Source organism: Geobacillus proteiniphilus, assembly GCF_001908025.1.
GTDB lineage: Bacteria > Bacillota > Bacilli > Bacillales > Anoxybacillaceae > Geobacillus > Geobacillus proteiniphilus.
The window spans coordinates 1-47,989 of record NZ_MQMG01000027.1; the positions used below are offsets into that span (position 1 = coordinate 1).

50 protein-coding genes and 2 pseudogenes are annotated in these 47,989 nt (G+C 53.9%); 40 read left to right on the plus strand and 12 right to left on the minus strand.

The genetic code is table 11. The features are described 5' to 3' along the window. A partial coding sequence (locus BRO54_RS10365; protein ID WP_139268058.1) for an RNA-guided endonuclease TnpB family protein occupies positions 1–534 on the plus strand: 534 nt, incomplete at its 5' end. A gap of 157 nt (positions 535–691) precedes the next feature. Here BRO54_RS10365 and BRO54_RS10370 read toward each other — a convergent pair. Continuing rightward, positions 692–1,312 carry a trimeric intracellular cation channel family protein gene (locus BRO54_RS10370; protein WP_074043874.1) on the minus strand — a complete coding sequence of 207 codons (621 nt, stop codon included), beginning with the start codon at positions 1,310–1,312 and terminating at the stop codon, positions 692–694. Positions 1,313–1,472: 160 nt separating this feature from the next. On the opposite strand from BRO54_RS10370, the gene hflX reads away from it, so the two are divergent. The 4 genes from hflX (at position 1,473) to glnA (ending at position 5,857) form a co-directional block, all read left to right on the plus strand. Next, positions 1,473–2,720 (plus strand): GTPase HflX, encoded by a 1,248-nt coding sequence (gene hflX, locus BRO54_RS10375; RefSeq protein ID WP_033025127.1) that lies wholly within the window; start codon positions 1,473–1,475, stop codon positions 2,718–2,720. 13 nt (positions 2,721–2,733) lie between these two features. Beyond that, positions 2,734–4,005 (plus strand): methionine gamma-lyase family protein, encoded by a 1,272-nt coding sequence (locus BRO54_RS10380; RefSeq protein ID WP_033025128.1) that lies wholly within the window; start codon positions 2,734–2,736, stop codon positions 4,003–4,005. Positions 4,006–4,081: 76 nt separating this feature from the next. Next, positions 4,082–4,483 carry a MerR family transcriptional regulator gene (locus BRO54_RS10385; protein WP_033025129.1) on the plus strand — a complete coding sequence of 134 codons (402 nt, stop codon included), beginning with the start codon at positions 4,082–4,084 and terminating at the stop codon, positions 4,481–4,483. Positions 4,484–4,522: 39 nt separating this feature from the next. Next, positions 4,523–5,857: a type I glutamate--ammonia ligase gene (glnA, locus tag BRO54_RS10390; protein WP_074043875.1), complete on the plus strand. Its 1,335-nt coding sequence runs from the start codon at positions 4,523–4,525 to the stop codon at positions 5,855–5,857. A 60-nt stretch (positions 5,858–5,917) separates the two neighbouring features. Here the strand turns inward: glnA and lexA are convergent, their stop codons facing one another. Next, on the minus strand, positions 5,918–6,541 hold the full coding sequence (lexA, locus tag BRO54_RS10395) for a transcriptional repressor LexA (RefSeq protein ID WP_033025131.1): 624 nt from the start codon (positions 6,539–6,541) through the stop codon (positions 5,918–5,920). Between the two features lie 152 nt (positions 6,542–6,693). Here lexA and yneA point away from each other — a divergent pair, with 152 nt between their 5' ends. From yneA to BRO54_RS10435, 8 genes are all read left to right on the plus strand, one after another. Beyond that, positions 6,694–6,999 (plus strand): cell division suppressor protein YneA, encoded by a 306-nt coding sequence (yneA, locus tag BRO54_RS10400; protein ID WP_033025132.1) that lies wholly within the window; start codon positions 6,694–6,696, stop codon positions 6,997–6,999. Between the two features lie 19 nt (positions 7,000–7,018). Continuing rightward, the gene (locus BRO54_RS10405; protein ID WP_033025134.1) at positions 7,019–7,672 is read left to right on the plus strand and encodes a YneB family resolvase-like protein; all 654 of its coding nucleotides are present in this window, start codon (positions 7,019–7,021) and stop codon (positions 7,670–7,672) included. 129 nt (positions 7,673–7,801) lie between these two features. Beyond that, positions 7,802–8,032, plus strand: a complete 231-nt coding sequence (locus BRO54_RS10410) for a DUF896 domain-containing protein (protein WP_033025135.1) — start codon at positions 7,802–7,804, stop codon at positions 8,030–8,032. A gap of 119 nt (positions 8,033–8,151) precedes the next feature. Beyond that, positions 8,152–10,158 carry a transketolase gene (gene tkt / locus BRO54_RS10415; protein WP_033025136.1) on the plus strand — a complete coding sequence of 669 codons (2,007 nt, stop codon included), beginning with the start codon at positions 8,152–8,154 and terminating at the stop codon, positions 10,156–10,158. Between the two features lie 252 nt (positions 10,159–10,410). Then, positions 10,411–10,848, plus strand: coding sequence for a sporulation inhibitor of replication protein SirA (gene sirA, locus BRO54_RS10420; protein WP_033025137.1), 438 nt, complete (start codon positions 10,411–10,413; stop codon positions 10,846–10,848). Positions 10,849–10,937: 89 nt separating this feature from the next. Then, positions 10,938–11,150 carry a YneF family protein gene (locus BRO54_RS10425; protein ID WP_011230833.1) on the plus strand — a complete coding sequence of 71 codons (213 nt, stop codon included), beginning with the start codon at positions 10,938–10,940 and terminating at the stop codon, positions 11,148–11,150. Positions 11,151–11,273: 123 nt separating this feature from the next. Next, the gene (locus tag BRO54_RS10430) at positions 11,274–13,013 is read left to right on the plus strand and encodes an ABC transporter transmembrane domain-containing protein (RefSeq protein ID WP_033025141.1); all 1,740 of its coding nucleotides are present in this window, start codon (positions 11,274–11,276) and stop codon (positions 13,011–13,013) included. Between the two features lie 89 nt (positions 13,014–13,102). Beyond that, the gene (locus tag BRO54_RS10435; protein ID WP_074043876.1) at positions 13,103–14,881 is read left to right on the plus strand and encodes an ABC transporter ATP-binding protein; all 1,779 of its coding nucleotides are present in this window, start codon (positions 13,103–13,105) and stop codon (positions 14,879–14,881) included. Positions 14,882–14,938: 57 nt separating this feature from the next. Here BRO54_RS10435 and BRO54_RS10440 read toward each other — a convergent pair whose 3' ends face one another. Next, a complete protein-coding gene (locus BRO54_RS10440; protein WP_011230836.1) occupies positions 14,939–15,118 on the minus strand; it encodes an aspartyl-phosphate phosphatase Spo0E family protein in 180 nt (59 codons plus the stop codon). Between the two features lie 168 nt (positions 15,119–15,286). Here BRO54_RS10440 and BRO54_RS10445 point away from each other — a divergent pair, with 168 nt between their 5' ends. From BRO54_RS10445 to BRO54_RS10455, 3 genes are all read left to right on the plus strand, one after another. Beyond that, positions 15,287–15,994: a cytochrome c biogenesis protein CcdA gene (locus tag BRO54_RS10445; protein ID WP_021322230.1), complete on the plus strand. Its 708-nt coding sequence runs from the start codon at positions 15,287–15,289 to the stop codon at positions 15,992–15,994. A gap of 68 nt (positions 15,995–16,062) precedes the next feature. Continuing rightward, on the plus strand, positions 16,063–16,419 hold the full coding sequence (locus BRO54_RS10450; RefSeq protein ID WP_033010344.1) for a response regulator: 357 nt from the start codon (positions 16,063–16,065) through the stop codon (positions 16,417–16,419). Positions 16,420–16,620: 201 nt separating this feature from the next. Beyond that, positions 16,621–17,100 carry a CcdC family protein gene (locus tag BRO54_RS10455; RefSeq protein ID WP_407059689.1) on the plus strand — a complete coding sequence of 160 codons (480 nt, stop codon included), beginning with the start codon at positions 16,621–16,623 and terminating at the stop codon, positions 17,098–17,100. Between the two features lie 189 nt (positions 17,101–17,289). Here BRO54_RS10455 and BRO54_RS10460 read toward each other — a convergent pair whose 3' ends face one another. Next, on the minus strand, positions 17,290–17,724 hold the full coding sequence (locus tag BRO54_RS10460) for a DUF2621 domain-containing protein (RefSeq protein ID WP_011230841.1): 435 nt from the start codon (positions 17,722–17,724) through the stop codon (positions 17,290–17,292). 270 nt (positions 17,725–17,994) lie between these two features. On the opposite strand from BRO54_RS10460, the gene BRO54_RS10465 reads away from it, so the two are divergent. Together BRO54_RS10465 and BRO54_RS10470 are read left to right on the plus strand one after the other, a co-directional pair. Further along, the gene (locus BRO54_RS10465) at positions 17,995–18,663 is read left to right on the plus strand and encodes a cell wall hydrolase (protein WP_239691247.1); all 669 of its coding nucleotides are present in this window, start codon (positions 17,995–17,997) and stop codon (positions 18,661–18,663) included. A gap of 39 nt (positions 18,664–18,702) precedes the next feature. Then, positions 18,703–18,840: pseudogene (locus BRO54_RS10470) on the plus strand (PTS lactose/cellobiose transporter subunit IIA); the annotation flags it as partial. A gap of 209 nt (positions 18,841–19,049) precedes the next feature. On the opposite strand, the gene BRO54_RS10475 reads toward BRO54_RS10470, so the two are convergent. Then, positions 19,050–19,196: a small acid-soluble spore protein P gene (locus BRO54_RS10475; protein ID WP_011230843.1), complete on the minus strand. Its 147-nt coding sequence runs from the start codon at positions 19,194–19,196 to the stop codon at positions 19,050–19,052. 125 nt (positions 19,197–19,321) lie between these two features. On the opposite strand from BRO54_RS10475, the gene BRO54_RS10480 reads away from it, so the two are divergent. Next, the gene (locus BRO54_RS10480; protein ID WP_033025146.1) at positions 19,322–19,582 is read left to right on the plus strand and encodes a hypothetical protein; all 261 of its coding nucleotides are present in this window, start codon (positions 19,322–19,324) and stop codon (positions 19,580–19,582) included. A 70-nt stretch (positions 19,583–19,652) separates the two neighbouring features. Here the strand turns inward: BRO54_RS10480 and sspO are convergent, their stop codons facing one another. Beyond that, a complete protein-coding gene (gene sspO / locus BRO54_RS10485) occupies positions 19,653–19,802 on the minus strand; it encodes a small acid-soluble spore protein O (protein WP_033025147.1) in 150 nt (49 codons plus the stop codon). A 233-nt stretch (positions 19,803–20,035) separates the two neighbouring features. On the opposite strand from sspO, the gene acnA reads away from it, so the two are divergent. Further along, positions 20,036–22,756: an aconitate hydratase AcnA gene (acnA, locus tag BRO54_RS10490; protein ID WP_033025150.1), complete on the plus strand. Its 2,721-nt coding sequence runs from the start codon at positions 20,036–20,038 to the stop codon at positions 22,754–22,756. A gap of 37 nt (positions 22,757–22,793) precedes the next feature. Here the strand turns inward: acnA and sspL are convergent, their stop codons facing one another. Next, positions 22,794–22,931 carry a small, acid-soluble spore protein L gene (gene sspL / locus BRO54_RS10495; RefSeq protein ID WP_011230846.1) on the minus strand — a complete coding sequence of 46 codons (138 nt, stop codon included), beginning with the start codon at positions 22,929–22,931 and terminating at the stop codon, positions 22,794–22,796. Positions 22,932–23,003: 72 nt separating this feature from the next. Here sspL and BRO54_RS10500 point away from each other — a divergent pair, with 72 nt between their 5' ends. Next, positions 23,004–23,468, plus strand: a complete 465-nt coding sequence (locus BRO54_RS10500; RefSeq protein ID WP_053413665.1) for a divergent PAP2 family protein — start codon at positions 23,004–23,006, stop codon at positions 23,466–23,468. 112 nt (positions 23,469–23,580) lie between these two features. Here BRO54_RS10500 and BRO54_RS10505 read toward each other — a convergent pair whose 3' ends face one another. Continuing rightward, positions 23,581–24,507, minus strand: a complete 927-nt coding sequence (locus tag BRO54_RS10505) for a DMT family transporter (protein WP_074043878.1) — start codon at positions 24,505–24,507, stop codon at positions 23,581–23,583. 221 nt (positions 24,508–24,728) lie between these two features. On the opposite strand from BRO54_RS10505, the gene BRO54_RS10510 reads away from it, so the two are divergent. Together BRO54_RS10510 and BRO54_RS10515 are read left to right on the plus strand one after the other, a co-directional pair. Next, positions 24,729–25,394, plus strand: coding sequence for a ribonuclease H family protein (locus BRO54_RS10510; RefSeq protein WP_074043879.1), 666 nt, complete (start codon positions 24,729–24,731; stop codon positions 25,392–25,394). 6 nt (positions 25,395–25,400) lie between these two features. Continuing rightward, positions 25,401–25,616 carry a zinc-finger domain-containing protein gene (locus tag BRO54_RS10515; RefSeq protein ID WP_013145666.1) on the plus strand — a complete coding sequence of 72 codons (216 nt, stop codon included), beginning with the start codon at positions 25,401–25,403 and terminating at the stop codon, positions 25,614–25,616. Positions 25,617–25,896: 280 nt separating this feature from the next. On the opposite strand, the gene BRO54_RS10520 is transcribed toward BRO54_RS10515, so the two are convergent. Further along, positions 25,897–26,166, minus strand: a complete 270-nt coding sequence (locus BRO54_RS10520) for a DUF2564 family protein (protein ID WP_074043880.1) — start codon at positions 26,164–26,166, stop codon at positions 25,897–25,899. A gap of 129 nt (positions 26,167–26,295) precedes the next feature. Beyond that, positions 26,296–26,496 carry a cold-shock protein CspD gene (cspD, locus tag BRO54_RS10525; protein WP_003251474.1) on the minus strand — a complete coding sequence of 67 codons (201 nt, stop codon included), beginning with the start codon at positions 26,494–26,496 and terminating at the stop codon, positions 26,296–26,298. Positions 26,497–26,817: 321 nt separating this feature from the next. On the opposite strand from cspD, the gene BRO54_RS10530 reads away from it, so the two are divergent. The 4 genes from BRO54_RS10530 to glpK all read left to right on the plus strand — a co-directional run bounded on the left by BRO54_RS10530 (position 26,818) and on the right by glpK (position 30,228). Beyond that, on the plus strand, positions 26,818–27,069 hold the full coding sequence (locus BRO54_RS10530; RefSeq protein WP_074043881.1) for a hypothetical protein: 252 nt from the start codon (positions 26,818–26,820) through the stop codon (positions 27,067–27,069). Between the two features lie 194 nt (positions 27,070–27,263). Next, positions 27,264–27,665: a sporulation protein gene (locus BRO54_RS10535; protein ID WP_074043882.1), complete on the plus strand. Its 402-nt coding sequence runs from the start codon at positions 27,264–27,266 to the stop codon at positions 27,663–27,665. A gap of 204 nt (positions 27,666–27,869) precedes the next feature. Next, the gene (locus BRO54_RS10540) at positions 27,870–28,688 is read left to right on the plus strand and encodes an MIP/aquaporin family protein (RefSeq protein ID WP_074043883.1); all 819 of its coding nucleotides are present in this window, start codon (positions 27,870–27,872) and stop codon (positions 28,686–28,688) included. A gap of 49 nt (positions 28,689–28,737) precedes the next feature. Beyond that, positions 28,738–30,228: a glycerol kinase GlpK gene (gene glpK / locus BRO54_RS10545; RefSeq protein WP_074043884.1), complete on the plus strand. Its 1,491-nt coding sequence runs from the start codon at positions 28,738–28,740 to the stop codon at positions 30,226–30,228. Positions 30,229–30,268: 40 nt separating this feature from the next. On the opposite strand, the gene BRO54_RS10550 is transcribed toward glpK, so the two are convergent. Beyond that, positions 30,269–32,482 (minus strand): EAL domain-containing protein, encoded by a 2,214-nt coding sequence (locus BRO54_RS10550; protein ID WP_074043885.1) that lies wholly within the window; start codon positions 32,480–32,482, stop codon positions 30,269–30,271. Positions 32,483–33,098: 616 nt separating this feature from the next. Here BRO54_RS10550 and BRO54_RS10555 point away from each other — a divergent pair. From BRO54_RS10555 to BRO54_RS10585, 7 genes and pseudogenes are all read left to right on the plus strand, one after another. Beyond that, the gene (locus BRO54_RS10555; protein WP_074043886.1) at positions 33,099–34,124 is read left to right on the plus strand and encodes an ABC transporter ATP-binding protein; all 1,026 of its coding nucleotides are present in this window, start codon (positions 33,099–33,101) and stop codon (positions 34,122–34,124) included. Beyond that, the gene (locus tag BRO54_RS10560) at positions 34,111–35,037 is read left to right on the plus strand and encodes an ABC transporter ATP-binding protein (protein WP_074043887.1); all 927 of its coding nucleotides are present in this window, start codon (positions 34,111–34,113) and stop codon (positions 35,035–35,037) included. Before BRO54_RS10555 ends, BRO54_RS10560 begins: the two co-directional genes overlap by 14 nt. 18 nt (positions 35,038–35,055) lie before the next feature. Next, on the plus strand, positions 35,056–36,024 hold the full coding sequence (gene opp4B, locus BRO54_RS10565; RefSeq protein ID WP_074043888.1) for an oligopeptide ABC transporter permease: 969 nt from the start codon (positions 35,056–35,058) through the stop codon (positions 36,022–36,024). 21 nt (positions 36,025–36,045) lie between these two features. Beyond that, positions 36,046–36,954: an ABC transporter permease gene (locus BRO54_RS10570; protein ID WP_074043889.1), complete on the plus strand. Its 909-nt coding sequence runs from the start codon at positions 36,046–36,048 to the stop codon at positions 36,952–36,954. A 14-nt stretch (positions 36,955–36,968) separates the two neighbouring features. Further along, positions 36,969–38,750: an oligopeptide ABC transporter substrate-binding protein gene (opp4A, locus tag BRO54_RS10575; protein WP_074043890.1), complete on the plus strand. Its 1,782-nt coding sequence runs from the start codon at positions 36,969–36,971 to the stop codon at positions 38,748–38,750. A 12-nt stretch (positions 38,751–38,762) separates the two neighbouring features. After that, positions 38,763–38,996: pseudogene (locus BRO54_RS10580) on the plus strand (VOC family protein); the annotation flags it as partial. A 181-nt stretch (positions 38,997–39,177) separates the two neighbouring features. Then, a complete protein-coding gene (locus tag BRO54_RS10585) occupies positions 39,178–39,660 on the plus strand; it encodes a PaaI family thioesterase (protein WP_074043891.1) in 483 nt (160 codons plus the stop codon). Between the two features lie 355 nt (positions 39,661–40,015). Here the strand turns inward: BRO54_RS10585 and BRO54_RS10590 are convergent, their stop codons facing one another. Then, positions 40,016–40,432 (minus strand): PaaI family thioesterase, encoded by a 417-nt coding sequence (locus BRO54_RS10590; RefSeq protein WP_014195531.1) that lies wholly within the window; start codon positions 40,430–40,432, stop codon positions 40,016–40,018. 141 nt (positions 40,433–40,573) lie between these two features. Here BRO54_RS10590 and hutG point away from each other — a divergent pair, with 141 nt between their 5' ends. The 6 genes from hutG to BRO54_RS10620 form a co-directional block, all read left to right on the plus strand. Beyond that, entirely contained in the window at positions 40,574–41,542 is a 969-nt protein-coding gene (gene hutG / locus BRO54_RS10595; protein ID WP_074043892.1) for a formimidoylglutamase, read from the plus strand. Between the two features lie 4 nt (positions 41,543–41,546). Further along, positions 41,547–43,028, plus strand: coding sequence for a helix-turn-helix domain-containing protein (locus BRO54_RS10600; protein ID WP_074043893.1), 1,482 nt, complete (start codon positions 41,547–41,549; stop codon positions 43,026–43,028). 168 nt (positions 43,029–43,196) lie between these two features. Continuing rightward, positions 43,197–44,852, plus strand: a complete 1,656-nt coding sequence (gene hutU / locus BRO54_RS10605; RefSeq protein WP_176202408.1) for a urocanate hydratase — start codon at positions 43,197–43,199, stop codon at positions 44,850–44,852. Between the two features lie 14 nt (positions 44,853–44,866). Further along, entirely contained in the window at positions 44,867–46,141 is a 1,275-nt protein-coding gene (gene hutI, locus BRO54_RS10610; protein ID WP_074043895.1) for an imidazolonepropionase, read from the plus strand. 105 nt (positions 46,142–46,246) lie between these two features. Further along, complete coding sequence (locus tag BRO54_RS10615) at positions 46,247–47,575, plus strand: YjiH family protein (RefSeq protein WP_074043896.1); 1,329 nt, start codon at positions 46,247–46,249, stop codon at positions 47,573–47,575. Between the two features lie 149 nt (positions 47,576–47,724). After that, on the plus strand, positions 47,725–47,989 hold a 265-nt coding region (locus BRO54_RS10620), incomplete at its 3' end, for a DUF4871 domain-containing protein (protein ID WP_239691248.1).

A 47,989-nucleotide genomic window follows, 5' to 3' on the forward strand; every position in this document is an offset into this window, starting at 1 on the left:
TGTTATATCGCCGTTGCCAGCGTTGGAACGAAATCGCTGTTTTTTAAGGGCAACCAATGCGCCTTTGTTCGCCGGCGATATGCGGCTTTGCGAAGGAGATTAGGAAAAGCCAAGAAGCTTCATGCGGTGCGAAAAATCGGCGACAAAGAGTCCCGCTGGATGAAAGGTGTCAACCACAAAATCAGCCGTCAAATTGTCAACTTTGCCCTCGCCAACGGTGTTGGCGTGATTCGCATGGAAGAATTGACGGGCATTCGAAAACGGGCAACATCGGCAAAAGAAGCAGGACGAAGCCTTCACTCTTGGGCGTTTCATCAACTGCAAACGATGATTGCCTATAAAGCCGAAATGGCAGGCATTCGGGTCGAGTGGGTGAATCCGACCTACACGAGCCAAACGTGTAAATGTGGTCATCGAGAGAAAGCGAACCGAAACGGCATCCGCTTCCGATGCCAAAAGTGCGGATACACCCTCCATGCCGACTTGAATGGGGCGATCAACATCGCCAAAGCGATTTCAGGCTTGAGCGCCTAACCTAGCGCACTGGTCACAGGTGCGCCGCCCATCGGGGTACACGCTAACCCGATGGGACGGGGTGATGACACACCCCCGAACTTGGGCGTTGTCCAAACCAGAAATGGATGAGGACGCGAACGACCCAAGAATCCCATGGCTTTAGCCGTGCGGAGTGTCAAGGCTGCCCGCTTGTTTTCTCCCCAACCGCCCGCCGCGGCAGCTTCCAGCCGTACGTGTATGACAAAACGCGCAAAGCGGCGACGACGATCAACAGCACATACAGCTCCACGGGCGATTCGGCCCATTTCAGTCCGACGGCGAGGCCGGCGAGAATGGCCCAGGCGGCATAAATTTCTGCGCGCAACACGAGCGGCTTTCTTCCCGCCAACACGTCACGGATAATGCCGCCGCCGCTTCCGGTCAACACAGCGGCGACGATGACCGCACTTAACGGATGCCCCATTTTGACTGCATACAGCGCTCCTTGGATGGCGAACGCCGACAGCCCAAGGGCGTCAAAAAAGTTGCCCCACCGCTTCCACGGCGGCAGCATTTGCTTTGGGAACAAATACACAACTGTCATGGCCGCCAAAGCGACAAGAAAGAGCGGCTGCTGTTCCCATAACGCCGACACGGGAACCCCGATCAGCAAATTGCGCACCGCCCCGCCGCCAAAAGCGGTGACAATCCCTAAAATGTACACCCCAAGCAAATCGTACTCCTCTTCCATCGCGACGATCGCCCCGCTAATGGCAAAGGCGATCGTGCCGATGATGCTCAATACTTCCCACGTCATTCGTGCTGTTCCTTTCCGTGCGGTGTTCTTGTATCATTGTAGGGGCAAAAGCGGCGGAAAATCAATCGTTTTTTTGGAACGAACTAGCAGACCGACGGTGGGATTTGGTATCATGAACGTAGAGAACATGTTCGCCGCGAGGGAAAGGAAGGGGGATGCCATGAGCCGTGAACAAGCGATCCTTGTCGGCTGCCAGCTCGCTGGTGTCGATGATGAACGGTTTCGCTATTCGATGGAGGAGCTCGCTTCGCTCGTTGCGACGGCGAACGGCGAGGTTGTGGCAGAGTTGACGCAAAAACGTGAAGCGCCGCACCCGGCGACGTATATCGGCAAAGGGAAAACAGAAGAGCTCGCCGCCATAGTCAAGCAGCTGGAACCGGACGTCGTTATTTTCAACAGCGAGCTCTCTCCAAGCCAAACGCGCAATTTGACGAAAATGCTTGGCGAGGTGAAAGTGATTGACCGGACGCAGCTGATTTTAGACATTTTTGCAAGGCGCGCCCGCTCGAAAGAAGGAAAGCTGCAAGTCGAGCTCGCCCAGCTGGAGTATATGTTGCCGCGCCTTAGCGGCCAAGGAGAGGCGCTATCCCGCTTGGGCGGCGGCATCGGCACGCGCGGCCCGGGGGAGACGAAGCTCGAGACCGACCGCCGCCATATTCGCCGCCGCATTGACGACATTAAAGCTGAGCTTGTGCGCATCGCTGAGCATCGAGGGCGGTATCGCGAGCGCCGGCAAAAAAACCAAGCGTTTCAAGTGGCGCTCGTCGGCTATACGAACGCCGGCAAATCAACGATTTTCAATCGGCTGACCGCCGCCGATTCGTTGGAAGAAAATTTGTTGTTTGCCACGCTCGATCCGTTGACGCGCAAATGTGTCTTGCCATGCGGCTACACAGTGCTTGTCACCGATACGGTCGGGTTCATTCAAGACTTGCCGACGACGCTTGTCGCCGCGTTCCGCTCGACGCTCGAGGAAGTGACGGAAGCCGATCTATTGCTTCACGTCGTCGATTCGTCTCACCCGGATTACGTTGCGCACGAGCGAACGGTGTCGCGGCTGCTCGCTGAATTGGGGGCTTCTTCCATTCCGATGGTCACGGTGTACAATAAAAGCGATCAAAAAGCGTCGGAATTCATTCCGACAACGACTGCTTCCATCGTGATGAGCGCGCTTTCCGCCGCCGACATTGACCGGCTCCGCTATTTTCTTGAAGAGGCGGTGAAACAGCAAATGGCCCGTTACGACGTGTCGATCCCAAGCGGTGAAGGAAAATTGCTCGCTCGGTTAAAATCGGACACCATTTTGCACGAATGGCATTATAATGAACAGGGGGGCACGTACGACTGCCAAGGATACGTGCTGCCTACGCACCCCTTGTATGGGGAGCTGCAATCATTCCAACGGTAGAAAGGGTTCATCTATGTTTTGGACACAGTGGAGACACGGAGAAACCATCGCTCTTCTCATCGAGGAAATCGAAGCACAAATCGCGCCGATTCACCGCCGCATCGATGAACTGGTCGACGTCAATCAATACCGCGTGCTTGAGAGCTTCCGTCGCCATCAAGTGAGCGACGCCCATTTCATCCCGTCAACCGGTTATGGGTATGACGATGCGGGCCGCGATACGCTCGATCGCATTTACGCCGATGTGTTTGGAGCGGAAGCGGGGCTTGTGCGCCCGCAAATCATTTCCGGCACGCACGCGATTGCGATCGCGCTGTTTGGCGTGTTGCGCCCGGGCGATGAATTGCTTTACATCACGGGCGCTCCGTACGATACGCTTGAGGAAATCGTCGGCGTCCGCGGCCGCGGCGTCGGCTCGCTGAAAGAGTTTGGCATTCGTTATCGCAGCGTGCCGCTCACAGCGGATGGGATGGTTGATTTTCCGGCCGTTCGCGAAGCGATCCATGAGCGGACGAAAATGATCGGCATTCAACGTTCGCGCGGCTATGCGGACCGGCCGTCGTTTACTGTCGAAGAGATCGGCAACATGATTGCATTCGTCAAGTCGATCAAACCGGATGTCGTCGTGTTTGTCGACAATTGCTACGGCGAATTCGTCGAGGAGAAAGAGCCATGCCATGTCGGCGCCGATTTGATGGCCGGCTCGCTTATTAAAAATCCGGGAGGGGGCTTGGCGAAAACGGGCGGCTACATTGTCGGCAAGCGGGAATATGTGGAGGCGTGCGCCTATCGGATGACCTCGCCGGGCATTGGAGCGGAAGTCGGTCCGTCGCTTTACAGCTTGCCGGATATGTATCAAGGCTTTTTCCTTGCGCCGCACACCGTGGGCCAGGCGCTCAAGGGGGCGGTCTTTACGGCGGCGATGCTCGAGCGGATCGGGCTAAAGACCTCGCCATCGTGGAAGGCGAAGCGAACGGATTTGGTTCAGTCCGTCCGTTTTGACGATCCGGAACAAATGGTGGCGTTTTGCCAAGCGATTCAGGCTTCCTCCCCGGTCAACGCTCATTTTACCCCGTACCCGAGCGACATGCCCGGCTATGAAGATAAAGTGATCATGGCCGCCGGCACGTTTGTGCAAGGGGCAAGCATTGAGCTGACGGCCGACGGGCCGTTGCGCCCCCCCTATGTCGCGTATGTGCAAGGCGGATTGACGTATTCGCATGTGAAAATCGCCGTCTGTTCCGCCATTCAGCGTTTGCTTGAACAGCAGTTGATTTGTTTGTGAGGAAACGTCACGTTTCATTGACTCATTTCCTAACATTATGGTAGAATAAAGGTATCAAAAGCGAGGAGGAATTGGCATGAGCAGCCAAATTCGTCGTTCCATGCCATTGTTTCCGATTGGGATTGTGATGCAGCTGACCGACTTATCGGCTCGGCAAATCCGCTATTATGAAGAGCACGGCCTCGTCTCGCCCGCGCGCACCGAAGGCAACCGGCGGCTGTTTTCGCTCAATGACATCGACCGCTTGCTGGAAATTAAAGATTTGATCGACCAAGGCGTCAACTTGGCGGGCATTAAGCAAATTTTTGCCGCGCGGGAGGAAGGGCGCCACGGGCAGGCGGAGAAAGTCGAAAAAGTGGGAAAACCGAAGCTGTCGGACGAGGAACTGCGCGAAATTTTGCGGAACGAATTGCTGCAGGCCGGGCGGTTCCAGCGCGCATCGCTTCGCCAAGGAGATCTCGCTCGCTTCTTTCATTAATCATGGAAAATGATTTCCGAGCCGGGGAGGAGTTTAGACATGGCAAAATATACGCGTGACGACATTCTACACATCGTCAAAGAGGAAAATGTCAAGTACATCCGCCTGCAATTCACTGATATTTTGGGCACGATCAAAAACGTCGAAATTCCCATCAGCCAGTTAGAGAAAGCACTTAACAACAAAATGATGTTTGACGGGTCGTCGATCGAAGGATTTGTCCGCATCGAAGAGTCGGATATGTATTTGTATCCGGATTTGGATACGTTCGTCATTTTCCCGTGGACATCGGAAAAAGGAAAAGTCGCCCGCTTTATCTGCGACATTTACAACCCGGACGGCACGCCGTTTGAAGGCTGCCCGCGCTACAACTTGAAGCGGATGTTGAAAGAGATGGAAGCGTTCGGCTTCAACGCCTTTAACTTAGGGGCTGAGCCGGAATTCTTCCTCTTCAAGCTTGACGAAAAAGGGCACCCGACGATGGAGCTGAATGATCGCGGCGGCTATTTCGATTTGGCGCCGACGGACCTCGGGGAAAACTGCCGGCGCGACATTGTGCTCGAGCTTGAGGAAATGGGGTTTGAAATCGAAGCGTCCCACCATGAAGTCGCCCCGGGCCAGCACGAGATCGATTTTAAATACGCCCATGCCATCAAAGCGTGCGACGACATTCAAACGTTTAAACTCGTTGTCAAAACGATCGCCCGCAAACATGGGCTGCATGCGACGTTTATGCCGAAGCCGATTTTTGGGATTAACGGTTCAGGGATGCACTGCAACCTGTCGCTGTTCCGCAACGGCGAAAACGCCTTTTTCGATCCGAACGGCGATTTGCAGTTGAGCGATACGGCGCGGCAGTTTATCGCCGGCGTGCTGAAGCATGCGCCGAACTTTACGGCGGTGACGAATCCGACGGTCAACTCGTACAAACGCCTTGTCCCGGGTTATGAAGCGCCGTGCTATGTCGCCTGGTCGGCGCGCAACCGCAGCCCGCTCATCCGCATCCCGGCTTCACGCGGCATGAGCACGCGCATTGAGGTGCGCAGCGTCGACCCGTCGGCCAACCCATACTTGGCCATGGCGGTGCTTTTAGCCGCTGGGCTTGATGGCATTCGCAACAAGCTCACTCCTCCGGCGCCGGTTGACCGAAACATTTACGTCATGACGAAAGAAGAACGGCTCGAAGAAGGCATTGTCGATTTGCCGGCAACGCTGCATGAAGCGCTGGAAAACTTGAAGTCCGATGAAGTGATGATCCAAGCGCTCGGCAAACATTTATTCGAGCATTTCGTTGAGGCGAAAGAAATCGAGTGGGATATGTACCGGACGGCGGTTCATCAATGGGAATTAGATCAATATATGGAACTCTACTGATTCATAAAAAAGCTGCCCCGTTTTCGGGGCAGCTTTTTTATGGGCGCAGTCCGGCACGGGTCAGTCGAACAGGCGGTAGACGCCGATCACTTTGCCGAGAATCGTGCAGTCGCGGACGATGATCGGCTCAAGATGAGCGTTTTCCGGCTGCAGGCGGATGTAGTCTTTTTCTTTGAAAAACCGCTTCACCGTCGCCTCGTTGTCTTCCGTCATGGCGACGACGATGTCGCCGTTGTTGGCTGATGACTGCTGGCGGACGATGACGTAGTCGCCGTCGAGAATGCCGGCTTCGATCATGCTGTCGCCCATCACTTCAAGCATAAACAGCTGCTCCTCGCCAGCGGCGAGCCGCTTCGGCAGCGGAAAGTAGCCTTCGATGTTTTCCACCGCTGTAATCGGTTGGCCGGCCGTCACCTTGCCGATGATCGGCACCGAGATGATCTCCTCTTTTTCTTTCTCCTTGGCCATATCGTTGTCCAAAATTTCAATGGCACGCGGCTTCGTCGGGTCGCGGCGGATGTACCCTTTGCTTTCTAGGCGCGCTAAATGCCCGTGGACGGTCGAACTTGACGCCAGTCCCACCGCTTCCCCAATTTCCCGCACCGACGGAGGATAGCCCTTCGTTTTTACTTCCTGCTTAATAAATTCTAAAATTTGTTGTTGCCGTTTCGACAGTTTCGTCATTGTTTCACACCTCTCGCCACATCATTTGTCTTCATTATACCATGAGGAAGATGAAAAAACAAACGTAAGTTCGAGTTTTTTATTGACACAAACAAATGTTCCTGGCTATAATGAAGGAAAGCGAACGAACATTCTAGAAAGGGTGGGGGGAAATGGGGAAAACGTTGCTTCATCACTTTCTGTTCTCCTTTTTGTTTGCGCTCGTGCTGGCAGGGTTCGTTTACGCCAGCAGTCCGGTCGACAAAAAAGAATACGTGGCGATTACGGTCGCTCCCGGCGATACGCTTTGGGGGCTGGCAAAACAGTACGAGCAGGAGCACCATATGCCGCCTGATGAGTTCATCCGCTGGGTCATCGATGTCAATCATTTGCCGAGCCCGCGCCTTACCGCCGGTGAACGGATCATCATTCCTGTGTTAAAATCAAAGCAGGGCGGCTCGGTGGCCGTCAATCAGTGATGGAAAGAAGGGATGGGCCATGAGGGCGGTCATTTACTGCCGTGTCAGTACGGACAAAGCCGAGCAGGAGACGTCGCTCGCGAGGCAACGAGATGAGCTCGAACGGCTGGCGGCCGAGTGTGGATTTGAAGTCGTTAAAGTGATCGCCGAGCAAGCGAGCGGTTACGAAGCCGACCGCGACGGCGTGTTGAAGCTGCTTTCGCTTTGCGAGGAAGGCGAGGTCGATGTGCTGCTCATTCAAGATGAAACGCGGCTTGGGCGCGGCCATGCGCGCATGGCGGTGCTGCATTGCTTGAAAAAGCAAGGGGTGAAAATATACAGCGCCAGCCACCGCGGGGAGATGCCGCTGTCGGAGGCCGATGAGATGGTGTTATCCATCATCGCTATTGTCGAGGAGTACCAAAGGAAAATACATAACGCCAAAATTAAGCGCGGTATGCAGCGGGCCATCGCCCGCGGCTACCGCCCGGAGCGGAACCTAAGGCGCCAGGGCGAAAACGCCGGGCGTGACCGAATCGATCTGCCGGTTGAGGAGATCGTCCGCTTGCGCGAGCGCGGACTGACGTTTGCTGATATCGCCGCGACGCTGCGAAGCTTTGGCTACGAGGCGTCCAAGGCGACCGTCCATCGCCGTTACCAGGAATATATGGACGAGCAACAAAGGCGGCGTTGATTGTGTGCCGCTCCTGGCCCTAAAGCGGCGAGCGGGCAAAGGAAGCCAAGATGCCATCGTTGCCATCTTCCCGGTTGATCAGATAAGATAAAACAGAGTGAGAATATGGCAGATAGGAGAAGATGATCAATGATTGCCAAACATAAATTAGCCCGCATCAACGAACTGGCGAAAAAAGCGAAAACGTCCGGCTTGTCGGCCGAAGAGACGCTCGAGCAGGCGAAGCTGCGCCGCGAGTACATTCAAGCGTTCCGCAAAGCGATGACCGATATGCTCCATACGGTGACGATCATCGACCCGAACGGCAACGACGTGACGCCGAAAAAATTAAAGGAAAGCCAGCGGCGGCGCTTCCATTAAGTCGCGAAAAAAAGAGACGGCGCCTCGTTTGTCCTGAAGGAGAAAATAAACGTTGTACAAGGAAGCCGATTTTCTATATGATAGTAAATGACACCATGTTGATGAAAAGGAGGAAGACGATGGCGCATTCAATCGAGGAGTTGGCGATTACGACGATTCGAACGCTGTCGATTGACGCGATCGAAAAGGCCAAATCCGGACATCCGGGCATGCCGATGGGCGCGGCGCCGATGGCGTACACGCTTTGGACGAAATTTATGAACCATAATCCGGCAAATCCAGGTTGGTTCAACCGCGATCGGTTTGTCTTGTCAGCCGGGCACGGGTCGATGTTATTGTACAGCTTGCTTCATTTAAGCGGATATGATGTATCGATGGACGACTTGAAACAATTCCGTCAATGGGGAAGCAAAACGCCGGGCCATCCGGAATACGGCCATACGCCGGGCGTGGAAGCGACGACCGGACCGCTCGGCCAAGGGATTGCGATGGCGGTCGGCATGGCGATGGCGGAACGGCATTTGGCCGCTACATACAACCGCGACGGGTTTGAGATCATCAACCATTATACGTACGCCATTTGCGGCGACGGCGATTTGATGGAAGGAGTGGCGAGCGAAGCCGCGTCACTCGCCGGCCACTTAAAGTTGGGCCGCCTGATCGTCCTGTATGACTCGAACGACATTTCGCTAGACGGGGAGCTCAACTTGTCGTTCTCGGAAAACGTCGCCCAACGTTTCCAAGCGTACGGCTGGCAATATTTGCGCGTTGAGGACGGCAACAATATTGAAGAAATCGCCAAAGCGCTCGAGGAGGCGCGGGCGGACCTCAGCCGGCCGACGCTCATTGAAGTAAAAACGACGATTGGCTACGGCGCGCCAAATAAAGCGGGCACGTCCGGCGTCCATGGCGCTCCGCTCGGCGCGGAAGAGGCGAAGCTGACGAAGGAAGCGTACCGCTGGACGTTTGCCGAAGATTTTTATGTACCGGAAGAAGTATACGCCCATTTCCGGGAAAAGGTGCAAGAGCCGGGGGCGAAAAAAGAAGCGGAATGGAATGAACTGTTCGACGCTTATGAGCAGGCGCATCCGGAGCTGGCTGCCGAGCTGAAGCGGGCGATTGAAGGGAAGCTTCCGGATGGCTGGGAGACGGCGCTGCCGGTGTACGAAGCGGGCAAAAGCCTGGCGACTCGCTCATCGTCCGGGGAAGTGATCAACGCCATCGCCAAAACGGTGCCGCAGTTTATCGGCGGTTCGGCGGACTTGGCAAGCTCGAACAAAACGCTCATCAAAGGCGGCGGCAACTTCCTGCCGAACAGCTACGAAGGGCGCAACATTTGGTTTGGCGTGCGCGAGTTTGCCATGGGAGCGGCATTGAACGGCATGGCGCTTCACGGCGGGTTGAAAGTGTTCGGCGGCACGTTCTTCGTGTTCTCCGACTATTTGCGTCCGGCGATCCGCTTGGCAGCGCTGATGGGCTTGCCGGTCATCTACGTCTTGACGCACGACAGCATCGCCGTCGGCGAAGACGGACCGACGCACGAACCGATCGAACATCTCGCTTCGCTTCGGGCGATGCCGAACTTGTCGGTCATCCGTCCGGCTGACGCGAACGAAACGGCGGCAGCGTGGCGGATGGCGCTCGAATCGACGGACAAGCCGACCGCCCTCGTCTTGACGCGTCAAGATGTGCCGACATTGGCGACAACAGCTGAGTTGGCGTATGAAGGCGTGAAAAAAGGTGCGTACGTCGTTTCACCGGCGAAAAACGGCACTCCGGAGGCGCTATTGTTGGCGACCGGCTCGGAAGTCGGCCTGGCCGTAAAAGCGCAAGAAGCGCTCGCCGTTGAGGGCATCCATGTCTCTGTCATCAGCATGCCATCGTGGGACCGCTTCGAAGCGCAGCCAAAATCGTACCGCGATGAAGTGCTTCCACCGGCCGTGACGAAGCGGCTCGCCATTGAAATGGGCGCGTCGCTCGGTTGGGAGCGCTACGTCGGCGCCGAGGGCGACATTTTGGCCATCGACCGATTCGGTGCTTCCGCTCCGGGAGAGAAAATCATGGCCGAGTATGGCTTTACGGTTGACAACGTCGTCCGCCGCACAAAAGCGCTGCTCGGCAAGTAACCGGGAAAGCTGTCCTTGCGTTGTTGCAGGGGCAGCTTGTTTTTGTGAAAGATGGCTGCGCATTGGTCAAGCATTTTCGGGGTTGGATCGAGGGCAAAGGCTTGTTTATGACATGTTGGCCTGTTTGCGGCGGCATGGCCACCGCAAACAAAAATCGACAATGTTAGTGAAAAAACTTGCCGTTAATAGACATATTTTTCCCCTTTCCTTTTCTATAATAGAAAATAGATGAACAGAAATGGGGGATGGGGCATGGTCCGCTATTGGATTTATTTGTTGAATGACGATGTGGCGTCGCATTACCGCCATCGGGCAGAAAAAATTGTCGAACTGCTTCGTGAGCATCAATACGCGAAAGCGCCGCTGAAGGCGATTTGCCGCAAGCAAGTCGAATTTATCACCGAACGGCTGTCATTTTCGCGCCTGGAACTCGGCTTAAAGCAATATTTTGCCGGCCGCGTCGGCAAAAATTTGGAGCGCAATATGTTTGTTTTGCAAAACGACGCCGGTGAGGAAGCGTTGCTTGTCGTGCAAAAGCGCCGCTTGCTTCTTGTCGCCGACAGCGCGCCGCTTGCCGCGGACATCGGGCGAGCGCTCTCCCGGTTGGCGCCGACGTTTTTGGCAGTCGACGCTGATTTTGCCGATTACTACTGGCTGTCTGCGCCTGCGCAAGGAAGAAAATTTGCGTAATGAAAAGATTTTTGTCGCGAAATATTGTCTAATGACGCATCGTTTAGTACACTGTTAGGGAGACAACAAGAAGGAGGAAAATCGCTGTTATGTGGGGTACGATTCTCGTTGGCGTGCTGGCGCTCATCGCCGGGGTGGCGATCGGATTTTTCGTCGCCCGCAAAACGATGATCAATTATTTGAAGAAAAACCCGCCGATCAATGAACAAATGATTCGCATGATGATGATGCAAATGGGGATGACTCCGTCGCAGAAGAAAATCAATCAGATGATGAAAATGATGAACAATCAGCTGAAATAAGCGCAACAGACACTCGATCGAGAGTGTCTTTTTATTTTGCAAAAATGTTCTTTCAAAATTTTTCTAGTTTTGTTACAATAATATGGCGATTGTTCGTCAGCCAAACGAAAGGAGGTGGAGCGCGTGCGCGTGTTTCGCGATTTGTTTTGGTTTTTTCGCCAAGAAAAGAAGGCGTATATCACCGGCATTTTCGTGCTTGTCCTCGTTGCGTTTTTAGAGACGGTCCCGCCGAAGGTGATCGGCTTGTTGGTCGATCATATGAAAAACGGAACGATGACAAAAGAGGTGCTCATCCGCTGGATCGCCGTCCTCGCCGCCGTTGCGGCGGCGCTTTACGGGCTCCGCTACGCTTGGCGCATTTTCATTTTCGGTTCGGCGGTCAAGCTTGCCCGCCAGCTGCGCAACGAGCTGTATCAACATTTTACGAACATGTCGCCGTCGTTTTACCAACGGAAGCGGATCGGCGATTTAATGGCCCATGCGACGAACGATTTGCAGGCGATTCAGCAGACGGCCGGAAGCGGCATTTTGACGCTTGTTGACTCGGTGACGCTTGGCGGGTTCGTGTTGGCAACGATGGCGTTTTCGATCAGCTGGAAGCTGACGCTCATCAGCCTATTGCCGATGCCAGTGATGGCGGCGGCGACGAGCCGCTATGGAACGATGCTCCATCGTCGGTTTTTAACGGCGCAAGAGGCGTTTTCATCGTTGAACGACAAGGTGCAGGAAAGCATCAGCGGCATCCGCGTCATCAAGGCGTTTGGCTATGAGGAACACGATGTCGAGGCGTTTCGCCGCCAATCGGAAGACGTCGTGGCGAAAAACGTTGCCGTCGCCAAAATTGACGCCTTGTTTGATCCGACGATCGGGCTGCTTGTTGGGCTGTCGTTTTTTCTCGCTGTGGCGTTTGGCAGCCAAATGGTTCTGGCCGGCGAATTGACGATCGGCGAGCTTGTGTCGTTTACGACCTACCTTGGCCTGCTCATTTGGCCGATGTTGGCGTTCGGCTGGCTGTTTAACATTGTTGAGCGAGGGCGCGCTTCGTACGACCGGGTGCGGGCGCTGTTGGCTGAACAAGATGAAATCAACGAACGTCCCGATGCCCTTCACATCGCTCCGCAAGGCGACATTGAGTATGATGTTCGTCAATTTGCCTATCCGGGGGAGGCGAAGCCGGCGCTTCGGGACATTCGTTTTCAGCTCAAGCGCGGGGCGACGCTTGGCGTCGTCGGCAAAACGGGGGCGGGAAAAACGACGCTGCTTCGCCTGCTGCTGCGCGAGTTTGACGGCTATGACGGCGAGATTCGCTTCGGCGGCCGCGACATCCGCGATTATACGCTTTTCGCGCTCCGTTCGGCGATCGGCTACGTGCCGCAAGACCATTTCTTGTTTTCTGCCTCTGTCCGCGACAACATCGCCTTTGCTAAGCCGGAAGCCGGAGAGGACGAGGTCGTCCGGGCGGCGCGGCTGGCCGACATTCATGATGACATTTTGCAGTTTCCCGACGGGTATGAGACGGTCATCGGCGAGCGCGGCGTTTCCCTATCCGGTGGGCAAAAACAGCGGCTGTCAATCGCCCGGGCGCTTCTCATTGACCCGGAAGTGCTCATTTTTGATGACGCGTTGTCGGCCGTGGATGCGAAGACCGAGGCGCGGATTTTAACGGCGCTCAAACAGGAGCGGCGCGGAAAAACGACGATCATCGCCGCTCATCGTTTAAGCGCGGTTGAGCATGCCGATTGGATTCTCGTCCTTGACGGGGGGCGAATCGTGCAGGCCGGAACGCACGAGCAGCTGATGGCAGAAGACGGCTGGTATCGTGACATGCACCGACGCCAGCAGCTTGAGGAGCTTGCGGAGTGACAACAGGCCTGAACGTTCGAGCTCTAGCCAAAAACGAGCGGAGCGAAAAGCCTGAAAATACAAGTTGTTTGTGAGATAGGGGGAAGCGGATGAACGACCGATGGTTGACAACAAAAGAGCAGCGGCGCGTCTTATGGCGGCTGCTCGCTTATATGGGAAGATACAAAAAAGAAACTGCGCTTGCGTTTACGCTTCTTCTGTTGGCAGCGGCCGGGGAGCTTTCCGGCCCGTATTTGGTGAAAGTGTTCATTGACGACTATTTGGTGCCGGGCCGCCTTGCTTTTGGACCGGTGGCGGCGCTGGCCGCCGCCTATCTCGGCGTGCTCATCTTGAAAACGATCATTTCCTACTTCCAGCTTGTTGAGTTTCAGCGGCTCGCTTTGCACGTCATTCAAGCGTTGCGGATGGATGTGTTTGCGAAAGTGCACCGGCTCGGGATGAGCTATTTTGACCGGACGCCGGGCGGAAGCATCGTTTCGCGGGTGACGAACGATACGGAAGCGATCAAGGACATGTTCATCAGCGTCCTAGCGGCCTTTGTGCAAAACGGCTTGTTTGTCATCGGCGTGTTTGTCGCCATGTTTTCGCTTGACGCCAAGCTTGCGTTGTTTTGCCTGTTCATCCTCCCGGCTATCGCGTTCATCATGCACACGTACCGCCGCTACAGCTCGGTGTTTTATCAAGAGATGCGCGAACGGCTGAGCGAACTGAACGCCAAATTGAACGAATCGCTGCAAGGGATGGCCGTCATTCAAGCGTTCCGCCAGCAGCGCCGTTTATATCAAGAGTTTGCCGCCGTCAATGAAGCGCATTACAAGGCGGGGATGAAAAACATCCGCCTCGATGGACTGCTGCTTCGGCCGGCGATCGATATGGTGTATATGTTGTCGATCATGGTCGTGCTCAGCTTTTTTGGCATCACGGCGCTTGACAGCCCAGTTGAGATCGGCGTGCTGTACGCGTTTGTCAACTATTTGGAGCGCTTTTTCGAACCGGTGACGCAAATGATGATGCGCCTGTCTCTTTACCAGCAGGCGATCGTTTCCGCCTCTCGCGTGTTCGCCCTTCTTGATCATCAAGAAGAGGAGCCGGTCAATCCAGATTGGTCGCCGCATGTGATCGAGCGCGGGGAAATCGAATTTCGTGATGTCAGCTTTTCCTACGACGGCAAACGGGATGTGCTGAAACGGCTGTCGTTTGTCATCCGTCCAGGGCAGACGGTCGCGTTTGTCGGCCATACCGGCAGCGGCAAAAGTTCGATCATCAACTTGCTCATGCGCTTTTATGAGTTTGACCGCGGCAATATTTTGCTTGACGGCCGGTCGATCCGCGATTACTCGCGCGCTGAGCTGCGCCGCCGCCTCGGCCTTGTCTTGCAAGATCCGTTTTTGTTTTACGGGACGGTCAAAGAGAACATTCGCATGTATAATCAGGAATTGGACGACGAAGCCATTAAGGAGGCCGCCCGGCTCGTGCAGGCCGATGCGTTTATTGAGCAATTGCCCGGCGGCTACGACCATGTGCTCGCCGAGCGCGGGGCGACGTTATCAAGCGGTCAGCGCCAGCTTCTTTCCTTTGCCCGCACGATCGCTGCTGATCCGAAAATTTTGGTGCTCGATGAGGCGACCGCCTATATTGACACCGAAACAGAGGAAGCGATTCAAGATGCGCTCATGCGCATGCGGAAAGGGCGGACAACAATCGCCATCGCCCACCGCCTATCGACGATCCAAGACGCCGATCAAATTTTCGTCCTCCACCGCGGCGAAATCATCGAGCGCGGTACGCATCAGCAACTGCTGGCGCAAAAAGGGCTTTACTACCAAATGTACTTGCTGCAAAACGGCCTCGTCGACGTCCATGCGTAAATGGCGGCGTTTTGCCGCCCCTGCTTGGAACAAAAAGAAGAAAGCGCCATGTCCCGCCTAGCGGGAGGCGCTTTGCTTTCGCCGCTTGGTTTGTTCGCGTTGATAGGCATTGAGCAACGTGTCAAGTTCTTTGCTGATTTTCATGGCCGCCGCCGAGTTTAACCCCGTTTTGGCCACCGTGTCGACAAGCTCCATCCGTTTTTGTTCAATCAAGGTCAACAATTTGCATTTCGGCACGAATCGACCGTCCTTTGCTTGAAGTATTGTGTATGGTGCTTTATACTATTTTATCAGTGAACGCAAAAATGGAAAATAGAAAAATTGACCAGGAACAATGAGAAACGTGTTACGGGAAGAAGGAATTCTGCTAAAATAAAAAGTAAAAAAGCAGGGGCTGATTCACCAATGAATGATCTCAATCTATTTTTAGCGTTCGGCGCCGGGTTTTTGTCGTTTATTTCCCCGTGCTGCTTGCCGCTTTATCCGGCGTTTTTATCGTATATCACCGGCGTGTCGGTCAGCGAGTTGAAAGAGGAAAACGCGATGCTGAACCGCCGCAGCTTATGGCATACGCTTTGCTTTTTGCTCGGCTTCTCGCTCATTTTTATCTCGCTTGGCTTTGGCACCTCGCTTCTTGGAAGGCTGTTTGTTGATTATCAAGATGCGATCCGGCAAATCGGCGCGGTCGTGATCGTCGCTCTTGGCCTCGTCGTCGCCGGGCTGTGGAAGCCGGCGTTTTTGCTGAAAGATCGGCGCATTTCGTTTCGTGAACGGCCATCGGGATATGTCGGCTCCGTGCTGATCGGCATGGCGTTTGCCGCCGGTTGGACGCCGTGCATGGGGCCGATTTTGGTGGCGGTTGTCGCTCTAGCCGCCACCAACCCGGGCTCAGGAATGATGTATATGCTTGCTTATACGCTTGGATTTGCCATTCCGTTTTTCATGTTGTCGTTTTTTATCGGCAAGCTGCAATGGATCCGCCGCCATAGCGCATCCATCATGAAGGCGGGCGGCTATGTCATGGTGGCGATGGGCGTCGTTTTGTACTTTGATTGGATGACAAAGCTGATTGCTTATATGACAAGCTTGTTTGGCGGATTTACTGGTTTTTAGCGGCGATGGAGCCGCCCTTTGTGCGGCTGTTGTTGGAGGAATATCGTTGAGGAGAGGGAGATGGAAAGATGGCTGCCATTTTAATTGCTGACGATGCGAAGTTTATGCGGGTAACGCTGGCGCGCATTTTGGAAAAGGAGGACCATCAAATAGCCGGCGAGGCGGAAAACGGCAAAGAGGCGGTCGAGCTGTATCGCCGGCTGCGCCCCGATCTTGTCATCATGGACATTACGATGCCGGTCATGAATGGGATTGAAGCGGTGCGGGCGATTAAGGAGATCGATCCCGGGGCGAAAATCATCATCTGCTCGGCGCTCGGGCAGCAGCGTATGGTCGTTGAGGCCATTGAAGCCGGAGCGGCTGACTTCATCGTCAAGCCGTTTGAAGAAACCCGCGTGCTCGAGGCGATTGCCCGTCTTTTGTAAGCGGGCTTTGGCTTCGTACGGCATAGGAAGGCGCCGGCTTATGACCGCTGGAAAACAGCTGGCTGCGTTCCTCTTGGCAAGCGAGAGGGATGAAGCGAGCGCGATGTTTGGCGAAGGCGGGGGCGGCTTTAGAGGACGGTAGGCAAGCGGAGCGGTTTTTGCTATAATAGCGTTGTCCGTGAATTTTGTCGGAAGAAGGTGATGGCTTTGGCGTTCATTACATCGCTCATCGCCGTTGTGATGGCGTTTTTCATCTTTTTTGTGCGCATGAAGGCGTCGGAAAAGCCGACGAATGCCAAAAAAATTATTTTGCCGCCGCTGTTTATGAGCACCGGGGCGCTGATGTTCATCGATCCGGTCTTTCGCGTTACGCGCGGGGAGCTCATCGAAGCGGTCATTCTCGGCCTGTTTTTCTCGCTGTTTCTCATTAAAACGTCAAAATTTGAAATCCGCGGCAACGATATTTATTTGAAACGCTCAAAATCCTTTATTTGGATTTTGCTCGGGCTGATTGTCATTCGCCTTGGCTTGAAAACGTATTTAGGACGAACGATCGACTACCGCCAGTTAAGCGGCATGTTTTATTTGCTCGCGTTTTCGATGATCGTCCCATGGCGGATTGCGATGTACGTTTCGTATAGAAAGCTGGCGGCGCAGCTGAAACCGCCAGTGCTAACATAAAGAGCTGTCCCGCTGATGGACAGCTCCCTTTTTTGTTGCGCCAAGCCACTTCACTTCGCTTCCCTGGAATTGTCCCGCAGACGGAGCTGAAGTCGTCGGTCCCGGCCTAAAAAGCTGCTTGTTTGGGCCGCTTTTTTCATGCTGAAACAGACGAAAGCCGCCGGCCAGCCTTAGACGAAAGGCGGAACGTCAGCGGCTTTCCAATAAATGTTTATAAGGGGCGAGATCGATGTTCTTCGCCTGCAATGTCCGGATTAAAAACTTATGGTCGCGCTTAGGGGTTGCGATGATGTAGCCGCGGATCAGCAAGTCGCGTGTGATGCGCGGCGCCTGCTCTTTGAGCGCAAGCTCGCCGATTTTGCCGGCGATCTTTTGCCGCGCGACGTCGCGGAACAATTCCGGCACAGGGCGAACCAATTCCTCAAGCAGCGCTTTTTCTTCTTCCCCCCATAAATGGCGCGTCTGTTCAATGTAATATTCCTGCCAGTCGAGCTCCGATTTCCCATCTTCTTTCGGCAGCCGCTTCAAAAACTTGCGGAACATGAAAAAGCCGCCGATCGACATCATGACAAGCAAAAAGACGACCCAAAGCAAAATAAACCAAAGAAACCATCCGGTCAGCACGATCCCCACCCCAACATGATGATCAACTGTTTTGCCATAGGCAAGATTCGTCTACTATTATGTCGAAAAGCTTGCTGTTTGGCAAGTTTCAAACGGCGGCTTGTTACGAACCGTAACGCAACTGTAATGCAACTGTAAAAAAGCTTGTCCCGCCTTACAGCGCCAATGGATTGAAAGCCGCCGGCCGCTTTGTATGGAAAAGATATACAGTGACGTTCCCTTCTTTGCCTGCTAATCTAGTAAACAAAGAAAAAAAGCCAAAAGGCAACGATGAGGGGGATGCGCAGAGTGAAAAAGACGATTGCAGCGCTCACGATCATTTGCTGTATGGCGTTAAGCTCTCATGAGCTGTCGGCGGAAGCGGCTGGCTCGTATACATACTATCAAGTGAAAAAAGGCGATACGTTGTCGAAGATCGCCAAACAATATCATACTTCGGTTGCTTCGTTAAAGTCGTTAAACGGGTTAAAAAGCGATGCTATTTATGTCGGCGAAAAGCTGAAAGTGCCGGCTGCGGCGAAGCGATCGGCTTCGGCGCCGGCAAAGAAGAAATCGATCTCATTAAGCGCCGCTGACCGGAAGCTGCTCGCCCAGCTTGTGCAAGCGGAGACCGGTTCGAGCGAGCCGTTTGCCGGCAAGGTGGAAGTGGCGCTTGTGGTTTTAAACCGCACAAAGCATCCGGAGTTTCCAAAGACGGTGCGCGGCGTCATTTATCAAAAAACGAAATCCGGCTACGCGTTTGTACCAGCCAAAACGGGGAAATTGACCCGCATTCAGCCGACAAAGCAGGATTACGAGGCGGTCGACAAGGCGCTAGCCTTATTCCCAAACGATCGCCGCGGCTCGCTTTATTTCTACAATCCGAAAATCACAAAAGACAAATGGATGTTGTCGCGTCCGGTGACGATTCGCATCGGGCACCATGTCTTCACGAGATGAACGGGGTCGAATAAGGCCTCGTTCTTTTGTTTTGTGCATAGCGGCGGGCAGCCGGTGGTGACGCTTCTGATGGTGCATGCCCAAGATCATTTAATGACGGCGATCACGGTCAAGGATTTAGCCGCTGAATTCGTGGAGCTGTATGAAGCGCTTAAGCGGCAAACAGCCGAATCATAATCGCCGTCGGCCGGCTTGTTGCCCGGGGAGGATGATTTGCTTCAACGGGAATGAACCCAAGGCGGGCGGCAACGGGCTGTTCTAGCGACCGCCCGCTTTGTTGATTTTACAATAATTTTATTATGTAAACATAATAGCACCAGCCGTTCAGCCCTCCCGGCTGCCGCCGGTCTCGGCTGAACGGAGAAGGAAAACTCCGCTTGTTTGCGTCACATATCGTGGCTTGTGTTGTGCTTTTGCCGCGTGTGATTGCGGTTCTTCACTTTTTTCGAACCGTCAAGCGGCTCCGGCTGCCCAGGATTGTCGCCTTTTGGGGCGTTTTTGCGCATATCTTTGCCGTCGTTTTTGTTCGTCATTTGTTGTCCCTCCTTTGTCCGTTAGCATGCGGCGTTGTGCTTTCGCTTATTCGGCGCATAATTTGCGCCCGGTTTGAAACGATAAGTAGTGAACGACCGCGATGACTGCGAAGGAGGGACGAGCCATGGTTTACCATAAAACGAAGCAAGAGGCGTTTCAAGCAGCGCAAAAGGCGACGATGGAAGCGAAAGAATGGCACGATCACTTGGTGCGTGATCAAGCCGACTACGGCCACCAGCTGACCCATCTTCGGCAAGAAGTAAACGAGGCGTTCGCCCAAATTGAAAACGCGCTCGAAGTTGCCTCGGAGACACAACGCGTGCAGCTCGAAAAATTCCGCAGCGATTTGCAGGCGATCGTTGACGAAGTCAATGAAAACGAGTAAGGGAATGCCGGCGGCGGACATTCCCTTTTTGCATGCTATGGCAGGCCGGGATGGCGAAATGGCCGCCACGCTATTGGTTCTTTTTTCGTTTTTTGTTGTTTTGGCGCTGCTCCTCGGTCAGCGGTTCATTGGAAAACTCTTCGTTGTATCCGGCGCCCATTCCTTGCGCTTTGGCGGCGTTCATGCCAGGGATCACGTGGTTTGCTTTTCGCTTCGCCATTCGTTTCACCTCCGCTTCTAGTTTGCGATGAAACGGGCGCCTTATTCCTCTTTTGCCGCGGTAAGGAAGTAATATGGCGAGACATTGGAAATCATTATTTACAACTTGTCCTGTTCTGTAATAAGATAAAGTCGTGCCGAACTTTATGGGGATTGGGAGAATTCATGCTATTTTTTCGACTTTTGTGCGAAAAAATAGTATAGTATTATTGTGAAGTGAAGGGGGTTATACATATGGCGAAACAAGATGTGTTCAACGCCCGCTCTTCGTTTGTTGTAAACGGCAAAACCTACAACTACTACCGTTTGCAAGCGCTTGAAGAAGCGGGCATCGGCCAGGTGAGCCGCCTGCCGTACTCGATCAAAGTATTGCTTGAATCGGTGCTTCGCCAAGTCGACGGCCGCGTCATCACGAAAGAGCACGTCGAAAACTTGGCGAAATGGGGAACGCCGGAAATGAAAGACATTGACGTGCCGTTTAAGCCGTCGCGCGTCATTTTGCAAGACTTCACCGGCGTGCCGGCGGTCGTCGATTTGGCTTCGATGCGCAAAGCGATGGCCGATTTGGGCGGCGATCCGTACGAAATCAACCCGGAAATTCCGGTCGATCTCGTCATCGACCACTCGGTGCAAGTCGACCGCTACGGGTCGGACGATGCGCTTGAGTACAACATGGATTTGGAATTCAAACGGAACGCCGAACGGTACAAGTTTTTGAAATGGGCGCAAAAAGCATTTGATAACTATCGCGCCGTTCCGCCGGCAACGGGGATCGTCCACCAAGTGAACTTGGAATATTTGGCAAGCGTCGTTCACGCGGTCGAAGGGGAAAACGGCGAGTACGAAGCATTCCCGGATACGCTTGTCGGCACGGACTCGCATACGACGATGATCAACGGCCTCGGCGTCCTCGGCTGGGGGGTCGGCGGCATTGAAGCGGAAGCCGGCATGCTCGGCCAACCGTCGTACTTCCCGGTGCCGGAAGTCATCGGCGTCCGCCTGACAGGCAAGCTGCCGGACGGAGCGACGGCCACCGACTTGGCGCTTAAGGTGACGCAAGTGCTCCGGAAAAAAGGCGTCGTCGGCAAATTCGTCGAATTTTTCGGACCAGGAGTGGCGACTTTGCCGCTTGCGGACCGGGCGACGATCGCCAACATGGCGCCGGAATACGGGGCAACGTGCGGCTTCTTCCCGGTCGACGCCGAAGCGCTTGACTATTTGCGCTTGACCGGCCGCGACGAACATCACGTTCAAGTCGTCGAAGCGTATTGCAAAGCGAACGGTTTGTTCTACACGCCGGATGCACCGGAGCCGGTGTTTACGGATGTCGTTGAAATCAACTTGTCGGAAATCGAAACGAACTTGTCGGGGCCGAAACGGCCGCAAGACTTGATCCCGCTCTCGAAAATGAAACAGTCGTTCCGCGACGCGGTGAAAGCCCCGCAAGGCAACCAAGGCTTTGGCTTGACGGAAGCGGACTTAGAGCGGGAAATTACGGTCGAGCTGAACGGCGAACAAGTGAAATTGAAAACGGGCGCTGTCGTCATCGCGGCGATCACAAGCTGTACGAATACGTCGAACCCGTACGTCCTCGTCGCCGCTGGCTTAGTGGCGAAAAAAGCGGTTGAAAAAGGCTTGCAAGTGCCGAAATACGTGAAAACGTCGCTCGCGCCGGGCTCGAAAGTCGTCACCGGCTACTTGCGTGACTCGGGGCTGCTTCCGTATCTTGAACAGCTCGGCTTCAACGTCGTCGGCTACGGTTGCACGACATGCATCGGCAACTCGGGTCCGCTTGCGCCGGAGCTCGAAAAAGCGCTCGCGGAAAGCGATCTGCTTGTGACAAGCGTCCTATCCGGCAACCGGAACTTTGAAGGCCGCATCCACCCGCTTGTCAAAGGCAACTATTTGGCATCGCCGCCGCTTGTTGTCGCCTATGCGCTCGCCGGCACGGTCGACATTGACTTGTTGAACGAGCCGATTGGCAAAGACAAAGACGGCAATGACGTCTACTTCCGCGACATTTGGCCGTCGATGGAAGAGGTAAAAGCCGTCGTGAAACAAGCGGTCGATCCGGAACTGTTCCGCAAAGAATATGAGCGCGTGTTCGACGGCAATCCGCGCTGGAACGCCATCGAAACGACGGATGAGCCGCTTTATCAATGGGATGAAAACTCGACGTACATTCAAAATCCGCCGTTCTTTGAAGGCTTGTCGCCGGAAGTGCGCAAAGTCGAACCTCTCACCGGCTTGCGCGTCGTCGGCAAGTTCGGCGATTCGGTCACGACTGACCATATTTCGCCAGCTGGGTCGATCGGCAAAAACACGCCGGCAGGCCAATATTTGATCTCGAAAGGCGTCGAGCCGAAAGACTTCAACTCGTACGGTTCGCGGCGCGGCAACCATGAAGTGATGATGCGCGGCACGTTTGCCAACATCCGCATCCGCAACCAAATTGCGCCGGGCACGGAAGGCGGCTATACGACGTACTGGCCGACCGGCGAAGTGATGTCGATGTACGATGCGTGCATGAAATATAAACAAGACGGCACTGGGCTTGTCGTCATCGCCGGCAAAGACTACGGCATGGGCAGCTCGCGCGACTGGGCGGCGAAAGGGACGTTCTTGCTCGGCATTAAAACGGTCATCGCCGAAAGCTTTGAGCGCATCCACCGCTCGAACCTCGTCTTGATGGGCGTCCTGCCGTTGCAATTCAAAGAAGGCGAAAATGCGGAGACGCTCGGCTTGACGGGCAAAGAAGTGTTCGACATTCACATCGATGAAAACGTCAAACCGCGCGATCTCGTCAAAGTGACGGCGACGAACCCGGATACGGGCGAGAAGAAAGAATTTGAGGTCATCGTCCGCTTTGACAGCGAAGTCGAAATCGACTACTATCGCCACGGCGGCATTTTGCAAATGGTGTTGCGCGAAAAATTGGCGAAAGTGAAACAATAACGACAAAAAGCAGGCTCCCATATCGGGAAGCCTGCTTTTATTTGGTGTTGAGCTTTTTCGCTGCGTTCTCAAGCTTGCTTTTTGGATCCGGGGTGAACGTTCCGTCTTGGCCAAAGCCTTGCGGGTTGACGCCCGGCGCCTTCGTGCCGCGGTTTCGGCCGCCGTTTTTGGTCATTGCTCTCACCTCCGCTCTTTACGGATAGTATGGCCACCCTTGGCCAAAATATAAGCAAAGGAGGGAGGCGTGATGAACAAGGGGCTGAAGACGGCGCTCGCGACAATCGCGCTCGCCCAGTTTCTGAAAATCCCGATCAAGCAGCTGGAGACCGGCCGGTGGGACTGGCGGCTCTTTTTCGAAACCGGCGGAATGCCAAGCTCCCACTCTGCCGGTGTTTCCGCCTTGGCGACATTTATCGCCCTCGAGCGAGGCGTGCGCACGATCGATTTTGCCTTGGCTGCGTTGTTTGGACTGATCGTCATGTACGATGCGCAAGGGGTGCGGCGCCAAGCGGGCGAACTCGCCCTTCGCCTGAACGAGCTTGCCGAGGAAGTGAAAAAGCTGGAAGGAGATCCAAAACAAACCGTTTATCACAAACGACAGCGGCAGTTGCGCGCCCGGCTCGGGCACGAGCCGATCGAAGTCGTCGGCGGGGCGCTCTTAGGCATGGCCGCGGGCGCTTTATCGCATTGGGGTTGTCGGCGTCGCGCCTGACAGCCTCAGGCAGCGAAGCGCGTCAGGCGCCGTCGGCATGGGATGATGACCAACGGAGCGCCTCTAGCCTCCCAAAAGCTTCACTGTTTTTCGCTAAGAGCAACCGTTGCGGCTACGATGGGATGTTCCGCTTTTCCCGCCACCGTCTGCCCCAGAGGCGCATGCTTGGCAGTTCGGCGAAAATCATGCCGGCCAAAATCGCAGCGCCGCCAAGCCAGGCCGATGGCGACAGCCGCTCTCCAGCCCAAAGGTAGGCGGTCAAAGCGGCGAACACCGGCTCCATGGCGAAAATGAGCGCGACATGGGCGGGAGTCGTATATTTTTGCACCGCCGTTTGGATGAGAAACGCCGCGGTCGTCGCCAGCAGCGATGTCACAGCGAGCGCCCCCCATACTTCCGGACGGCGGAGCACCGCCATATTCCACATTTGCGCGGCGTCTTCAAACCAAAAGGCAAAGAAGAAACAAAGGACGGCGACGGTAAAAATTTGCACCATCGTCAACAGCAGCGTCGAATACCGGGAGGAATATTGGCCAGTGACGATGATGTGCATGGCAAACGAAATGGCGCAAAAAAAGACGAATAGATCGCCGCGGTTGGGCGACAGCTCCGCTCCGCCCGTCAGCCAATACAGGCCGAACGTAGCAAGTGCCGCTCCAACGACCGCATTCACAGACGGTTTTTGCTTTAAAATCAAAAAGGAAAACAATGGAACGAGAACAACGCTCAGTCCGGTAATAAAGCCGGCTTTCGAGGAAGTGGTATACAACAGTCCGATCGTTTGGAATGCGTAGCCGCAAAACAGCCATAGCCCCATCCACGCCCCAGCGCCGATGAGCCGCCATGACAACTGGCCGAGCAATGGGCGGGAAGCGGCAGCGATCCAAGTGAGAAGCAACAAGCCAGCCAAACTGAAGCGAACGGCGTTAAACGACAACGGCTCCAAAAACGAAATGGCATTTTGGACGACGACGAACGTCGCCCCCCAGACGAACGTCACCACTAACAAGCTTAAATCCGCGATGGTTTGTTGCTTCAATGTGATTTCCCCCTTGTTAACCCTATTTATCAGCTGCTAGCCGCTAGTGTATCATAAATAGGTCGAAAAAAACATACGGTTTTGGAAAAAAGATGGGCGCCTGCGGCAAAATGGTTGATACAAGAAGAAATTGCGCATAATATTAGGTAATGAACAAGGGCGCAAGTGTGGTAAAATAAAAACCAGCTCCGATCATCGCCACGCGGAAGGGTGACAATGAGTTGGACGTACAAATCCACTGGACGTATATCACGCCGAAAAAACAAGAGGCGTTTCTTGTCTCCGATTGGGTCGATGCCAAAAAGGCGCTCGCTTTGGCGGATGATTTTGAAAAAACCGGGCGGACGAAAACAGTTGAGTTCGTCGATCGAAACGGCACGGTGTGGTCAAAAAAAGAGCTGCAAAAGCTGCTTGAGGAGATCGCCGGCGAGCCGTATGAGATCGTTGTGTATTTCGACGGCGGCTTTGACCATGAGACGTCCCAAGGCGGCGTCGGCGCGGTCGTATACTATAAGCAAAACGACCATCGCTACCGGCTGCGCGCCAACCGCCGGCTCAGCGAAATCAAATCCAATAATGAGGCAGAGTATGCGGCGTTTTGGTTTGTTATGCAGCTGCTCGAGGAACTTGGCGTCCATCATTTGCCGGTGACGTTCCGCGGCGACTCCCACGTCGTGTTAAAGCAGCTGTCCGGCGATTGGCCGTGTTTTGAGGACGATTTCAACATCTGGCTTGACCGCATTGAAGCGAAAATGCGCGAGCTTCACATCGAGCCGGCGTACGAGCCGATTTCGCGCAAACAAAATAAAGAGGCAGATTCGCTCGCCCGCCAGGCGCTTGAAGGGCAGATCATCACGAGTCGAACGGAATTGACAGAGAAAGGGTAAGGTCGTATGGGAAAGAAGCGGAACCGACGCAAAGAAATATTGGACCAAATCGCTTGGCTGGAGGAAACGTACTGCGACGGCTGCTTTTTAAAAAGCACGTTCCGGAAAGAGTACGGCAAAACGTACGCCCAGTCGTTTTGCATCCAGCAATGCACGGTCGGGGAACAAATGCGGCAGTACGGGGAGATGCTCCTATCAGCGCCGCCGCGTCCGCGTCGGTAATGAAGGAATTTTTTCAAGAGGCGGTTGGTGCGGGCGATAGGAGCCGCAATCTGCGCTTTCGCGAGCCTGGGGCGGTGCCGGCTGCGACCAGGCAAGCTTTGGCGTTTGAACTGAGGAAGCGGATGCGTTGAGAAGGCCGGTGATTTAACAGAACATACGTTTCAACATAGAGAAATCTCAAAAGCTGTTCTTCTTTTCACTCCAAAAGGAAATCGTTGTTTGTCCTCCGCCTGATAGACGGTGCAAAAAGAGCTTCGCCAAGCGAAGCTCCGTTTTGCTGTTATTGCCGCGCCTCGCGAAGCTGGTGTTCGGCGCGGGCCAATGTTTGTTCGCAGCGGGCGAGAAAATCACCGTCGACGCCCGTAGCTTCCTGGCGAGCGCGCGCCAATTGGTCGCGGGCGTTTTTCACCGCTTGTTCGGCATGGTGAAGCATCTCAGGGTCGAGCTGCATCGTTGCCTGGCCGACCATTTTTTCCGCCGTTTCGACGAACATTTCCACTTGCTTTACGTCGTTGTATCCCGTATGTACGTCGGCATCGCGTCTGGCCATATGAACACCTCCCTTTCTTTATTGTTTGCCGCTTGGTTGAATCTATGCAAATCGCAATGAAAAAGGCACCCTGCTTAAGCAGGGTGCCTCTCGTTCCGCTCCCGTTCTCTCGTCTATGTCAACGAAGTCTTATAATTTGACAACGTTCGCTGCTTGCGGTCCGCGGTTTCCTTGGACGATTTCAAACGAAACTTCTTGGCCTTCTTCTAACGTTTTGAACCCTTCACCTTGGATCGCCGTGAAGTGGACGAATACGTCCGAACCGCCTTCCACTTCGATGAAACCATAACCTTTTTCGTTGTTAAACCATTTTACTTTACCACGTTGCATAATACTGAATTCCTCCTAATACCTTTAGCCTGTTCGGCTAACCTCAAGATTTTTATCAAATAACAAAATATACTTCACAGCCATCCAAGATGCGCCTTCATGTTGAATGCCTGAAATATATTCTGTTATGTGATGACTTTACTATACACTACCGCGGTTGGCCGCGTCAAGCAAAAGAAAGGAAATTTCCGAAAAAAGTTGTTTGCCGGCCCGAAAAACAATGCGTTGAAAAGGAAAACGGGCCGCAGGGGGAGAAAAAGTCATGAGCGGGCAACAACGGCCATACATTGGAATAGGAACGACAAAAAGGGGGAGAAGCGGATGTACCGCGGGAAAATCGCGGGAAAAGAAGTGATCGTCCGGTTAGGGAGCCGGGTCAGCCGCCGTTATTTCAGCGACAATAAAATTTACCACATGGTTCTTTCGTACGGAGAGTCGGCGTTCCGCAAAGGGCAGGATACGTTTTGCATCTACAATGACCGCGTCGGCTTGATTGTCGCGGAAGTCGAGCAACAGGACGTCCCGGTCATTCGGATCGATTACATTATCGAAAACGAAAATGTGTACGAATAACCAATTGACAGCGGAAGGCGAATGCGGTAATCTCGAATGTAAGCGGTAACAAAACGAGCCGCATTCGTCCCTGTTTCTCCCAGGGGCAGACGTGCCGCGCCAGCATCGTCTGTTTATTTTTTGGCTTGCGTTGAAACAGGCGGCTTCGTTTTTTCGTATGATGATATGACAAGAGAGACAAAGAGGTGACTACGGTGTTATTGCGCAAAATGATGTCAAGAGTCGGGGTCGGGTCGGCGCACGTCGACTTGATCTTAAATAAATCGTTATGGCGCCAAGGAGAAATGATTCAAGGGATCGTCCACATTTACGGCGGAACGGTGGAACAGATGATCGAGCGGCTCGATGTGGAGCTCGTGCAAAAAACGATCGAAAACGGCAAGGAACTGGATGCCATTGTCGCCGTCATTCCGGCGGCCGGAGCGTTTTCGATCAAGCCGGGCGAAAAAAAGGAAATCCCGTTTTCCTACACGATTCCGGAAACATTGCCGCCATCGCGCCCAGGTCGGTCGTACCGGTTCATCACCCGCCTTCATATCGAAGACGCGGTCGATACGCTCGACTTCGATTACGTGCAAATTTTGCCGAAGAAATAGGTTGACAGCGTTTTCAACAGATGATATGCTAAAAGCAAGTTAATAACGTTGTGGTGGAGAAGCGGAGACCCACACATATTCCTCGTTGCTTAGCGGGGAAGCGTGTGGGTTTTTGTTTTTCCACCCAACGGCTAACCCTCCGGAGGGGCCGCCCAAGAAGGAAATGGCAGAAGAAATCACGAATGAAAAGGGGGAAGAGAACAAATGTCGCCATTTTTAGGGGAATTCATCGGCACGGCACTGCTCATCATTTTCGGCGCTGGTGTGTGCGCCGGGGTCAATTTAAAGAAATCATATGCGGCCAATTCGGGCTGGATTGTCATTACGATGGGGTGGGGGCTGGCGGTGGCCGTGGCCGTATACGCTGTCGGCCGGTATAGTGGCGCCCATCTCAATCCAGCGCTGACAGTGGCATTGGCCATAAGCGGTGATTTTCCATGGAAAGATGTCCCTAGCTATGTGTTGGCACAAGTACTTGGCGCTATGGTTGGGGCTGCCGTCGTCTATCTCCACTATTGGCCGCATTGGAAGGAAACAGACGACCCGGGTGTCAAGCTTGGCGTATTTGCGACGGGTCCGGCAGTGCCGAATACGGCTGCCAACTTGCTTAGCGAGATCATCGGAACGTTTGTGTTGGTTCTGGCCATCTTGGCCATTGGCGCCAACAAATTCGCTGATGGGCTCAATCCGTTTATCGTTGGTTTTTTGATCGTGGCGATTGGACTGTCGCTCGGCGGTACGACGGGATACGCCATTAATCCGGCCCGAGACTTTGGACCTCGCTTAGCCCACTTTTTGTTGCCAATCCCAGGGAAAGGGTCATCAAATTGGGCGTATGCGTGGGTGCCGATCGTCGGACCGCTGCTTGGGGGTGCGTTAGGCAGTTTGGTCTATAAAGCCGTTTTCTTGGGAAAACCGACAGGCGCATTATGGGGAGTGCTGGCGGCAACCGCAGTCGTTTTGGCGGCGGCGAAGATGGCAAAAGGAAAAACAGTCAGCGCCGCAAGCCGCCGTTCTCTCTAGTTGGCGTACGGGGTTTGTAAGCAAATAAAGGAGAAGGGGGAAGAATGTCATGAATCAATACATTTTAGCCATCGACCAAGGCACAACGAGTTCGCGCGCGATTTTGTTCAATCAAAAGGGCGAAATCGTTCATATGGCGCAAAAAGAATTTACGCAATATTTTCCGCAGCCCGGCTGGGTCGAGCACAACGCCAATGAAATTTGGGGATCGGTGCTTGCTGTCATTGCCAGCGTCTTGTCCGAGGCGCAAGTGAAGCCGGAACAAGTGGCGGCGATCGGCATTACGAACCAGCGGGAAACGACGGTTGTGTGGGAGAAAGACACCGGCAACCCGATTTACAACGCCATCGTCTGGCAGTCGCGGCAGACGGCCGGCATTTGCGATGAACTGAAAGCGAAAGGATATGACCCGCTATTCCGCGAAAAAACCGGCTTGCTTATTGACGCCTATTTTTCCGGGACAAAAGTGAAATGGATTTTGGACCATGTCGAGGGGGCGCGCGAACGGGCGGAGCGAGGAGAGCTGCTCTTTGGCACGATTGATACGTGGCTCATTTGGAAGCTGTCCGGCGGCCGCGCCCATGTAACCGATTACTCGAACGCGTCGCGCACATTAATGTTTAACATTCATACGCTCGAGTGGGATGACGAGCTGCTTGCGATTTTAAACGTGCCAAAGGCGATGCTTCCTGAGGTGCGCCCGTCCTCGGAAGTATACGCGAAAACGGTTCCGCATCATTTCTTCGGCGTGGAGGTGCCGATCGCGGGAGCCGCGGGCGACCAGCAGGCGGCTTTGTTCGGCCAGGCGTGCTTTACGGAAGGGATGGCGAAAAATACGTACGGCACCGGCTGCTTTATGCTGATGAATACGGGGGAAAAAGCGGTGCAATCGAAACACGGGCTGCTCACAACGATCGCCTGGGGGATTGACGGCAAGGTCGAATACGCCCTTGAAGGCAGCATTTTCGTCGCCGGTTCGGCCATTCAATGGCTGCGCGACGGCTTGCGGATGATCAAAACCGCGGCTGATAGCGAAGCATACGCCGAAAAAGTCGAGTCGACCGACGGGGTGTATGTCGTACCGGCGTTCGTCGGCCTTGGCACGCCGTATTGGGACAGCGAGGTGCGCGGGGCGGTGTTTGGCCTCACGCGCGGCACAACGAAAGAGCATTTCATCCGGGCGACGTTGGAATCGCTCGCTTACCAGACAAAAGATGTGCTCGCCGCCATGGAAGCCGATTCCGGCATCTCGCTGACCACGTTGCGCGTTGACGGCGGGGCGGTGAAAAACAATTTCCTTATGCAGTTTCAAAGCGATTTGCTTGCCGTTCCGGTCGAACGTCCGGTCATTAATGAAACGACGGCTTTGGGTGCGGCGTATTTGGCCGGGCTGGCGGTCGGCTACTGGAGCAGTCGGGATGACATCGCCGCCCAATGGCAGCTCGAGCGCCGGTTCGAACCGCAAATGGCAACGGAAACGAGAGAAGCGCTGTATGCCGGATGGAAAAAAGCCGTGCAGGCAGCGATGGCGTTTAAATGATTGAAAAACGCGGATGCCCTGATGACGGGCATCCGCGTTTTTACGTCCTTCGCTCGATACTGCGTGCTAGCAGGCCAGCTGCTTCATCTGCCGGCATGGGGGGCCGGAACAAGTAGCCTTGCGCCTCTTGACAGCCTTTTTCCCTTAAGTACTCGAGCTGTTCCTCGCGCTCTACTCCTTCGGCGACGACGTTCATGCCAAGATGGCGGGCGAGGGAGATGATCGTGCTTGTGATGATGCTGCCATAGTGCGAATGGGGGCAATCGGCGATGAAGGTACGGTCGATTTTCACGGTGTCAATGTTCAACTGTTTCAAATAGGCGAGTGAGGAATAGCCGGTGCCGAAATCATCGATGGACAAGCGCACCCCCATCTCTTTCAACCGGCGCAAATTGGCCAAAATAGTCGCTTCTTGATAAATGGCGATCGTTTCTGTAATTTCAAGTTCCAACCACGATGGCCTCATATTCGTCTCCGCCAAAATGGCTTCCACGCGGGCGGCGAATTGCGGATGGTGCAACTCTTTGACGGAAACGTTGACGGCCATTCGAACCGGTATGAACCCTTGACGGCGCCAACGTTCGTGCTGCCGGCATGCTTGGCGGATCGTCCATTCGCCGATGGGAATAATGAGACCCGTTTCCTCTGCAAGTGGAATAAAATCACTTGGCGGCACAATCCCTTTGGAGGGGTGATGCCAACGAATGAGCGTTTCCATAGCGGAAACAGCTTTTGTCCGCACATCGACAATCGGCTGGTACAATAGGACGAACCCATCCATGTTTTGTTTGACTGTTTGGTGCAAATCCGCTAACAAAAATACATTGGGAAGGCGCTGATGCTGCAGCGCTTCTTCATAAAGACAATAGCTGTTTTTGCCTTTCCGTTTCGCCTCCATGGCGGCCATGTCCGCCTGGCGGATGGCCGTGTCCGCATTGGCTTGCTCACCGTCGAAAAGAGCGATGCCGATGCTGGCCGTTATAAAAATGGTTTGTTCGGCGAGTGAAAACGGCTGGGCGATGAGCGCCAGCAAGTCTTCCGCTATGGCTGATGCTTCTTGGTGTCCATCGACTGGCGCGAGCAACACGATGAATTCATCTCCGCTCATATGGGCAGCGATGCCATGGGGATGGACGCGCTCACGAAGCCGGGCGGCCGTCTGTTGAAGCAACTCGTCGCCGATATGATGGCCGAACGAATCATTAATATATTGAAAGCCGTCTAAATCAATATACAAAATGGCGCCGTGTTGTTTCGTTTCTTTCAGTTTTGGCAGCATTGCCTTGGCAAGCTGCAAAAATCGACGCCGGTTCGGCAATCCGGTGAGCTCATCATAATGGTAATGGAACAGGGAATCATACAGCCGTCTGTTTTCTTCGAGCGCTTTCCTTGTTCCCTCATGTTCCATGGCGAGGCTCGCGAGCGATGACAGCGCCGACATGATCTCCATATCTTCCGGCTCCGGTTCGCGCTCGGTCGGATAGTAAAACGCCAGCGTTCCGAGCACATGGCCGGATGATGAGAGAATGGGCATGGACCAGCAAGCTCTCAACCCGTGCGCCAACGCGAATTGCGCATAAGACGTCCAGCGGGGGTCATTCGCCACATTGCTTGCAATCACGACCTCTTTTTGGTAGGCGGCCGCGCCGCACGATCCAGATTGCGGCCCGATTTCGATTCCATTCATGGCTTCGATATAAGCGGATGGCAAGCTTGGCGCTGCTCCATGGTAAAGGCGTCGCCCGTTGTCATCGGCAAGCAAAATCGAACAAACGGCTGGCGGCCGCAACGCTTCGGCCGCCTTGGCAATGGACGTGAGAATGGCATCGAGCGGCTCGTGTTTGGCGATTTGCTTCAAAATGTGAGTCTGTTCAGCGAGCAGCCGCTCCGCATGTGTTTCAGCGGTCATGTCAGAGCACGAGACGAGGAGGAACGGCGTATCGTTCAATGTTTTCCAACGCATATGCACGCGAACAGCGCATAATTTGCCGGTTTTATGCACCGTTCTGGCCGTGAATGTGCGAACCGCTTCATCGGCCGGTTGAGGAAGCAAGTGGGCGAGGGACGCCCAGTCGTCAGGATGGAAAATAGTTTGAAACGGGGCGCCGATGAGCTCAACCCGATCGTAGCCCAACGATGCACCGGCATAGTCATTCATATCGACAATCACCCCATGTTCATTCACCACCCATTGCACGGCAGGCATAAAAAAGTAAAGCGCCCCATAATGCGTCATGATCGACTGCTTGTCCATGCGGAAGCAATCCTCCAATCTGCGAAAAAATAAGGTGCACTATATCATTCTACCATGTTTTTGTCTATTTTTGTCTATTTTTGTCGAACGATTGCTGTATTTTTTCCACTGACTGTATAAAACGATGGACGCGGTGCATGTCCCCTCTTCTTGGCATTTTGTCGAGTAGGAGAGGGTGACTAACCATTCTCGTCAAGTTTAGAAATAAAAGGGCACATCACTACAACATGTACTTGACAAGCAAGGCGTTTTCTTGAGCCGCCATGTATCAAAATCATTGATTTGCTGATTTTTTTCTTATAGGCGTAAGTAAGGCATGTTCTGGAACAGTCAAGTTCAATTTTTGGTGAAGATTCATATTTTTTATAAAAATGGTACACCATCCTTACGCCTGTGAAATAAAGTCGAATTTTTTGTTCGACGAACATGAAGAAAAAAAGGCGAAAAATCCTTTGCACGACCTTATTATTTTATAAAACATTATTCTAAATAAACAAATAAGAGAAGGATAAAATTACAAAAAATATTGAACTTACAAAAAATTGTGATAGAATATTATCATAGAATTATATATAGTCTAAAATTTCGTTACACTAAATCAAAGGGGAAAGGCGCATTGGAAAAACAACCATTGTTGGAAATTGATCGATTGCGGGTTTCGTTTCAGATCGACGGCGACTATTATGCGGCAGTAGATGATGTTTCCTTGACGATTGGGGAAAACGAAGTCGTCGCTCTTGTCGGCGAGTCAGGGTGCGGAAAAAGCGCCCTTGCCCTTTCGATCATGGGGCTGCACCCGCCGGAGAAGACGAAAGTAGAAGGATGTCTGCAGTTTAAAGGGACGAACTTGCTGTCGTTATCTGTTTCCGAATTGAACCGAATCCGCGGTAAAGAGATCGGGATGGTTTTCCAAGATCCGTTGACAGCGCTCAACCCACTCATGACCGTCGGCCGGCAAATCGAGGAAAGCATGGATTATCATTTACGGCTGTCGGGGGCAGAAAAAAAGAAGCGAACGATCCGCTTGCTTGAGCGGGTCGGCATTCCTGAACCGGAAAAAGTGTACCATCGCTATCCGCACGAACTGTCCGGAGGAATGCGGCAGCGGGTCGTGATTGCGATCGCCGTCGCCTGCGAGCCAGCCTTATTGATCGCCGATGAGCCGACTACAGCGCTTGACGTGACGATTCAGGCGCAAATTATGGGGCTTTTGAAAGAATTGCAGCAGCAAATGAAAACGAGCATTATTTTGATCACGCACGATTTAGGGGTCGTGGCGGAAATGGCGGACCGTGTGGCGGTCATGTATGCCGGGGAAATCGTTGAATGGGCGGACGTCGATACCATTTTCCACCGCCCGCTTCATCCATACACTCGCTCGTTGTTGCAGTCAATCCCGTCCGCGCAGACGAAAAAGGAACGTCTTCACGTCATTCAAGGAATCGTTCCCCCGCTGCATAAGCTGCCGCGGCGAGGCTGCCGCTTCCAGCCGCGCATCAGCTGGATTGGGGCGGATAAGCACGAACCGGATCCGAAGCTGCGGGAAGTGGAGCCGGGGCATTGGGTGCGTTGCACATGTTACCAACATTTTTATTTTCCCGATGATCAAACGGTAGGTGGGGTCGGCTATGGCGCTTCTTAACGTCAACCATTTGAAAGTATACTATCCGGTGCGCGGAGGTTTTTTCCGCCGCGTGATCGACCATGTCCGCGCGGTGGACGATGTTAGCTTTTCTTTGAATCAAGGGGAAACGTACGGGCTTGTCGGCGAATCGGGTTGCGGCAAAACGACGACGGGGCGCACGATCATCGGCCTTATTCGGGCAACGGCCGGTGAAGTGCTGTTTGAAGGGACGGATTTGACAAAGCTGAATCGGCGTCAATTTCATGCGTATCGGAAAGACATCCAAATGATTTTCCAAGACCCGTACTCGTCTCTCAATCCGCGCAAACGCGTGCTCGATATTGTCGCCGAGCCGTTGCGCAACTTTGAAAAATTGTCGCCTCAAGAGGAGCGGAAAAAAGTGCAGTACGTGCTCGAGCGGGTCGGGTTAAGCGCCGAGTCGATCTATAAGTATCCGCACGAGTTTTCCGGCGGGCAGCGCCAACGCATCGGCATCGCCCGCGCGCTTACGCTCAATCCGAAGCTGATCATCGCCGATGAGCCGGTTTCGGCGCTCGATGTCTCTGTGCAGGCGCAAGTGTTGAACTTTATGAAAGACATTCAGCAAGAATATGGCCTTACGTATTTGTTCATCAGCCATGATTTGGGCATCATCCGCCATATGTGCGACCGAATCGGCATCATGTACCGCGGCCGGCTTGTCGAGGAAGGGACGAGTGAAGACATTTTCACGAATCCACAACACATTTATACGAAGCGGCTTTTGTCCGCGATTCCGAACGCCGATCCACGCGATCGCAGCAAACAGGCGGCGCTGCGCCGAGAAGTGGAAGAAGAATATGCGCAAGCGTATTCGCACTATTTCGATGAAAACGGGCGAGCGTATCCGCTTAAACCCATTTCGCCGACTCACTCCGTGGCTATTCCGTAAAGAGGGGAAGACGGAACGATGTTGAAGTTTATTTTGCGTCGAATCTTGATCATGATTCCGCAGCTATTTTTGTTAAGCGTCCTCATTTTCCTGCTGGCGAAGGCGATGCCAGGCGATGCGTTGACCGGCCAGCTGGCTGCCAATCCGAAAATGGATCCGCAAACATTGGAAGAGATGAAAGAGAAGCTCGGGTTAAACGACCCGGTACATATTCAGTACATCCGCTGGGTGAAAAACATGTTGCACGGCGATCTTGGCCTGTCTTATACCCATCAGCAGCCGGTCACGGACTTGCTGGCTGGAAGGGTCGGAAATACCGTATTGTTATCGGCGGCTATTTTAATTTTGACCTATCTCATCGCCATTCCGCTTGGCATTGTGTCGGGACGGTGGACCGACACGTGGGCCGACAAGCTCATTGTCGGCTACAGTTACATTGGTTATGCCACCCCGCTATTTATCTTTGCGTTGATTATGTTGTTTATTTTCGGCTTCCATCTCGGTTGGTTTCCGACCGGCGGAAGCGTGGATATTCAAGTTGAGGAAGGGACGCTGGCCTATTATTTAAGCAAATTGAACCATCTCATGCTTCCAGCCTTGTCCGGAGCGCTCATTAACACAGTGGTGACCATTCAATATTTGCGCAGCGAAATCATTGATACGAAAGTGAAAGATTTCGTAAAAACGGCACGCGCCAAAGGGGTGCCGGAGCGGCATATTTACTGGCGGCACATTTTGCGCAATTCGTTTTTGCCGATTGCGGCGTTTTTAGGCTATGAAATTACCGGTTTAATCGGCGGATCGGTCTTTTTGGAGTCCATTTACAGTTATCCTGGGCTTGGACAGCTGTTTTTGCAGTCGATTATGCAGCGCGACTACAGCGTTGTGACGGCGCTCGTCATGATTTCCGGAGTAGCCACCCTCGTCGGAACGTTATTATCTGACATTATATTAAGTGCGGTTGATCCGCGCATTCGCATTGAGTAGAAAGGGAGGAAGACGGAGGATATGAAACTGGAAGCAAACGGCCCAACGGCGGTCGGGACGAACGTCGAGAAAAGCCCTTCCCCCCTCTCCATTATGTGGCGGGAGCTCGTCCATGACCGGCTCGCGCTTGGCTCGCTCATCGTGCTGACAATCATTTTGCTCATCGTCTATGGAGCCTCGCTTTTTTTAGATCAAGAGGAAATTGTGAAAGTGGACTTTTTAGCCATTCACTCGCCGCCATCAGCGGAACATTGGCTTGGCACGGACTATGGCGGCCGCGACGTGTTCGGCCAGCTCATCATCGGTGCTCGCAATTCGTTTACGATCGGTTTGGCCATTACGCTCATCACTGGGGTGATCGGCCTCATTGTCGGATTGGTGGCCGGCTATTTCGGCGGCTGGGTTGACAATATCATTATGCGCATCATTGACTTCATTCTCGTCTTGCCGTTTTTGATGCTTGTGATTGTATTTGTTGCGATTGTGCCGAAATACAATGTATTGACGTTTATTTTGATTATGAGTGCATTTTTATGGACCGGCAAGGCTCGACTGATCCGTGCGAAAACGCTCGCTGAGCGTGAGCTGGATTACGTCAGCGCCTCAAAGACACTTGGGACGCCGGATTGGAAAATCATTTTGTTTCAAATTTTGCCGAATTTAAGTTCCATTATCATCGTCAATTTGACGTTGAATTTGGCCGGCAACATTGGCATTGAATCCGGGCTCACGTACCTCGGATTCGGGCTGCCGGAAAGCACGCCGAGCTTAGGGACGTTGGTCAGCTATGCGACCAACCCGGATGTTTTGCAAAACAAATGGTGGGTATGGCTGCCTGCATCATTGCTTATTTTAGTGATGATGCTGTGCATAAATTTCATCGGCCAAGCGTTAAAACGTGCGGCTGATGCCAGACAACGATTAAGTTAAAGGGGGAAGAAAAAGTGAAGCGAAAGTGGTTGGCGGCGCTAGCCGCGCTGCTGCTCGTGCTTGCCGGATGCACGGGCAACTCGTCGACAACTGGGGGGAAAGACAACAAAGAGAAACCGGCAGCGCAGAAAGAAGACATCAGCAAATTCCCGATGACGGTGAAAAACGACGGGAAAATCATCGACGGCGGTGTATTGAAATACGGACTTGTGTCCGATACGCCGTTTGAAGGGACGCTCAGCTACGCATTTTACACGGGAGCTCCAGATGCCGAAATTTTGCAATTTTTTGATGAGTCGCTTTTCCGCACGAACGGTGACTATGAAATTACAAACGATGGGGCTGCCACGTATGAGTTGTCGGATGATAAAAAGACGATGACAATCCATATTAAAGACAATGTTAATTGGCATGACGGCCAGCCGGTGACGGCGGAAGACTTGGAGTATGCGTATTTGGTCATCGGCCATAAAGATTATACGGGCGTCCGCTACGGTGATGCGCTCATCCAAGACATTGTGGGGATGGATGAATACCATAGCGGCAAAGCCGATAAAATTGCCGGCATTAAAGTGATCGACAAAAAGACGTTGACGATTACATGGAAACATGCAAACCCGTCTGTGTTGACCGGCATTTGGGCGTACCCGCTGCCGAAGCATTATTTGAAAGACGTGCCGATCAAACAGTTGGCTCAGTCGGATAAAATTCGGAAAAACCCAATCGGGTTCGGCCCGTTTAAAGTGAAGAAAATCGTCCCAGGCGAATCGGTGGAGTTCGTCCGCAACGATGACTACTGGGCAGGCAAGCCGAATTTGGAAGGGGTTATTCTGAAAGTTGTCAGCCCGCAAGTGGTGCTGCAAGCGTTGAAAAAAGGCGATATTGATATTGCGGAATTCCCAACGGATCAATATCCGAATGCGAAAGGAACGAAAAACATTCAATTTATCGGCAAGGTGGATTTAGCTTATAACTACATTGGTTTTAAACTCGGCCATTGGGATGCGAAAAAGCAAGAAAATGTGATGGACAACCCGAAATTCCAAAACAAAAAGCTGCGCCAAGCGATGGCGTATGCCATCAACAACCAAGAGGTGGCTGACCGCCTGTACCACGGCTTGCGCTTCCCGGCGACAACGCTCATTCCGCCGTCGTTCCCGGGATATCATGATAATTCAATTAAAGGGTACACGTATAATCCCGAAAAAGCGAAGCAGCTGCTTGATGAGGCCGGCTATAAAGATGTGGATGGGGATGGCCTCCGCGAAGATCCGAACGGCAAAAAATTCACCATTCACTTCTTGGCGATGAGCGGAGGAGACATTGCGGAACCGTTGGCAAAATTTTATATGCAATGCTGGAAAGATGTCGGCTTGGATGTGCAACTCGTTGATGGGCGATTGGCGGAGTTTAACTCATTCTATGATATGGTCGAAAAAGATGATCCGAAAGTGGATGTCTACGCCGCCGCTTGGGGAACGGGAACGGACGTCGACCCGTACGGATTGTACGGCCGAAACGTTATGTTCAATTACTCGCGCTGGGTGAACGAGAAAAACGATGAACTGCTCGAAAAAGGCCATTCTGAGCAGGCGTTTGACAAAGAATACCGCCGGAAAATTTATAGTGAATGGCAAAAGCTGATGAACGAAGAAGTGCCGGTCATCCCGACGTTGTATCGTTCGGCCATCTACGCAGTCAACAACCGCGTCGCCAACTTTACGGTTGATCCGAGCTCGAAGCTGACATGGAAAGACGTCGGCGTCACATCAGAACAGCCGGAAGTGGCGGAATAAACAAAAAATGGCGGCTCGATCATTGTCGAGCTGATCGAAGGATACAACCCGGATTTGCCGACGGAAGGAAAAGTGCACCATGTGGCGTTTACGGTGGAAGGCATTGAGCAGGAGAAAGAACGGCTTCAGTCGCTCGGCGTGCCGCTTGTGTGGGAAGAAATAACGACACTTCCGAACGGGGCAAAATATTTGTTCTTCCTCGGGCCCGACGGCGAATGGATCGAGTTTTACGAGCCTGCTCGATAAATGGCGTCACGATAGGCGGTCCGCTGTTTGGGCCGCCTATGAATTTGCCGTCTGGCGATTGGCGCTTCGTTCCATTTTTCTTCGTATGGCCTTGCCTGCCGCTAGACAACAACCGTCCATGTAGGAGTCGTCGTCTTCCCGATTCAATGGTATACTAGAAAAAGAGAGGGGGGAGGATGACGTGGAAGAAACGATCGTGCACGCGATTCAAGACGACTACCCTGATGAATTCGCTTGGTGCTACGGCTGCGGGCGTCTAAATGAACAAGGTCACCATTTCCGCACCGGATGGCAAGGAGACAAGACGGTGACGGTGTATACGCCGCGTCCAGAACATACGGCGATCCCGGGGTTTGTGTACGGCGGGCTGATCGCCTCGCTCATTGATTGCCATGGCACCGGTTCAGCGGCGCTTGCCTTGCATCGGAAAAACGGCCATGAACCAGGGAGCGGGGAAACGCCGCCGCGCTTTGTCACTGCGTCGCTTCACGTCGATTTCGTCAAGCCGACGCCGCATGGAGTGCCGCTTGTCGCCGTCGGCACCGTGACGGAGATTCATCCGAAAAAATGGCAAGTTGACACCGAAGTGTTCGCCAACGGCGAACTGTGTGCCCGCGGCCAAGTCGTGGCCGTCGTGATGCCGAAAACGTTTGTCCGGGCGTAACAAGCAACGAAAGGCGCCGGAGAACGGCTGTTTTTGACAGCGCTTTCTCCGGCGCTTGGCAACTGGTCGAAAACGGCTGCGCCTCACCTCGTTTCGCCATTGAGGACTGATGATGTCATGAAAAAGGCAACTCGACAACGCCTCTTCTCAAGTGGGGAAACCTTGTGAAATTGGTTCTCCTTTTTCAACAAAACCACCGATTTGGCGAACATCATCGTTTTTCACCGGTTTTATCGGATTCCTCTGATCATCGCTTTCCATGCGTTTCAAAACAACAACAGCAGCTGCTGTTTCGCCTCGTCGAGTCCAAGGAGAACGAGCATGCGCAAAAACGCCTTTTGGAGATCCATCACCTTCACGGTTTGTCCATGATCAGCACCGACGACGTGGCGCTCGCCACCTCTTTGCCGTTTTGCCGCACGATGGCGGTCACATAGGCGACGGTTTTCCCGAACTTTTCCACCCGCGCCTCGATTTCGGCTTCCCCAGCCGCCGCCGGGCGGTGAAACGTCGTCTGCAAGTTGATGGAGGCGTGCATTTGGTCATCGCGAAGCAAGGTCGTCACCGCATACGCCATGAGAATGTCCGCCGCCGCCCCGACGAACCCGCCCATAATCACCCCGTTGCCGTTGAGCAGCGATTCGCTGATCGTCCATACGCCTTTCGCATAGCCGTCTCGGGCTTCCGTCAGGCGGACGCCGAGCGTTTCGTCGCATGGGGGCGGTGCGCTTTGACCGGCGATGACAGCGTGCAAGTTGGTCATTGGCTTCATGTGGAACACCCTTTCTGTCGTCAATCATGTTTTTTTATTCGCCAAACGGCGGCGATTTCCTCTTTTCGCGTGCATGGGGAGGAGAACGGCAAAGCTGTGGCGAAAGAAACAAGCAGCTGATGATGGAAAGGAGATGGTCTCATGTATCAACCGCCAGACGCCGGCCGTTGGACGGGACGGATTGACAGCGTGAGCGATGAGCAGGCGTTTCGTCTTCATCAGCGCATTCGCTTGCTCGATTTGTCGCAGCCATTGGAGACGGTGGAACGAGCGGCGGCATTCATCGGGTTTGCGTGCGACGAAGGAGTGCGCCGCAACCAAGGCCGCCAAGGGGCGAAAGAGGCGCCGGCCGCCGTCAAAGCGGCGCTGGCCCGGCTGCCTTGGCATCTTCCGGAAGGGGCCGCAGCGTACGATGCAGGCGATGTCGTTTGCGTGGACGGACATCTCGAACAGAGCCAAGCCGAGCTCGGAATAGCCATCGCCCGCCTCCTGCAACACAACATGGCTCCTATCGTGATCGGCGGCGGCCATGAGACGGCGTATGGGCATTACTTGGGCGTCCGGGAAGCGCTTGGGACGGATGCCCGCCTTGGCATCCTCAACATTGACGCCCATTTCGACTTGCGCCCGTACGATGACGGGCCGACGTCCGGGACGATGTTTCGGCAAATATTGGATCAAGACGAACGGGTCCGTTACTTCTGCCTCGGCATTCAGCGGCTTGGCAACACGGCGGCGCTGTTTGCGGCGGCCGAGACGTACGGCTGCCGGTACATGCTTGAAGACGAGCTGACCGCAGGGCCGATCGAGGCCGCCTATGAACAAATCGAGGAATTTGCCGCTCATCACGATGCCGTGATGTTGACCATTTGCATGGACGCCATCAGCGCGGCCGCCGCGCCGGGGGTGAGCGCGCCGTCGCCGTTTGGACTCGCTCCGTCGTTGGCGCGCGCTCTCATCCGCCGAATCGTTTCTCATCCGAAAACGATCAGCGTCGACCTTTGCGAAGTCAATCCACTCTTGGATGAAGGCGGAAAAACGGTGGCGTTGGCCGCCGCCTTTTGCATGGATGCACTCCTTCATTTTCGACGCTTGCAGCCAAGGCGGTGAGAACGTGAAATTGGTCATTGCCGAACGGGACGACAAGGAACGAGAAGCGATCCGCTGGCTCGTTTCCGCGTATTCGCTGCCGATCGAGCAGGTGTACACGGCGGCCAATGTGGAGGAGATGATGGCTCTTCTTGAGCGGGAGGCGCCGGAGCTATTGTACGTCGAACTGGATATGATTCCGTATGAACGATGGTCGAAGGCGACATCCCACGTCCGCTTGTTTTGCCAACGCGTGATTGCCGCAACGGCCGAGGCGACGTTTGCGCGGGCGAAACAAGCCATCGACTGGCAATGCGTCGATTTGCTTGTGAAGCCGCTTGAGCCCGCCAAGCTGAAACAAGCGTTGAGGACGGCGGTTTCGCTTTCCTCAAACAGCCGCTCGAGCCTGACAGCGGGTTTTGACGGCCATGACGACTACCGCGCATTATTTTACGATGACCCCGCCGCAGCTTCCACCCATGTATGGCTTGTGCAGGCGGAACAGCCTGCCTTGTCTCGAGAAGTGATCCGCTTTTTAACGAGCTATCCGTTTCGCGGACGGGCGCGCGTATTGCCGCTCACCCATATGGCGGTTTGCCTGCTTCCCGATTTGCCGGGCGACGGGAAAGAAGAGGCGTGGAAGCTGCTGCGCGATTGGGAAGAGGAGCATCATGAGCCGCTCGCGGTTGTCGTGATGCCGCCTGATGGCCGGAAAACGGTGCGCGGGCAATACCAAGCGGCCCGCCGGTTGCTGGAGACGACGTTTTTCATTGGCTATCGCCAAGTGATCGCTCCCGCTTCGGAATACGAACAGTGGCGTGAGCTCGATCCGTTTTTGACGCCCGAGGAGCAGCGGCAATGGATCGAGATGCTCGAGCGGTTCGACCATGAAGGGGTGAAGCGATGGCTGCGGCGCGAATTTTCCCATTGGGGGCCGCCGTTTCCGAGCCCGGAGATGGTGCGGACGCGGCTGACGAGCATCTTGGCGCAAATCCGCCGGTTTATGAAAACATACGGCCTTGACCGCGGCGGAACCGAGCGGGAGTATATGCGCATTTTTCAAGACATTTTGTACAATCCCGTCTTGTATCGCATCGTTCAAGAATTGATTTTATTTTTATATCGGTTGTTCCATGAGGCCAAGCAGGCCGAGGAAGACGCGCGCGTCGACGCCGTGGAGCGCGGCCTCCGCTATATGGAGGCGCATTTTCGCGATCCGTCGCTCACGCTTGAGCGGGTCGCGGCCGCCGCCGGGCGCAGCCCCGCGTATTTCAGCCATTTGTTGTCGAAAAAGCGCGGCGTGACGTTTCGCCAGTGGCTGACAAACCGGCGGCTTGAGGAAGCGAAACGGCTGCTTCGGCAGACGGATTTGTCGATTAAAGAAATCGCCGAACAAACCGGGTTTCGCACCGCCCATTATTTGATGCGCGTCTTTAAAGCCGAACTGAACCAGACGCCGACCGCCTACCGCGATGAACAACGGCTGAAACCGTCATCACCGCGGTAGGCGGTTTTTTCAAAAGAAATGAACATATATCAAAAGAAATGGATAGATGAAGTGAAAAGAAAAAAGAAATTTCAAAAAAATTGGATCATCTTGAAAAGACGAGAATCTATCTCCATCCTCTTGGCTTCCTTACAATAAAAAGCAAAGAGGAAAAAGGAGAGGATGACGATGGCAGAAAAACGGACCGTACGCCCGTTTGCGGGAACAGAGCGGCGGGCGAAAGGATGGATTCAAGAAGCGGCGTTGCGCATGTTAAACAACAATTTGCATCCCGATGTCGCCGAGCGGCCGGATGAGTTGATCGTCTACGGCGGCATCGGCAAGGCGGCGCGCAACTGGGAATGTTACGAGGCGATTGTGGACACCCTTCTTCGTTTAGAAAACGATGAAACGTTGCTCATTCAATCCGGCAAGCCGGTGGCGGTGTTTCGCACGCATCCGGACGCCCCTCGCGTGCTGATCGCCAACTCCAACCTCGTGCCCGCATGGGCGACGTGGGACCATTTCCACGAACTTGACAAAAAAGGGTTGATCATGTACGGACAAATGACGGCCGGGAGCTGGATTTACATCGGCAGCCAAGGGATCGTCCAAGGGACGTATGAAACGTTTGCCGAAGTGGCGCGCCAGCACTTTGGCGGCACGCTGGCCGGGACGATCACGCTAACCGCCGGCCTTGGCGGCATGGGCGGGGCGCAGCCGCTCGCCGTGACGATGAACGGCGGCGTCTGTCTCGCCATCGAAGTCGATCCGGCCCGCATCCAGCGCCGCATTGACACGAATTACTTGGATACGATGACCGACAGCCTAGACGCGGCGCTCGAGATGGCGAAACAAGCGAAGGAAGAGAAAAAAGCGCTGTCGATCGGCCTTGTCGGCAATGCGGCTGAAGTGTTGCCGCGTCTCGTCGAAATGGGCTTTGTTCCGGACGTCTTGACCGATCAAACGTCCGCCCACGATCCGTTAAACGGCTACATCCCGGCTGGCCTTACGCTTGATGAGGCCGCCGAACTCAGGGCGCGCGATCCGAAGCAGTACATCGCCCGCGCGAAACAGTCGATCGCCGCGCACGTGCGAGCGATGCTGGCGATGCAAAAGCAAGGGGCGGTGACGTTTGACTATGGCAACAACATCCGCCAAGTGGCAAAAGACGAAGGGGTGGACGACGCCTTCTCCTTCCCGGGCTTTGTGCCGGCCTACATCCGTCCGCTCTTTTGCGAAGGAAAAGGGCCGTTCCGCTGGGTGGCATTATCGGGCGACCCGGAAGACATTTATAAAACCGATGAAGTCATTTTGCGTGAATTCAGCGACAATGAGCGTCTTTGCCATTGGATTCGCATGGCGCAAAAACGCATTAAGTTCCAAGGGCTGCCGGCGCGCATTTGTTGGCTCGGCTACGGCGAGCGGGCGAAATTTGGCAAAATCATCAACGACATGGTGGCCAAAGGCGAGCTGAAAGCGCCGATCGTCATCGGACGCGATCATTTGGATTCGGGTTCCGTCGCTTCGCCGAACCGGGAGACGGAAGGAATGAAAGACGGGAGCGACGCCATCGCCGACTGGCCGATTTTAAACGCGCTTTTGAATGCGGTTGGCGGCGCGAGCTGGGTGTCGGTTCACCACGGCGGCGGCGTCGGCATGGGCTACTCGATTCACGCCGGCATGGTCATTGTCGCCGACGGCACGAAAGAGGCGGAAAAACGGTTGGAACGGGTGTTGACGACCGACCCGGGGCTTGGTGTGGTCCGCCACGCCGATGCCGGGTATGACCTTGCCATCCGGACGGCGAAAGAAAAAGGCATTGATATGCCGATGCTCAAGTAGAAAGGGGGATCCATATGCGCCCGCTCTTTGTCCGCCGCGCCCGCCAGCTCGTCACGCTGGCGGGAAGCTCCGCGGCCCCGCTCGTCAAGGAGAAGATGAGCGATCTTCACATCATCGAAAACGGCAGCGTCTGGATCGAACATGGCACGATCGTTGCGGTTGGTGCGGACGATGAACTGGCCCGCCAATTTGCTGATCGGCTCGCCGAAGCGGAAGTCATTGACGCCAAGGGCAAAACGGTTACGCCTGGGCTTGTCGATCCTCATACCCATCTCGTTTACGCCGGCAGCCGCGAACACGAATGGACGATGCGCCTACGTGGAGCGACGTACATGGAGATCATGAACGCGGGCGGCGGCATTCATGCCACGACAAAAGCGACGCGCGAGGCGTCGAAAGAGATGTTGTATGAAGAAAGCAAGCGGCGGCTCGATCAGTTTTTGCTTCATGGGGTCACGACCGTCGAAGCAAAAAGCGGCTATGGTTTAAGCCTTGAGCACGAAATCAAGCAACTTGAAGTCGCCAAGCGGCTCCATGACACCCACCCGGTCGATGTCGTCTCCACGTTTCTTGGCGCCCACGCCGTTCCGCCGGAATGGAAACACGACCCCGATGAATACGTCCGCCTTGTCATCGACGAGATGATTCCCGAAGTGAGTCGGCGGGGGTTGGCCGAGTTCAACGACGTCTTTTGCGAGCGCGGCGTCTTTACCCCCGACCAGGCGCGCCGCATGTTGGAAGCTGGAAAAGCGTACGGCTTGACGCCGAAAATCCACGCCGATGAAATCGAGCCGTATGGCGGGGCGGAACTGGCAGCCGAAGTCGGCGCGATATCCGCCGACCACCTGCTTCGTGCGTCAGACGAAGGGCTTCGGCGCATGGCGGAGCGCGGCGTCATCGGCGTTCTCTTGCCGGGCACGGCATTTTTCTTAATGACAAAAGCCGCCGATGCCCGCCGTTTGATCGACGCCGGCGTTCCCGTCGCTTTGGCGACCGACTGCAACCCTGGTTCGTCGCCGACCGTCTCGCTGCCGCTTGTCATGAGCCTTGCCTGCCTGCATATGGGCATGACTCCCGCTGAAGCGATGGCCGCCGCCACGATCAATGCCGCCCATGCCATCGGCCGCGCTCATCTCGTCGGCAGCCTCGAGCCGGGGAAGAAGGCGGATTTGGTCATTTTCCATGTGCCAAATTATATGCAAATCATGTACTATTACGGCGTCAACCATGCGGAGACGGTGATCAAAGGTGGAAAGGCGGTGGTGAAGGAAGGCAAGGTGTACATCTGAAGGAGGAATGGTCTTCCGTCGAGGTGTTTGGCGACCGGGAGCGGTTATGCTTCCGGCCGTGCTGTCGTCTTTAGCCTGTAGAAGAACAAATGGGGGTGGAGGAAAATGAAAACGGATACAAACATGGCGCCATCCGTGCCGACACCAACGCCGGCAAGCGGTGCATGGAAGTTTTTCGTTTACAGTGCCATCGGGATTTTCGTGTTTTTCGTTCCCGTATCCATCGGAGGCAAATCGTCTATTTTGCTCGATCATATCGTGACATGGATCCGCACACACTTTTCAGCACTTGTTCCCTATTATGCTCTTATAGTGATCACTTTAGGTGCGATGTACCCATTTTACAAGAAAACATGGAATAAAGATGCCGTGACGACGGTTTTTTCGATATTGAAAGTTTTTGGACTCATCGTGGCGGTCATGTTGGTGTTTCGCATCGGTCCGTCGTGGCTGTTTCAACCGAATATGGGGCCGTTTTTGTATGACAAACTCGTCATTTCCGTCGGCTTGCTTGTGCCGATCGGTTCCGTCTTTCTCGCTCTGCTTGTCGGCTACGGGCTGCTCGAATTTGTCGGCGTTTGGATGCAGCCCGTCATGCGGCCGATTTGGAAAACGCCAGGCCGCTCGGCGATTGACGCCGTCGCTTCCTTTGTCGGCAGCTACTCCATTGGGCTATTGATCACCAATAAAGTGTTTAAAGAAGGCAAATATACAGTGAAAGAAGCGGCGATCATCGCCACTGGCTTTTCCACTGTGTCTGTTACGTTCATGGTCGTTGTCGCGAAAACATTAGGGCTGATGTCGATCTGGAATACGTATTTTTGGGTGACATTTCTTGTGACGTTTGCTGTCACGGCGTTCACCGCCCGGCTTTGGCCGTTAAGCCGCATGAGCGATGAGTATTACAATGGCAAGGGGGATCCCGAGCAAAAAGTGACGGGCAACTATATGAAACAAGCTTGGACCGAAGCAATGAGGGCGGTAGAGCAGTCAAAAGGAATCAGGACGAACATATGGGAAAACTTGCGCGATGGCTTCATCATGACGATGGGAATTTTGCCGTCCATTATGTCAGTCGGACTGATCGGGCTGTTGCTCGCTGAATATACGCCATTGTTTGACTGGTTAGGCTACCTGTTCTATCCATTCACCCTTCTGTTGCAAATCCCTGAACCGCTGTTGGCAGCGAAAGCATCAGCCATTGAAATCGCGGAAATGTTTTTGCCAGCTTTGCTTGTCACCGAAGCTCCGCTTGTCACGAAATTCATTATTGCTGTTGTATCCGTATCGGCGATCCTATTCTTTTCCGCTGTCATTCCATGCATTTTGTCTACGGAAATTCCGCTCAGCTTGTCGAGGCTGCTTGTCATTTGGTTCGAGCGGACCGTATTAACGCTCATCCTCACCGCCCCGCTTGCGTACTGGCTGCTTTGACAACGGGTTGGCGCCTGGACAGAAGGGGGGTTATGTTCCTTTCATCTTGGGAATAAGCGAGGAGAACCCGACTTCTAAGCGATAGCGAAAGTCGGGGAGGAATCGCTAAAAATTATGATATCATTAAATTAGTGAAAGGTGGTGAAAATGTGAAACATTTGCTAGTCATCGTAATCCTTTTTTCTTTATCCGCATGCAGTATATGGGAAAAGAATAAAGAGATGAGTGATATTGAAAAAATACCTGTTAAAATAGATCAAAAAGTAATCAGTCATATCAATTGGGAAGTAAGCCCGGTTTTTCAATCTGGAAATTATAAAATGCGCGGAGTACCAAACAAAGTGGGTTTCATTGATGAACCGTTTATAGCAAACAAAGATAGCAAATACATGTGGCATTTCTGGGGGGACTCCC

Excerpts from the sequence above, each read along its gene's own strand:
- BRO54_RS10370 (WP_074043874.1), bottom strand. The coding sequence starts at position 1,312 with ATGACGTGGGAAGTATTGAGCATCATCGGCACGATCGCCTTTGCCATT.
- hflX (WP_033025127.1), top strand. The coding sequence starts at position 1,473 with ATGAGCCGTGAACAAGCGATCCTTGTCGGCTGCCAGCTCGCTGGTGTC.
- BRO54_RS10380 (WP_033025128.1), top strand. The coding sequence starts at position 2,734 with ATGTTTTGGACACAGTGGAGACACGGAGAAACCATCGCTCTTCTCATC.
- BRO54_RS10385 (WP_033025129.1), top strand. The coding sequence starts at position 4,082 with ATGAGCAGCCAAATTCGTCGTTCCATGCCATTGTTTCCGATTGGGATT.
- glnA (WP_074043875.1), top strand. The coding sequence starts at position 4,523 with ATGGCAAAATATACGCGTGACGACATTCTACACATCGTCAAAGAGGAA.
- lexA (WP_033025131.1), bottom strand. The coding sequence starts at position 6,541 with ATGACGAAACTGTCGAAACGGCAACAACAAATTTTAGAATTTATTAAG.
- yneA (WP_033025132.1), top strand. The coding sequence starts at position 6,694 with ATGGGGAAAACGTTGCTTCATCACTTTCTGTTCTCCTTTTTGTTTGCG.
- BRO54_RS10405 (WP_033025134.1), top strand. The coding sequence starts at position 7,019 with ATGAGGGCGGTCATTTACTGCCGTGTCAGTACGGACAAAGCCGAGCAG.
- BRO54_RS10410 (WP_033025135.1), top strand. The coding sequence starts at position 7,802 with ATGATTGCCAAACATAAATTAGCCCGCATCAACGAACTGGCGAAAAAA.
- tkt (WP_033025136.1), top strand. The coding sequence starts at position 8,152 with ATGGCGCATTCAATCGAGGAGTTGGCGATTACGACGATTCGAACGCTG.
- sirA (WP_033025137.1), top strand. The coding sequence starts at position 10,411 with ATGGTCCGCTATTGGATTTATTTGTTGAATGACGATGTGGCGTCGCAT.
- BRO54_RS10425 (WP_011230833.1), top strand. The coding sequence starts at position 10,938 with ATGTGGGGTACGATTCTCGTTGGCGTGCTGGCGCTCATCGCCGGGGTG.
- BRO54_RS10435 (WP_074043876.1), top strand. The coding sequence starts at position 13,103 with ATGAACGACCGATGGTTGACAACAAAAGAGCAGCGGCGCGTCTTATGG.
- BRO54_RS10445 (WP_021322230.1), top strand. The coding sequence starts at position 15,287 with ATGAATGATCTCAATCTATTTTTAGCGTTCGGCGCCGGGTTTTTGTCG.
- BRO54_RS10450 (WP_033010344.1), top strand. The coding sequence starts at position 16,063 with ATGGCTGCCATTTTAATTGCTGACGATGCGAAGTTTATGCGGGTAACG.
- BRO54_RS10455 (WP_407059689.1), top strand. The coding sequence starts at position 16,621 with ATGGCTTTGGCGTTCATTACATCGCTCATCGCCGTTGTGATGGCGTTT.
- BRO54_RS10465 (WP_239691247.1), top strand. The coding sequence starts at position 17,995 with ATGAGGGGGATGCGCAGAGTGAAAAAGACGATTGCAGCGCTCACGATC.
- BRO54_RS10475 (WP_011230843.1), bottom strand. The coding sequence starts at position 19,196 with ATGACGAACAAAAACGACGGCAAAGATATGCGCAAAAACGCCCCAAAA.
- BRO54_RS10480 (WP_033025146.1), top strand. The coding sequence starts at position 19,322 with ATGGTTTACCATAAAACGAAGCAAGAGGCGTTTCAAGCAGCGCAAAAG.
- sspO (WP_033025147.1), bottom strand. The coding sequence starts at position 19,802 with ATGGCGAAGCGAAAAGCAAACCACGTGATCCCTGGCATGAACGCCGCC.
- acnA (WP_033025150.1), top strand. The coding sequence starts at position 20,036 with ATGGCGAAACAAGATGTGTTCAACGCCCGCTCTTCGTTTGTTGTAAAC.
- sspL (WP_011230846.1), bottom strand. The coding sequence starts at position 22,931 with ATGACCAAAAACGGCGGCCGAAACCGCGGCACGAAGGCGCCGGGCGTC.
- BRO54_RS10500 (WP_053413665.1), top strand. The coding sequence starts at position 23,004 with ATGAACAAGGGGCTGAAGACGGCGCTCGCGACAATCGCGCTCGCCCAG.
- BRO54_RS10515 (WP_013145666.1), top strand. The coding sequence starts at position 25,401 with ATGGGAAAGAAGCGGAACCGACGCAAAGAAATATTGGACCAAATCGCT.
- BRO54_RS10520 (WP_074043880.1), bottom strand. The coding sequence starts at position 26,166 with ATGGCCAGACGCGATGCCGACGTACATACGGGATACAACGACGTAAAG.
- cspD (WP_003251474.1), bottom strand. The coding sequence starts at position 26,496 with ATGCAACGTGGTAAAGTAAAATGGTTTAACAACGAAAAAGGTTATGGT.
- BRO54_RS10530 (WP_074043881.1), top strand. The coding sequence starts at position 26,818 with ATGTACCGCGGGAAAATCGCGGGAAAAGAAGTGATCGTCCGGTTAGGG.
- BRO54_RS10540 (WP_074043883.1), top strand. The coding sequence starts at position 27,870 with ATGTCGCCATTTTTAGGGGAATTCATCGGCACGGCACTGCTCATCATT.
- glpK (WP_074043884.1), top strand. The coding sequence starts at position 28,738 with ATGAATCAATACATTTTAGCCATCGACCAAGGCACAACGAGTTCGCGC.
- BRO54_RS10550 (WP_074043885.1), bottom strand. The coding sequence starts at position 32,482 with ATGGACAAGCAGTCGATCATGACGCATTATGGGGCGCTTTACTTTTTT.
- BRO54_RS10560 (WP_074043887.1), top strand. The coding sequence starts at position 34,111 with ATGGCGCTTCTTAACGTCAACCATTTGAAAGTATACTATCCGGTGCGC.
- opp4B (WP_074043888.1), top strand. The coding sequence starts at position 35,056 with ATGTTGAAGTTTATTTTGCGTCGAATCTTGATCATGATTCCGCAGCTA.
- BRO54_RS10570 (WP_074043889.1), top strand. The coding sequence starts at position 36,046 with ATGAAACTGGAAGCAAACGGCCCAACGGCGGTCGGGACGAACGTCGAG.
- BRO54_RS10590 (WP_014195531.1), bottom strand. The coding sequence starts at position 40,432 with ATGAAGCCAATGACCAACTTGCACGCTGTCATCGCCGGTCAAAGCGCA.
- hutG (WP_074043892.1), top strand. The coding sequence starts at position 40,574 with ATGTATCAACCGCCAGACGCCGGCCGTTGGACGGGACGGATTGACAGC.
- hutU (WP_176202408.1), top strand. The coding sequence starts at position 43,197 with ATGGCAGAAAAACGGACCGTACGCCCGTTTGCGGGAACAGAGCGGCGG.
- hutI (WP_074043895.1), top strand. The coding sequence starts at position 44,867 with ATGCGCCCGCTCTTTGTCCGCCGCGCCCGCCAGCTCGTCACGCTGGCG.
- BRO54_RS10615 (WP_074043896.1), top strand. The coding sequence starts at position 46,247 with ATGAAAACGGATACAAACATGGCGCCATCCGTGCCGACACCAACGCCG.